General features: G+C 72.2%; 40 protein-coding genes, 1 tRNA gene and 4 pseudogenes (1 of these 45 running past the window's edge). 18 read left to right on the forward strand and 27 right to left on the reverse strand.

Annotated elements, in window-relative coordinates; genetic code table 11:
* Positions 1-453 precede the first annotated feature (453 nt).
* A complete protein-coding gene (gene dnaE / locus IF37_RS0129915) occupies positions 454-4,056 on the forward strand; it encodes a DNA polymerase III subunit alpha (RefSeq protein ID WP_030749415.1) in 3,603 nt (1,200 codons plus the stop codon).
* Between the two features lie 81 nt (positions 4,057-4,137).
* Positions 4,138-4,560 carry a hypothetical protein gene (locus IF37_RS0129920; RefSeq protein WP_030749417.1) on the forward strand — a complete coding sequence of 141 codons (423 nt, stop codon included), beginning with the start codon at positions 4,138-4,140 and terminating at the stop codon, positions 4,558-4,560.
* Here IF37_RS0129920 and IF37_RS0129925 read toward each other — a convergent pair.
* Entirely contained in the window at positions 4,547-5,113 is a 567-nt protein-coding gene (locus IF37_RS0129925) for a MarR family winged helix-turn-helix transcriptional regulator (protein WP_079165945.1), read from the reverse strand. The genes IF37_RS0129920 and IF37_RS0129925 overlap by 14 nt on opposite strands.
* Positions 5,114-5,164: 51 nt before the next feature.
* Here IF37_RS0129925 and IF37_RS0129930 point away from each other — a divergent pair, with 51 nt between their 5' ends.
* Positions 5,165-6,889 (forward strand): MFS transporter, encoded by a 1,725-nt coding sequence (locus tag IF37_RS0129930; protein ID WP_301540359.1) that lies wholly within the window; start codon positions 5,165-5,167, stop codon positions 6,887-6,889.
* A gap of 383 nt (positions 6,890-7,272) precedes the next feature.
* A complete protein-coding gene (locus IF37_RS0129935) occupies positions 7,273-8,400 on the forward strand; it encodes a methyltransferase domain-containing protein (protein ID WP_052845457.1) in 1,128 nt (375 codons plus the stop codon).
* A gap of 10 nt (positions 8,401-8,410) precedes the next feature.
* On the opposite strand, the gene IF37_RS42705 is transcribed toward IF37_RS0129935, so the two are convergent.
* The 4 genes and pseudogenes from IF37_RS42705 to IF37_RS0129950 form a co-directional block, all read right to left on the reverse strand.
* A complete protein-coding gene (locus IF37_RS42705) occupies positions 8,411-9,316 on the reverse strand; it encodes a class I SAM-dependent methyltransferase (RefSeq protein ID WP_079165953.1) in 906 nt (301 codons plus the stop codon).
* Positions 9,317-9,415: 99 nt separating this feature from the next.
* Positions 9,416-10,510, reverse strand: a pseudogene (locus IF37_RS0129940) (NAD(P)-dependent alcohol dehydrogenase); the annotation flags it as partial.
* Positions 10,507-11,913 (reverse strand): aldehyde dehydrogenase family protein, encoded by a 1,407-nt coding sequence (locus IF37_RS0129945; protein ID WP_030749428.1) that lies wholly within the window; start codon positions 11,911-11,913, stop codon positions 10,507-10,509. The gene IF37_RS0129945 and the pseudogene IF37_RS0129940, both read right to left, overlap by 4 nt.
* A gap of 8 nt (positions 11,914-11,921) precedes the next feature.
* On the reverse strand, positions 11,922-12,686 hold the full coding sequence (locus IF37_RS0129950) for a (5-formylfuran-3-yl)methyl phosphate synthase (protein ID WP_037857347.1): 765 nt from the start codon (positions 12,684-12,686) through the stop codon (positions 11,922-11,924).
* A 339-nt stretch (positions 12,687-13,025) separates the two neighbouring features.
* Between IF37_RS0129950 and IF37_RS0129955 the strand changes: the two genes are divergently transcribed.
* Positions 13,026-13,673, forward strand: a complete 648-nt coding sequence (locus tag IF37_RS0129955; protein WP_079165946.1) for an AAA family ATPase — start codon at positions 13,026-13,028, stop codon at positions 13,671-13,673.
* On the opposite strand, the gene IF37_RS0129960 is transcribed toward IF37_RS0129955, so the two are convergent.
* The 7 genes from IF37_RS0129960 to IF37_RS0129990 form a co-directional block, all read right to left on the reverse strand.
* Entirely contained in the window at positions 13,619-14,389 is a 771-nt protein-coding gene (locus tag IF37_RS0129960) for an AraC family transcriptional regulator (RefSeq protein WP_063886422.1), read from the reverse strand. The two genes, IF37_RS0129955 and IF37_RS0129960, sit on opposite strands and share 55 nt — an antisense overlap.
* 277 nt (positions 14,390-14,666) lie before the next feature.
* On the reverse strand, positions 14,667-15,899 hold the full coding sequence (locus IF37_RS0129965; RefSeq protein WP_158727413.1) for a hypothetical protein: 1,233 nt from the start codon (positions 15,897-15,899) through the stop codon (positions 14,667-14,669).
* A 219-nt stretch (positions 15,900-16,118) separates the two neighbouring features.
* Positions 16,119-16,769 carry a GntR family transcriptional regulator gene (locus IF37_RS0129970; protein WP_030749441.1) on the reverse strand — a complete coding sequence of 217 codons (651 nt, stop codon included), beginning with the start codon at positions 16,767-16,769 and terminating at the stop codon, positions 16,119-16,121.
* 117 nt (positions 16,770-16,886) lie between these two features.
* Positions 16,887-17,612 (reverse strand): aspartate/glutamate racemase family protein, encoded by a 726-nt coding sequence (locus IF37_RS0129975; RefSeq protein ID WP_030749444.1) that lies wholly within the window; start codon positions 17,610-17,612, stop codon positions 16,887-16,889.
* Between the two features lie 44 nt (positions 17,613-17,656).
* On the reverse strand, positions 17,657-19,138 hold the full coding sequence (locus tag IF37_RS0129980) for an NCS1 family nucleobase:cation symporter-1 (protein WP_030749447.1): 1,482 nt from the start codon (positions 19,136-19,138) through the stop codon (positions 17,657-17,659).
* Between the two features lie 233 nt (positions 19,139-19,371).
* Complete coding sequence (locus tag IF37_RS0129985) at positions 19,372-20,604, reverse strand: amidohydrolase (RefSeq protein ID WP_079165947.1); 1,233 nt, start codon at positions 20,602-20,604, stop codon at positions 19,372-19,374.
* Between the two features lie 214 nt (positions 20,605-20,818).
* Complete coding sequence (locus IF37_RS0129990; RefSeq protein WP_030749454.1) at positions 20,819-22,111, reverse strand: amidohydrolase family protein; 1,293 nt, start codon at positions 22,109-22,111, stop codon at positions 20,819-20,821.
* A gap of 400 nt (positions 22,112-22,511) precedes the next feature.
* Between IF37_RS0129990 and IF37_RS0129995 the strand changes: the two genes are divergently transcribed.
* Complete coding sequence (locus IF37_RS0129995; protein WP_030749457.1) at positions 22,512-22,892, forward strand: VOC family protein; 381 nt, start codon at positions 22,512-22,514, stop codon at positions 22,890-22,892.
* 88 nt (positions 22,893-22,980) lie between these two features.
* Here the strand turns inward: IF37_RS0129995 and IF37_RS0130000 are convergent, their stop codons facing one another.
* From IF37_RS0130000 to IF37_RS40990, 4 genes and pseudogenes are all read right to left on the reverse strand, one after another.
* On the reverse strand, positions 22,981-24,153 hold the full coding sequence (locus IF37_RS0130000; RefSeq protein ID WP_037857350.1) for an MFS transporter: 1,173 nt from the start codon (positions 24,151-24,153) through the stop codon (positions 22,981-22,983).
* A gap of 62 nt (positions 24,154-24,215) precedes the next feature.
* Positions 24,216-24,476: pseudogene (locus IF37_RS0130005) on the reverse strand (CrcB family protein); the annotation flags it as partial.
* Positions 24,473-24,823: a DUF190 domain-containing protein gene (locus IF37_RS0130010; protein ID WP_030749466.1), complete on the reverse strand. Its 351-nt coding sequence runs from the start codon at positions 24,821-24,823 to the stop codon at positions 24,473-24,475. The pseudogene IF37_RS0130005 and the gene IF37_RS0130010, both read right to left, overlap by 4 nt.
* A 270-nt stretch (positions 24,824-25,093) precedes the next feature.
* The gene (locus tag IF37_RS40990) at positions 25,094-25,504 is read right to left on the reverse strand and encodes a hypothetical protein (protein ID WP_052845444.1); all 411 of its coding nucleotides are present in this window, start codon (positions 25,502-25,504) and stop codon (positions 25,094-25,096) included.
* 306 nt (positions 25,505-25,810) lie between these two features.
* Here IF37_RS40990 and IF37_RS0130020 point away from each other — a divergent pair, with 306 nt between their 5' ends.
* The 3 genes from IF37_RS0130020 (at position 25,811) to IF37_RS0130030 (ending at position 27,297) form a co-directional block, all read left to right on the forward strand.
* Positions 25,811-26,794 (forward strand): AraC family transcriptional regulator, encoded by a 984-nt coding sequence (locus IF37_RS0130020; RefSeq protein WP_030749472.1) that lies wholly within the window; start codon positions 25,811-25,813, stop codon positions 26,792-26,794.
* A 179-nt stretch (positions 26,795-26,973) separates the two neighbouring features.
* A complete protein-coding gene (locus tag IF37_RS0130025; RefSeq protein ID WP_009192932.1) occupies positions 26,974-27,177 on the forward strand; it encodes a cold-shock protein in 204 nt (67 codons plus the stop codon).
* 46 nt (positions 27,178-27,223) lie between these two features.
* Positions 27,224-27,297, forward strand: a tRNA-Met gene (locus IF37_RS0130030).
* Between the two features lie 220 nt (positions 27,298-27,517).
* Here the strand turns inward: IF37_RS0130030 and IF37_RS46065 are convergent.
* Positions 27,518-27,958, reverse strand: a pseudogene (locus tag IF37_RS46065) (GvpL/GvpF family gas vesicle protein); the annotation flags it as partial.
* 1 nt (position 27,959) lies between these two features.
* A complete protein-coding gene (locus IF37_RS0130035; RefSeq protein WP_030749476.1) occupies positions 27,960-28,355 on the reverse strand; it encodes a gas vesicle structural protein GvpA in 396 nt (131 codons plus the stop codon).
* A 361-nt stretch (positions 28,356-28,716) separates the two neighbouring features.
* On the opposite strand from IF37_RS0130035, the gene IF37_RS0130040 reads away from it, so the two are divergent.
* The 4 genes and pseudogenes from IF37_RS0130040 to IF37_RS39885 all read left to right on the forward strand — a co-directional run bounded on the left by IF37_RS0130040 (position 28,717) and on the right by IF37_RS39885 (position 32,625).
* Complete coding sequence (locus IF37_RS0130040) at positions 28,717-29,274, forward strand: LGFP repeat-containing protein (protein ID WP_052845445.1); 558 nt, start codon at positions 28,717-28,719, stop codon at positions 29,272-29,274.
* 207 nt (positions 29,275-29,481) lie between these two features.
* Positions 29,482-31,293 carry an acyl-CoA dehydrogenase gene (locus tag IF37_RS0130045; RefSeq protein WP_030749483.1) on the forward strand — a complete coding sequence of 604 codons (1,812 nt, stop codon included), beginning with the start codon at positions 29,482-29,484 and terminating at the stop codon, positions 31,291-31,293.
* A 278-nt stretch (positions 31,294-31,571) separates the two neighbouring features.
* Entirely contained in the window at positions 31,572-32,144 is a 573-nt protein-coding gene (locus IF37_RS0130050) for a winged helix-turn-helix domain-containing protein (RefSeq protein ID WP_301540360.1), read from the forward strand.
* A pseudogene (locus IF37_RS39885) lies at positions 32,141-32,625 on the forward strand (transposase). Before IF37_RS0130050 ends, IF37_RS39885 begins: the two are co-directional and overlap by 4 nt.
* Positions 32,626-32,635: 10 nt before the next feature.
* On the opposite strand, the gene IF37_RS0130060 reads toward IF37_RS39885, so the two are convergent.
* Positions 32,636-33,319, reverse strand: a complete 684-nt coding sequence (locus tag IF37_RS0130060) for a TetR/AcrR family transcriptional regulator (RefSeq protein WP_030749489.1) — start codon at positions 33,317-33,319, stop codon at positions 32,636-32,638.
* A 131-nt stretch (positions 33,320-33,450) separates the two neighbouring features.
* Between IF37_RS0130060 and IF37_RS0130065 the strand changes: the two genes are divergently transcribed.
* Both IF37_RS0130065 and IF37_RS0130070 read left to right on the forward strand, forming a co-directional pair.
* Positions 33,451-34,209: a glucose 1-dehydrogenase gene (locus IF37_RS0130065; protein WP_030749492.1), complete on the forward strand. Its 759-nt coding sequence runs from the start codon at positions 33,451-33,453 to the stop codon at positions 34,207-34,209.
* 622 nt (positions 34,210-34,831) lie between these two features.
* Positions 34,832-35,359, forward strand: a complete 528-nt coding sequence (locus tag IF37_RS0130070; RefSeq protein ID WP_030749497.1) for a hypothetical protein — start codon at positions 34,832-34,834, stop codon at positions 35,357-35,359.
* A 121-nt stretch (positions 35,360-35,480) separates the two neighbouring features.
* On the opposite strand, the gene IF37_RS0130075 is transcribed toward IF37_RS0130070, so the two are convergent.
* Together IF37_RS0130075 and IF37_RS0130080 are read right to left on the reverse strand one after the other, a co-directional pair.
* Positions 35,481-36,620 carry an IS4 family transposase gene (locus IF37_RS0130075; protein ID WP_052845446.1) on the reverse strand — a complete coding sequence of 380 codons (1,140 nt, stop codon included), beginning with the start codon at positions 36,618-36,620 and terminating at the stop codon, positions 35,481-35,483.
* A gap of 101 nt (positions 36,621-36,721) precedes the next feature.
* Positions 36,722-38,206: a family 16 glycosylhydrolase gene (locus tag IF37_RS0130080; protein ID WP_030749504.1), complete on the reverse strand. Its 1,485-nt coding sequence runs from the start codon at positions 38,204-38,206 to the stop codon at positions 36,722-36,724.
* A 469-nt stretch (positions 38,207-38,675) separates the two neighbouring features.
* Between IF37_RS0130080 and IF37_RS0130085 the strand changes: the two genes are divergently transcribed.
* Positions 38,676-39,251, forward strand: a complete 576-nt coding sequence (locus IF37_RS0130085) for a DUF2690 domain-containing protein (RefSeq protein WP_030749507.1) — start codon at positions 38,676-38,678, stop codon at positions 39,249-39,251.
* A gap of 75 nt (positions 39,252-39,326) precedes the next feature.
* Here the strand turns inward: IF37_RS0130085 and IF37_RS0130090 are convergent, their stop codons facing one another.
* Positions 39,327-40,607: an MFS transporter gene (locus IF37_RS0130090; RefSeq protein WP_030749510.1), complete on the reverse strand. Its 1,281-nt coding sequence runs from the start codon at positions 40,605-40,607 to the stop codon at positions 39,327-39,329.
* 725 nt (positions 40,608-41,332) lie between these two features.
* On the opposite strand from IF37_RS0130090, the gene IF37_RS0130095 reads away from it, so the two are divergent.
* Together IF37_RS0130095 and IF37_RS0130100 are read left to right on the forward strand one after the other, a co-directional pair.
* A complete protein-coding gene (locus tag IF37_RS0130095) occupies positions 41,333-44,302 on the forward strand; it encodes a hypothetical protein (RefSeq protein ID WP_037857336.1) in 2,970 nt (989 codons plus the stop codon).
* Positions 44,303-44,536: 234 nt separating this feature from the next.
* The gene (locus IF37_RS0130100) at positions 44,537-45,019 is read left to right on the forward strand and encodes a DUF1269 domain-containing protein (RefSeq protein ID WP_030749515.1); all 483 of its coding nucleotides are present in this window, start codon (positions 44,537-44,539) and stop codon (positions 45,017-45,019) included.
* An 81-nt stretch (positions 45,020-45,100) separates the two neighbouring features.
* Here the strand turns inward: IF37_RS0130100 and IF37_RS0130105 are convergent, their stop codons facing one another.
* The 5 genes from IF37_RS0130105 to IF37_RS46455 form a co-directional block, all read right to left on the reverse strand.
* On the reverse strand, positions 45,101-46,330 hold the full coding sequence (locus tag IF37_RS0130105) for a glycoside hydrolase family 3 N-terminal domain-containing protein (protein ID WP_030749518.1): 1,230 nt from the start codon (positions 46,328-46,330) through the stop codon (positions 45,101-45,103).
* A 474-nt stretch (positions 46,331-46,804) separates the two neighbouring features.
* On the reverse strand, positions 46,805-48,022 hold the full coding sequence (locus IF37_RS0130110; protein ID WP_030749522.1) for a Cmx/CmrA family chloramphenicol efflux MFS transporter: 1,218 nt from the start codon (positions 48,020-48,022) through the stop codon (positions 46,805-46,807).
* Between the two features lie 253 nt (positions 48,023-48,275).
* Positions 48,276-49,313, reverse strand: a complete 1,038-nt coding sequence (locus IF37_RS0130115) for an alpha/beta fold hydrolase (RefSeq protein WP_253915891.1) — start codon at positions 49,311-49,313, stop codon at positions 48,276-48,278.
* A 35-nt stretch (positions 49,314-49,348) separates the two neighbouring features.
* A complete protein-coding gene (locus tag IF37_RS0130120) occupies positions 49,349-51,910 on the reverse strand; it encodes a thioester reductase domain-containing protein (RefSeq protein WP_052845447.1) in 2,562 nt (853 codons plus the stop codon).
* A protein-coding gene (locus IF37_RS46455) for a type I polyketide synthase (protein ID WP_052845448.1) crosses the window boundary here: on the reverse strand, positions 51,903-57,671 show its 3' portion. Its footprint extends 4,704 nt past the window's final position; only the last 5,769 of its 10,473 coding nucleotides appear in the window; the start codon falls outside the window, past its right edge — the gene reads right to left on this strand; its stop codon occupies positions 51,903-51,905. The genes IF37_RS0130120 and IF37_RS46455 overlap by 8 nt, the downstream gene beginning before the upstream one ends.

Raw genomic sequence — 57,671 nt, forward strand, 5'->3', positions numbered from 1 at the left:
CCCCCCCCGCACCCGCCCCGCCCCCGGCACCGACCAGTCCTCCACCCGGCCGGTGCGTCGCCGCGGCACTCACGGCGGACCGCTTCGCGCCTGCGCGCCACCCCACGCGCCCCCCGCGCGCCACCCCGCTCCTGTGCACGCTGCGTGTTCATCCGCGCCCACCGGACCCGACGAGCCGACACGGCGGCACAGGCGGCACAGGCGGCCCGAGGAGGCGGCCCGCGCGGCGCCCGGTCCTCGCCCGCCCGCCGCCACCGCGACATGACCGGTGCGCTCCGACACGCCGAACGGCCGGCCCGCGCCATCCGCCGGACCCCTTGGCGCGACGGGCTCGTGAATCCCTGAAAATCCTTGTGAGCAGGGCTTTTTGGCGGCGGTGAAGGCGATCGGACAGGAGGTCGCGAGGGGTAGCCTGTGGCCTTCCTCTCGACCCCTTCGCGGAGGTGCGCACCCGTGTCAAGGTCCTTCGTCCACCTGCACAACCACACCGAGTACTCGATGCTCGACGGTGCCCAGAAGCTCAGGCCGATGTTCGCTGAGGTCGCGAAGCAGGGCATGCCGGCCGTCGCGATGAGTGACCACGGCAACATGTTCGGCGCGTATGAGTTCCACCAGGTCGCCAAGGACTTCCAGAACGTCAGGCCGATCATCGGGATTGAGGCGTACGTGGCACCGTCGTCGCGACGCGACCGCAGACGGGAGTTCTGGGGTCCGGGCGGGCAGCGCGCCGTGTCGGACGACGGCGAGGGCTCCAAGGACGTCTCCGGCGGCGGCCGTTTCACTCACATGACCATGTGGGCGACGGGCGCGCGGGGCCTGCGCAACCTCTTCCACCTCTCCACGGAGGCCAGCTACACGGGCCAGTTCCCGGCGGGCAAGCCCCGCATGGACCTGGAGCTGATCAGCGAGCACGCCGAGGGCGTCATCGCGACGACCGGGTGCCCGTCCGGCGCCGTCCAGACCCGGCTGCGGCTGCACCAGTACGACGAGGCCCGCGAGGTCGCCGCCGCCTACCGGGACGTCTTCGGCGAGGAGAACTACTTCCTGGAGCTGATGGACCACGGACTGCCCATCGAGCGGGAGGTCCGGGACGGGCTGCTGCGCCTGGCCAAGGAGCTGCACCTCCCGCTCCTGGCCACGAACGACGCGCACTACGTCCACGAGGACCAGGCCGACGCGCACGACAACCTGCTGTGCATCGGGGTCGGCAAGAACAAGGCCGACGAGAAGCGGTTCCGGTTCCAGGGCAGTGGCTACTACCTGAAGTCCGCGCGGGAGATGCGGTCCCTGTTCGCCGAGTTGCCGGCGGCCTGTGACAACACGCTGCTGATCGCCGAGCGGATCGGCTCCTACGACGAGGTCTTCGACCACGTCGACGAGATGCCCCGGTTCCCCGACGTGCCGGAAGGGGAGACGCAGGAGTCGTGGCTGCGCAAGGACGTCCTCAAGGGGCTCGCCATGCGCTACGGCGACCCGGTCCCCGCCGAAGTGCTGGAGCGTTTCGAGACCGAGATGTCGGTCATCGGCCCCATGGGCTTCTCCTCCTATTTCCTCGTGGTCGCCGACATCTGCAAGTACGCCCGCGACAACGGTGTCCCCGTCGGACCGGGCCGCGGCTCGGCCACCGGATCGATCGTCGCCTATGCGACGCGGATCACCGAACTGTGCCCCCTGGAACACGGTCTGCTGTTCGAGCGGTTCCTCAACCCCGAGCGGATCAACCCGCCGGACGTCGACCTCGACTTCGACGACCGCCGGCGCGACAGGATGGTGCGTTACGTCACCGAGAAGTACGGCGACGCGTACACCGCCATGGTGAACACGTTCGGCAGGATCAAGGCCAAGAACGCGATCAAGGACTCCTCCCGGATCCTCGGCTACCCCTTCTCCCACGGCGAGCGCATCACCAAGGCGCTGCCGCCCGACATCATGGGCAAGTCGATCCCGCTCGACGGCATCTTCGACCCGGAGCACCCGCGTTACGGCGAGGCCGTCGAGATCCGGCAGATGTACGAGAACGAGCCGGACGTGCGGGCGGTCATCGACACCGCCAGGGGCGTCGAGGGCCTGACCCGGGGCACCGGCGTCCACGCGGCCGCGGTCATCCTGTCCAAGACCCGGCTGACGGAGCGCATCCCGCTGCACATGCGGGCCTCCGACGGTGTGAAGATCACCGGTTTCGACTATCCGTCGTGCGAGGCCATGGGCCTGGTCAAGATGGACTTCCTGGGGCTGCGGAACCTGGGCGTCATCGATCAGGCGCTGGAGAACATCCGGGAGAACCGGGGCGTCAGGCTCGCCACCGTCGACCCGATGAACGGCGACCAGGACACCGTCGTCATCCCGCTGGACGACCGGAGGACCTTCGAACTGCTGGGCCGGGGCGACACCCTGGGCGTGTTCCAGCTCGACGGCGGCGGCATGCGCGCGCTGCTGAAGCTGATGGAGCCGACCCGGTTCGAGGACATCGCGGCCGCGCTGGCGCTGTACCGGCCCGGCCCGATGGCCGCCAACGCGCACACCAACTACGCGCTGCGGCAGAACGGCAGGCAGGACCCCGACCCCATCCACCCGGAACTGGGGGACGCGCTCGCCCCGATCCTCGGGAGCACCCACCACCTGCTCGTCTACCAGGAGCAGATCATGGCCGTCGCCCGGACCCTCGCCGGGTACACCCTCGGCGGCGCCGACATGCTGCGCCGCGCGATGGGCAAGAAGAAACCCGAGGTCCTGGCCGCGGAGTGGAAGAACTTCCACGCCGGTATGACCGGCAACGGCTACTCGGAAGAAGCCACCAAGGCGATCTGGGACGTCATGCTCCCGTTCTCCGGCTACGCCTTCAACAAGTCCCACACCGCCGGATACGGGCTCGTCTCCTACTGGACGGCGTACCTGAAGGCCAACTACCCGGCCGAGTACATGGCCGCGCTGCTCACCTCCGTCGGGGACGACAAGGACAAGGCCGGCGTCTACCTGGCCGACGCCCGCAAGCTCGGCGTCACGGTCCTCCCGCCCGACGTCAACGCATCCCTGGCCGAGTTCGCGGCCGTCGGCGACGACGTCCGCTTCGGCCTGCTCTCGGTGCGCAACGTCGGCGAGAACGTGATCGAGTCGATCATCACGGCGCGCAAGTCCAAGGGCGGGTTCACCTCGTTCCAGGACTTCCTCGACAAGGCCGGCCTGCCCGCGCTGAACAAGCGGGCCATCGACTCGCTGATCAAGGCCGGCGCGTTCGACTCGCTCGGGCACAGCCGCAAGGGGCTGGCCGCCGTGCACGAGACGGCGGTCGACGCGGTCGTGCCGCTGAAGAAGGCCGCCGCGTACGGGCAGGACGACCTGTTCGCCGGTGTGGGCGGCGGCCACGGTGCCGGCGCGGACTCCGGGTTCGGCCTCGACATGAGGATCGGTACGGAGGAGTGGCCGCGCCGCCAACTGCTCTCCACCGAGCGCGAGATGCTCGGCATGTACGTCTCCGCCCATCCGCTGGACGGCACCGAGCACATCCTCGCCGCCCACCGCGACACCACGATCGTCGACCTGCTGTCCTCCGGCCGAACGGAGGGGATGCTGTGCCTGTCCGGTCTGATCACCGGCGTCCAGCCGAAGATGACCAAGCAGGGCAACAGCTGGGCGATCGTCGACCTCGCCGACCGGGACGGCACGATCGAGGTCCTCTTCTTCCCCGCCGCGTACCAGCTCGTCGCGGCCGCCCTGGTCGAAGACAGCGTGGTGTCCGTCCGGGGCCGCGTCAACGAACGCGACGGTGCGATCAGCGTCTTCGGACAGGAAGTGCGGGTGCTCGACGTCGCCTCGGCGGAGCGCACCGGGGCGGCGCCCGTGGTGCTCGTGTTGCCGTACCACCGCGTCAGCGCGCCCGCGGTCAGGGAACTCGGGCGGATCGTCGGGGCCCACCCCGGCGAGCACCCGGTCCACCTCTCGGTCCGCGGACCGCGCAAGACGATCGTCTACCGGCTGCGGGCCACCGTGAACGCCATGACGATCGCCTCCGACATCAAGGGGTCGTTCGGACCCGACGCCTGGCACGGGGCCGGGTGAACCCTCGTCCGCCACGGCGCTGTCAGTGCCACCCCGTACGCTCGCGCTCCTACCGGTGGAACGCTTCGAAGGGAGACGGCGATGGGCGGCAACGGATGGTGGCAGACAGGTCCTTACCAGCGGGACCTGGCCGCCGCGTTCCGGCAGGAGCAGGAGCGCGAGCTGGCCCTGGACGACCACGGCTTCGGGCAGCGGTCCGTGGCGGACCTGTGGCGGGACCCGCGGTGGCACGAGTACATCTTCACGGGTGGCACGGGCTCGGTGCTGGACTTCCCCGAGATGATCGACCCGGAGGACAGGGACGAGGGCCCGTTCATACGGCCGTTGACCGACGACGAGGTGCGCGCCTGGGCCCCCGACGGCCGGCCCACCGAAGCGGAGTGGGAGGACGCCCTCGACTCCGAGCGCCTGCCGTATCCGGGACGCGGCCGCGGCAACTGCACGGTGCTCTACCGTGACGGCCGGCCGGCGGGGATCGGCTACTGGGGGGTCACCAGCGACTAGGGGCGCCCGGGGCGGCGGCCGGGTCCCCGTCCAGCCGTGCCCCCGCGTCCGTGCCGGCCGGGTACTCCCCGCCGCACGGCGCGTGCACGACGGTGTCCGCGCGGCTCGCGCCGCTCCGTGCCAGGTGCAGGGTGAGCAGGGCCTCGACCAGGGCCGCGGCGGAGGTCTCGTCCAGCGGGGCGAGGAAGTCGCGTTCGACGCGCTCGCGGGCCTCTTCCGCCTCCTCCAGGCACGTCCGGCCGGCCGGTGTGAGCGTCACCACGTTGCGGCGCCGGTCCCGGTCGCTGCGGTGCCGCTCCACGTACCCCTTGCTCTCCAGCGAGTCGACGACGCCGACCATCGTGGTGCGGTCGAGGCCGATCCGGGCGGCGATCTCCAGCTGGGACGGCTGCTCCGGCGAGGCGGCGATCACCGCCAGCACACCGAGTTCCCGCGGGATGAGGCGGAAGGGGGCGAGCGCCGTGTCCAGTTCGGCGGCCAGCCCCAGGTAGGCGTGCTTCAGGAGATATCCCAGCCGACGGGAAAGTACATCAGGGGGACCCTCATCCTTCATATGGGCAGCGTACACTTCACTGACCATCAGCCATACTGACGATCTGCTTCAATGACCGATCATCGGTCCGTTCGGGCCACCGGTGAACGGGACACCCGCACCCCCGTCAGCTCCGCGGAGCGCCCGCGGTACCGGGTTCTCAGGGGCGGGGCGCCCCAGCGACGCGGCGCCCCCACCGCCCCGCAGCCACGCGGACCACGCAAGCCACACGCACGCCACCATCACGAGCAAGGAAGTGACGTTCACGTCATGAGCGACTCGCCCCCGGCCGAGGCCATACGCACGGCTTCGGCCCCCACCGCGCACGGCACCGCCGACGCCCCCGACCCCCGCCGCTGGTGGGGCCTGGTGGTCATCGCCCTGGCGCAGTTGATGGTGGTCCTCGACGCGACCATCGTGAACATCGCGCTGCCGTCCGCGCAGAAGGCCCTCGGCATGTCCGACGGCAACCGCCAGTGGGTCATCACGGCCTACACCCTCGCCTTCGGCGGCCTGCTGCTGCTCGGCGGTCGCATCGCCGACCTGGTCGGCCGCAAGCGCACCTTCATCATCGGCCTCATCGGCTTCGCCGTGGCCTCCGCGGTCGGCGGCGCGGCCGGCAGCCCCGGCATGCTCTTCGCGGCCCGCGCGCTCCAGGGCGTGTTCGGCGCCGTCCTCGCGCCGTCCGCGCTCTCCCTGATGACGACCACGTTCACCGATCCCCGGGAGCGCGGGAAGGCGTTCGGCATCTACGGCGCCATCGCCGGCGCGGGCGGCGCGCTCGGCCTGCTGCTGGGCGGCATCCTCACCTCGTACGCGAACTGGCGCTGGTGCCTGTACGTGAACATCCCGATCGCCGCCGTCGCGGTGATCGGCGCCCTCATGCTGCTGCACGACCGCCCGGGCCACCGCGAGGCCCGGCTGGACATCCCCGGCGTGATCCTCGGCTGCGGCGGCCTGGTCGCCGTCGTCTACGGCTTCTCGGAGGCCGAGTCGCGCGGCTGGAGCGACGGCCTGGTGGTCAGCCTGCTGATCGGCGGCGTGGCCCTGCTGGCGGCGTTCGTCTTCTGGCAGAGCAAGACCGAGCACCCGCTGCTGCCGCTGCGCATCCTCGCCGACCGCAACCGTGCGGGCTGCTTCCTGACCATGGGGCTCGCCACGATCGGCATGTTCGGTCTGTTCCTGTTCATGACCTACTACTTCCAGGGCATCCTCGAGTACTCCCCGGTCAGGAGCGGTCTGGCGTTCCTGCCGATGTCCGCGATGATCATCCTGGGCTCCACCCAGGTCTCCGCCCGGCTGCTGCCCCGTACGCCCCCGCGCCTGCTGATGGTGCCCGGCATGCTCCTGGCCGCGTCCGGCCTCGCGGTGCTCACCCGGCTCGGCGTGGACTCCGCGTACGCCACCCACGTCCTGCCCGCCGAGCTGCTGCTCGGTCTCGGCATGGGCCTGACCTTCATGCCGGTCTTCTCCACCGCCACCAACGGGGTGCGGCCGCAGGACGCCGGTGTGACCTCGGCGATGGTCAACACCTCGCAGCAGGTGGGTGGTTCGCTCGGTACGGCGCTGCTCAACACCATCGCCACCTCGGCGACGAGCACCTACGTCGGCCGCCACCTGACCAACCCCACGCAGAAGGCCCAGGTGCTGCGCGAGGGCATCGTGCACGGCTACACGCAGGCCATCTGGTGGGGCGTGGCCGCGATGCTGATCGCCGCGGTGGCCGCCGGCGTCCTGGTCGTCGCCCGGCCGACCGGCCGGGGCGGCGCGCCGGCGGGTGCCGCCGCCGCGCACTGAAAGCCCGACCGCCGTTCACCCCCGCGCCCGGCCCCGGCACCACCGCCGGGGCGGGGCGCGGGTACGCGGAGCGCGCAGAGTGATCATTGCGCGACAGATAGTGAAGATGGCCGGAAAGTGGCTGGTTGCCGCCCTCGACATCACCGAAAATCGGGACATAGCGGCTTACCGTTCACGGGAGGACGACCGATGAGGCTCAGCATTGCCCCACGCGTTGAGCAGGGCGACGACGGAGACAGCCACCCCGGCACGCCGTGGACCCCACCGGAAGAGCCCCCGAGCCCCGACGGTTCGAGCCCGGAGGGCGACGGGAAGCACCGCAAGTGACCTCCGCCGCCCCGCGTGCGGACCGGCCCGGCCGCGCGGAGTTGGGGCGGGTCCTCATGGCCTCCGGCGCGCTGTCGTCGGACTGGATGCCGTCGTTCTCGGCCGTCGACCGGGCCGCGTTCCTCCCGGATGTCATCTGGCCCTACGACATGGCGACCCGCTCGAGCGTCCACGTCGACAAGCGGGCCGACCCGGATGCCTGGTACGCGGCGGCGGACAGCGACATCCCGATCGTCACCCAGTGGGACGACGGCGCGCACCTCGGCCCCGGTCCGGGGAAGCTCTCCACCAGTTCCTCGTCCATGCCCTCGACGGTCTACTCGCTGCTCCAGGACCTGGACGTGGCGGCGGGCATGCGTGTGCTGGACGTGGGCACGGGCACGGGCGAGACGGCCGCCCTGCTGAGCCACCGGCTCGGACCGCGGCACGTGACCACCGTCGAAGTGGACGGAGCGGTGTCCGCGACGGCTCGGGACCGTCTGCACAAGCAGGGATTCCACCCCCGGGTGGTCGTGGGTGACGGCTTCGAGGGGTATTCCGGCACGGCCCCCTACGACCGGGTCCTGGCCACCGTCGGCATCCGCCGACTGCCCATGGAGTGGATCAGGCAGACCCGGCGCGGCGGCGTGATCCTCGCTCCCTGGGGCACCTCCTACGGGAACGCCGACGCCATGGTCCGCCTGGAGGTGGCGGGCGGGACGGCCACGGGGCCCTTCACCAGGCTGGTGGAGTTCATGAAACTCCGCGCGCAGCGGGGTCCCGCCGTCCGCCCCGCCGACTACCTTTCCGCGGGCCCCCTCCAGAACGCCGACCGGAGCACGGCGGTGCTCGCCGAGGACGAGTTCCCGACGGGCCCGTTCACGGACCTGCCGTTCGTCCTCGGCCTCCGGGTGCCGCGGTGCCGCCAGGCAGTGGCGGACAAGCGGGACGGTGCCCGGCCCGTCTGGTTCTACAGCCTCCTCGACACCTCGTGGGCCTGTGTGATGTTCCGCGACGGCCGGCGGCACGCCTCCGTGTGGCAGTCCGGCCCCCGGCGCCTCTGGGACGAAGTCCGTGAGGCGCACGACTGGTGGAGGGAGCGCGGATGCCCGGGGGTGACGCGGTTCGGTCTCACCGTCGACGCGTCCGGCCGGCACGTCTGGCTGGACGATCCGGCGAACGAGTCCTGGCCCCTGCCGAGTTGAGCCGCGGGCGTCAGGGCCGGGGCTTGTGCGCGAATACCCAGCGGTTGCCCTCCAGCGCGTCGTTCGGCTCGGGGAGGGGGCCGCGTCCGTGGCGGAGGCTGAATTCGAAGGGGGTGTGTACCGAGGTGGACCAGCCCTTGGCCGTCAGGTCGCCCGCGGAGTCGGGTCGGGGCCCCCTGTCGAAGAGGCGGAGCAGGTCGATGCCGATCTGTTCCCGCGTCGCCGTGTAGATCGCGCTGTCGCGGTACGCCAGCAGGTCCTTCTCCAGCTTGGCCTCGAAGGCCAGTGCGCTGCCCGCGGTGGTCAGCCGGTCCACCGTGTCGACGAGGTACGTCTCGGCGGGGCCCGGCAGGTAGAAGAGCAGCCCCTCGGCCAGCCAGACGCTCGGCGCGGCCGGGTCGAAGCCGGCGGTGGTGAGCGCGGTGACCCAGTCGCCGCGCAGGTCGACCGGCACGGGGACGCGCTTCGCCTTCGGGGTGGCCGACAGGTCGGTGAGCACCCGGTGCTTGAACGCCAGCACGCCCGCCCTGTCGATCTCGAAGACCATGCAGCCGGACGGCCAGTCCAGCCGGAATGCGCGGGTGTCTAACCCCGCGCCCAGCAGCACGACTTGGCGGGCGCCCGGACGGACGGACCGGAGGAGGAAGTCGTCGAGGACCCTGGTCCGCAGGCCGAAGTAACGGGCGAACCGCCCCCACAGCGGGTCGGCGTCCCCGTCCGGCACCTCCTCGATGCGGACCGGCCAGTCCGCGCACGCCGGGGCGGCGCGCACGAAGTGCTCCGCGTGGACGTCCCGGGCCAGGCTGTCGTGGCGGTGGGTCTCGATCGCCCGTGCCGCGGCGACCAGGAGGGCGGTCAGACCCACGCCCGCGTCCACGCCTTCGACGTCGGGGTGGTGCGGCGCCGTGCCGGTCATGTTTCCTCCATCGGCGGGAGTGGGGACGGGGGGATGCCTGTCGGCCGGGTGCGGTGAGTCCGTGGTGCGGAGTGCCTCGCTCATCGGCTTCCGCCCCCCCGGGAGCAGGACGGGTTTGACCACGCGGCCGGCGTCGCAGTCGCGTTCGGCCTCGTTGATGTCGGCCAGCGGGTAGGTGCGGATCAGCTCGTCGAACGGGAAGCGTCCGGCCCGCCACAGCCCCAGCAGCCGGGGTATCAGCAGTGCGGGCACGGCGTCCCCTTCGCAGATGTGGCGGATGCCGCGGCCCCGGTCCAGCGTGCCCGGTTCGAGCGGCAGCGCGGTGTGCAGCCGTGCCACCAGGCCGAGGCTGCCGGTGGGGCGCAGGGCCCGGAGCGCGTCGTTGATGAGCGGCGGTGAGGCCGTGGTGTCCAGCGCGTACCGCGCTCCGCCGTCGGTCAGCCGCCGTATCCGCTCGGGCAGTCCGGCCGTACCGGCGGGCAGCGGGACCGCGCCGTACCGTTCCGCCAGGGCCAGCCGTCCGGGATGCCGGTCGACGGCCACGGTCGACGCGCCGGCGGCGGTGGCCGCCATCACCGCGGCCAGGCCCACCGCCCCCGCGCCGAGGACCACGAGGGTGTCACCGGGGCCGGCGGCGAAGGCGTTCAGCACGGCTCCGGCGCCGGTGAGGAAGCCGCAGCCGAGCGGCCCGAGCAGTTCGACAGGCAGGGCGGGGTCGACCCGGACGGCGTTGCGGGCCGGGACGAGCGCGTACTCGGCGAACGAGGACTGGCCGAACCACCGCGGGGCCAGCGCCTCCCCGGTCGCGTCGGTCAGCCGCGGCGCCTTCTCCGCGCGTCCTCCGAAGAGGTTGAGGGAGGCGAAGGAGTCGCAGTAGGCGGGGGCCGCGCCGCGGCAGTTCCGGCAGTGCCCGCAGGAGTCGAAGCTCAGTACGACGCGGTCACCGACGCCGATCGCGGTGTCCGGGCCGCCGCCCGTGGCCACCACGACCCCGGCCCCCTCGTGGCCGAGCACCGCCGGCAGCGGGCTGCGGCCGGCCGATCGCCGGACCGTGAGATCGGTCCGGCACATCCCGCAGCCCGCGATCTCCACCAGCAGCTCGCCGACGGCGGGTTCCGTGCGCAGGCTCACCTCCTCGACCGCGAACGGGTCCTCGTACGAGCGCAGTACGGCCGCCCGGAACCTCGTCGTCATGCCTCCCCCTCCGGGCGGTGGACGACGAACGGCCGGAGGTTGCCGTAGAGCCCCCACGGTCCGCCCGCGACCCCGACACCGCTGTTCTTGACGCCCGCGAAGGGCTGGGCCAGGGACAGTTCGGCATGGTGGTTGATCCAGGCCGTGCCGCATTCCAGCCGGTCGGCCACCTCCTCGGCCCGGTCGAGATCGGTGCCCCAGACGGAGCCGCCCAGCCCGAAACCGGTGCCGTTGGCCGCGTCGACGGCTTCACCGAGGCTCCGGTACGGCAGGACCGGCAGGACCGGCCCGAACTGCTCCTCGGTCACCACCGGGCTGTCGGGCGGGACATCGGTGAGGATCGTGGGAGCGAAGAAGTAGCCCGGCCGGTCCAGCCGCCGTCCGCCCGCCGCCGCCCGGGCGCCGTCCGCCAGGGCCCGCTCGGTGACCAGCTCGACCCGGGCCAGCTGGGGGGCGTTGTTGACCGGGCCCAGCCGGGTGTCCGGGTCCAGACCCGCTCCGACCGCGACGGTCCTCGCGCGCTGGGCGAGGGCTTCGACGACCTGGGCGTGGAGCCGGGCCGGGGCGTAGACGCGTTTGACCGCCATGCAGACCTGCCCGCAGTTGCGGAACGCGGCCCAGAACAACCGGTCCGCGATCCGGTCCACCTCGACGTCCTCCAGCAGGACGGCGGCGTCGTTGCCGCCCAGTTCCAGGGTGACCCGGGCGAGCGAGGCCGCCGCCGCCTCGGCGACGGCCCGCCCGGTGGGCACCGAGCCGGTGAAGGTGACGTGGCGGATGCCCGGGTGGCGGGCGAGGCGGGCACCGAGCGGTTCGCGGCCGGTGACGACGGTCAGCACGTCCTCGGGCAGGGCGGTGGCGAGGACGGAGCCGAGCAGCCGGGTGGCGAGGGGGGTGAACGGGGACGGTTTGAGGACCAGGGTGTTGCCCGCCGCGAGCGCCGGCGCGAACTTCGCCGCCGCGAGCTGGAGGGGGAAGTTCCACGGCACGATCGCGGCGACGGGGCCGAGGGGCCGCCAGCGGACCTCGCTGCGCACGGGCCGGCCGTCGATGATCCGCCGGGTCCTCGGGGCCAGATCGGCGAAGTAGCGCAGACGGGCCGCCGTACGGGCGATCTCCGCGTACGACTCGGCCAGGGGCTTGCCCTGTTCCCGGGTGAGCAGCCGGGCGAGGTCGTCGCCGGCCTTCTCCACGGCGTCGGCCGCCGCGCGCAACGCGGTGGTGCGGGCGGCGGGGTCGGCACGCCAGCCGTGCCAGGCCCGGTGGGCCCGGTCGACCACGGCGTCCAACTCGTCCGGCTGCTGGTCGGGGGCCTCGTCGAAGGTCTCCCCGGTGGCCGGGTCGACGACGGCGAAACGGGCGGCCCGGCGTCCGGGGACGCGGTCGGGCTCAGGGGTCGGCATGCCGGCGGTCAGCCCACGGCGGGGACGGCGGGGGCGGCGGCCGCGTGCTCGCGGGCCTGCCGGTCCATCTCCGACCGGAAGGCGGCCACCAGCTGTGGCCGGATCCTGCCGGCATTGCGGTCGCCGCCCTCGCAGACCGCTCCGCGCACGCCCACGATGTCCGTGCCGATCCGGGTCAGCGCGCCCAGGTCCGCCTGCCGGACGCTGCCCGCGAGGGCGGCGAGCAGACCGGTCGCGTGGGCCCGCCGGACGAACTCGGCGCAGACGTCCGGCGGGACGTGGTCGAACAGCCGCGTCCCGTCCTTGACGGCGGTGTCGAGCATGGCCGCGTCGGCGCCGGAGCGGGCGGCGATGTCGGGCACGGCGAGCGGATTGACGCAGCCGATCCGGTGGGCGTCGGCGTAGCCCGAGGCGACGACGAGCGCTTCGGGGCGGTGGTCCTTCACCGCCCGGACGACCGCGCGCATGACGTCGATGCCCTGATCGGGCGTCGTACATCCGTAGAGGCCGACCTTGATGTACGTGGCTCCGGAGACGACGGCGCCGAGCGCGGCCTGAGCCACCGTGCCGGGCTTGTACGGGACGTCCCCCACCGTGGCGGACACCGGTTTGTCCGCCGGGACCGCGTCGCGGATCTCCCGGATGACCCAGGGGAAGTTCGCGCCGAGCGAGCCCTCGTCGGGCTTCTTGACGTCGACGATGTCGAGGTGCTCCGCCGCCTTCGCGCAGTCGAGGGCCTCCTCGACGCCGTCCGGGGAGATGAGAAGCAACACCATGGGCTCCTTCCGCCGCATGTCCGCCTGACCGAGGGACAGGGGTGCGGATCACCTGGTTCCTGTGCGGTGTGCTCATCATTTCTGTCGCCCGTGGGCGCCGGTAGAGCGTGCGGAGTGCCCACGGGGCGCTCGCCGCCACGCGCAACGCGCCGCGCACACCGGCGTGAACCGGTCCCGCCCGGGCGCCCGTGCCCCTCAGGTATCCGGCGTCGCCGTGTCGCCGGCACGGCCCCCGCCCACCGCTCGACCGGTCCGGCACCGCCCCCTCCCGCCGGTACGCCAGACTGGGCCGCGGGACCGGGTCCGTCGCCCCCGGCCCGTCCTCGGGAGGAAACCGTGACGAGCCCTGTCGGCAAGCCGAGCCTGATCGTCGTGAGCGGTGGTCCCGGAACGGGGAAGACCACCCTCGCGCACGAACTGGCCCGCGTCCTCGGATGCCCCGCGATCATCCGCGACGAGATCAAACAGGGCATGGTCATGTCCCACCCGGGCTACCGGGGCGGCGGCGGCGACCCCCTCAATGCGCCGACCCTCCACGCCTTCTTCGGCGTGCTGAAGGTGCTCCTGGAGGCCGGGGTGACGCTCGTCGCCGAGGCCGCCTACCAGGACCGGCTGTGGCGGCCGAACCTCGCGCCGCTCACCGGCCTGGCGCACCTGCGCGTCATCCGCTGCGCCGCCGGGGCCGACGTCGCACACGACCGGATCGTCCGGCGCGCCGAGGAGGACGCGCACCGGGCCGCCCACGGCGACCGGGACCTGCTGCGAGCCATCGCCGCCGGGGAGCACTCCCTGGAGTCCTTCGTGCCGATCTCCCTGGACGCGCCCACCCTGACCGTGGACACGTCGAACGGATACCGGCCCGGCCTCCGGCACATCGCCGGCTTCGCCCGGGCGTCCGCGGACGGCGGGTCGTCGTCCGAACGGTCGCCTCAGACGGCTCCGAACGCGGGGGAGTCGCGCCATTCGACGGGGGAGACGCCGTAGGTGGCCCGGAACACCCGGCTGAAGTGCGAGGCGCTGATGAAGCCCCAGCGGTGGGCGATCGCCGCGATCGTCAGCCCCGCCGCGTGCCGGCGGGCCAGGTCGCGCCGGCACTGCACCAGGTCCACCACGTTGCGGGCGATCGACTCGCCGGTGCGCTGCGGATAGGTCGACGCGGTGTCGACCAGCCGGGACAGGAACGGTGTCAGCAGCGCCCCGAGCCCGGACTCGGAGCCGAGTGGCGCGGCCGTGATCCGCTGGAGGTCGGACTCGCTCAGGCCGAGGACCTCGCGCGGCAGCACCAGGGACTTCGTCCGGAACCGCTCGGGGAGGGTCAGCTGGAGGGGCCGTGCCATGTCGTAGACGAAGAGCTGCCCCGGCTCCAGGACCGCGTCCCGGCCGTCCTGCTCGATCCGGCCGACGCCCCTGCTCAGCAGCTTCACGACCACGTAGTCGTCGTTGTCGCCGGCCGCGATCAGCCGCCGGGTCCGCGCCGCCCGCAGCGGTTCCCCGTCCACCGTGACGACCTGCATCGGGCCGAGCAGCGACGTCTGGATCGTGCCGCGGTCGACCTCGTCGGGTACGCGCATGTCCACGGCCCCGAACGTCTGGGACAGCGCCTCGCGCCAGTAGGCCCGTCTGCGCTGGACGGGCACCGAGTCCGTGGTGTGGAGGCTGTCCGGGAGTGCTGGGTCGAGAGTTGTTGAGTGCGACGACATGTGCTCTCCGCCCTTTGCCAGTCCTTTTTCAGACACACTCTGCCAGGCCGGATCCGGTCGTGACATCACGCGAATCCGTGAGACCGAGGGACAGGGCCGGGACAGGGCCCCCTTGCGGGGGCACGGGCAAGGGCGAGGACACCGGCACGGTGACCGTCCACATGATCACCGTCGCCCCCGTCGGCCGTCCGCCGAGGAGGGCGGTCTCCTCGGCGGCAAGTGGATTTTCGGCATCATTCGAGCGGAGGACCGGGGGCGGCCGGCCGAAGGGGGTGACCTATTCGACGAAGCGGCTCACTAGGCAGACGCTGCGCTTCCCCGGGTATTCGCTCAGGTTCCACAGCGCGTCGTACCGGCCGTCGTAGCTCAGGTCCTCGCACCCCGTCGCGAGCGGCCTGACCTTCTTCGGGACAGGGTTGCCCCGGGGGAAGGCGAGCAAGGAGCCGGGCCGGCCACCGGCGCTGCGCGAGAGGTAGTACGTGCCGCCGACCAGTACGGCGCCCTGCGCGTTCCAGCCGCCGGGGACGGGGAAGAACTCGTTCGCGGCCTTGGACTCGATCCACTCCGTGCCTGGCTTGAGCCGCCAGCGCACCACTCGTGGCGTGCGGTCACCGTTGCTCCGGGGGTCCGGTACGTCCTCGCCCTTCCCGTCCTCGCGGTGGAACTCGTTGACGACCAGCGAGATCTCGCTCTCACCGTGCGTGCGGTCCAGGGATACCGCCGAGTACGCGAGCCCCGTACCGTCGTTGTCGTAGGCCGCGCTCTGCGGCAGCAGGTAGGTCGTCGACCGGCCACCGTTCCAGGTCTGGCGCATGAGGTGGTCCATGGCGAACACCCGCAGGCCGTGCTTGGTGTCGGGGACGTAGAGCCGGTTGCGGTACCAGGCGAGCCCACCCGTGTGGAAGGCGACGGGCCGGTACACCGTCCGGCCGGCGCGCTGGTACGGCTCCACCAGCTTGACGTGCCGGTAGCGGATGTTCCGCATGTCCGTGATGTCGACGAACGTGACCCGGGCGTCTCGGGCCGGCTTGCCCAGGTACCAGGAGACCAGGAGCCATGTGCGTCCGAAACCTTCAGGATCCGCGCCGCGGTGGTCCGCACCGTAGGCGTCGTAGCTGGTGGTGACGCCCTGCGGCATCCAGCTGCGGCCGTCCCGGTCCGCCCGCGTGCCCCAGGCGAAGCCGTCGAGGATCTTCTCGGGGGCGCCGCTCTGGCCGCCCTTGATCCGCCGGGCCCGGGACGGGCCGTGTTCGAGCAGGGCCGACCGCTTGACGAACCTGAGGCCGCGAAGAGCGACCAGGTCCTTGATGAGGTCCGTGTACGTCGGCCCGCTCTTTGTCGGCCCCAGGCGCGGCTCCACGGAGAAGGCGTCCGGGGCCGGGGTGGTGTCCGCCGCCGCGGGGAGGGCCTGGGCCGCGTTCGCGGTTTCCGGTGCCCACAAGCTCCCGGCCGCCGCCACCACCGGTGCCGCGGCCAGCATGCGTAACGTCGCTCTGCGTGAGGTGTCCATGACCTGGGAGAGTAGGAACGGACGGTGGGGTTCGGTATGCCCTAACCCTGTCCGGACCGTCCCCCCATGTCCCACCAGGCACGATCCCCTTGTCCCGGACGGCGCCGCCGCCTTTTCCGGACAGGGCGGCGGTCCCTGTGCCGAGCCCGCGCACGGCCCGGCACACGGGCGAGGGCGGTGACGCGGTCGTGCGCCGCCGGGCCGGGGCGGCGGCGGAGGTCAGCCGGCGTCGCGGGCGCGGTGGTCCTGGACCGCGGCGCGGCTCGTGGCCAGGTGGTGCAGGACCAGGGACTCGACGCGGGAGACGTCGCGGTCGGCGATGGCCTGGTAGAGGGTCTCGTGCTCCTCGGCGATGCCGAGGAGGTCGTCGTGCCGGCCGAGCAGCCAGCGCACCCTGCTGCGCATGACGCGTTCCAGCTCGCTCAGCAGCTCGTTGGCGGCGAGCTGGATCACCGTCTGGTGGAAGTCGGCCGCGGCACGGCGGGCGCCCACGGCGTCGCCGGCCCCGGCCGCGCGCAGTTCCCGGTCGAGGTCGGCGCGCAGCCGACGCAGCCCCTCGCGGGTGTGCCGCTGCGCGGCGAGCCGGAAGGCCAGGGGCTCCAGTACGCCGCGCACCTCGTCCAGGTCGGCCAGGTCGGACGGGGTGAACTCGCGGACCACCGCCCAGCTGCGCGGGCGGGGCGTGACCAGGCCCTCGGCGACGAGCGTCTTCAGGGCGTCGCGGACGGGCAGCCGGCTCACACCCAGGGACTCGGCGAGTTCACGCTCGACCAGCCGGCTGCCCGGCCGCCGTACCCCGTCGAGGATCTCGTCCCGCAGCTGCCCGGTCACGCGCTCCGACTCGGGCGTGAACCCCTCTGACCCCGTCATGGTCGTCCTTCTCTCGTCACGTCCCCGGCGGTGCACCGGCGCTGTGCGGGCGCCGGTGTGCCGTGGGGACCAGGCCACAGTGACCTTAGCCGGTGACGAGGACGGGACAGGCCCGGGTCAGCGGCCCCCGGGAGGCCAGTTGGCGATCAGCTTGGGCCGCGGAGGGGCGTACGTGCGCACCTTCGACGTGGTCAGACCCTGGCGGACCAGCGACTCGGCGATGCCGACGGCCGCCGCCACCCCGTCGACGACGGGGACCCCGGTGCGCTCCACGACGCGCTCGGCGAGGCCGGCCATCCCGCCGCAGCCGAGGCAGATCACCTCCGCCCTGTCGTGCTCGACGGCGCGGGCTGCCTGCTCGACGATGGCGTCCACGGCCGCCTCCTCGTCCTCCTCCAGCTCCAGCACGGCGAGCCCGCTGGCGCGCACGGAGGCACACCGCGCGCTCAGCCCGGCCACGTGCAGCCGCTCCTCGATGAGCGGGACCGTGCGGTCGAGCGTGGTGACGACGGAGTAGCTGCGGCCGAGGAACCGCGCGGTGCTCGCTGCCGCCTCCGTGATGTCGACGACGGGTACGTCGAGCAGTTCTTGCAGCCCCTCGCGGCCGTGCTCGCCGTACCCGGCCTGGATGACGGCGTCGTAGTCCCCCCGGTAGGCGCGCACGGTCTCCATCACGGCGACGGCGGCGAGGTAGCTCTCGTAGTTGCCCTCGACCGACTCCGCGCCGAACGCCGGGGTCAGCGGGATGATCTCGGTGCCCGGTGAGGCCGCGGCGGCGGCCGTCCGGCCGATGACGTCGGTGATGGACCGGGTGGTGTTGACGTTGACGACGAGGATGCGCATGGGTCGACTCCCTTGGAGGCGCGGGGGACGCGGACCGGGCCGGCTCACTCGGCGGCGACGGCGATGGCCTCGCCGTCGACGTCCCGGGCGCCCGCCGACCGGTCGGCGATGACGGCGTACACGGCGGCGGCGATCAGCGCGCCGATGAACCACGAGAACCCGGCCGCGGCGTGGAAGAGGGGGACCAGGGCCACGGTGACCGCGATCGCGGCGCTCGGCAGGAAGGCGGCGATGGCGCGCGGGTTGTAGCCGCGCCGGTAGTGGTAGTCGCCGCCGGCGTCCTCGGTGTACAGGTGGGGCACGTTCACGCGGGAGCGGCGCAGCAGCCAGTAGTCGGCCATGACGACGCCGAAGAGGGGGCCGAGGAGCGCACCGAGGCCGCCGAGGAAGTAGGTGACGACGACCGGGCTGTTGTAGAGGTTCCAGGGGGTGATGACCAGGCCGAGCACCGCGCTGACCAGGCCGGCCTTGCGGAAGTCCAGGCTGCGCGGGAAGAGGTTGACCAGGGCGTAGATCGGGGCGACGAAGTTGGCCAGCAGGTTGACGGCCACGGTCAGGGCGATCAGCGCGAGGGAGGCGACGGCCAGCAGGGCCATGTTCGGGATGGTCCGCACGATGTCCGTGGGGCTGGTGATGATGTGCCCGTCGAGCTTGAACTGGGCGCCGCTGAGGAGGGAGACGATCGCGGCGAAGAAGAGCATGTTCACCGGGATGCCGATGACGTTGCCGCGCACGATGGCCGCGCGGCTGCGGGCGGAGCGGGTGAAGTCGCAGAAGTTCAGCACGAACGTGCCGTAGATGACCACCCACAGCGCGGCGGCCTGGAGGACCTGGAGCCACATCGCGCCGCCGGTGAGCGGGTCGCCGTCGGAGAGGGAGATCGATCCGCCGGCGCGGAAGAACATCCAGGCGGCCAGCGCGCACATGGTGATCAATGTGGTGGGGGCCGCGAACGCCATGTAGCGGCGGATCATCTGCATGCCGTAGCTGACGATGAGGACCTGAAGGCCCCACAGCGCCAGGAAGGTGATCCAGCCGAGGCCGGACTGGCCGAGCAGCGAGTCGTCGTCGAACCGGCCGAGGCCGGGGAACAGGGCGACGAGCAGGGTGCTCAGCACGGAGGAGGCGAGGTAGGTCTGGATGCCGAACCAGGCGATGGCGACCAGGCCGCGCACGCCCGCCGGGATCTTCGCGCCGTGGACGCCGAAGGCGATGCGGCTCATGACCGGGAACGGCACACCCGTCTTGTGTCCCATGAAGCCGGACAGGGTGAGCAGCAGGAACAGCAGGAGGGAGGCGAGCGCGAAGGCGGCCAGGATGCCCCACACGTTCAGGCCGAGCGCGAACAGCCCGAGCGCGAAGGCGTAGTTGCCGAGGCTGTGCACGTCGTTGGCCCACAGGGTGAACACGTTGTAGGCGCCCCAGCGGCGCCCTTCCTTCTTCGTGGGGGCGAGATCGTACGTGTAGAGACCAGGGCTGGGAGTGCTGCTGGTCTCCACGGACGACCGGTTGTCCAGCGCGGTCATACGGGACTCCGGGAGGGGGAGGGCGGGAACGTCCAGAGATTTCCACCAGGTGGAAGCTAACTTCCGCGCGACTGAACGTAGTTTTCGCCGGAGAACACCGTCAAGAGGTGGGACGGAAGTCGGGCAACGGCTTCTTACCCGCTGAAAAAGGGCAGCGCGAACCGCCCCGGGTGGTCGGGTCCACACGGGACGATCCACGCTGCTTCAGGGGTGCGTGACCTCCCCGCGCGCCGTCAGGTCAGCCGTCCGTTCCGGGCGACGACCCGGCCGCCGTGCACGACGGTCTCCCGGGGCGGCAGATCGACCAGGACCTGCGGCGGGCACTCGCCGTCGACCAGGACGAAGTCGGCCGGGGCGCCCGGGGAGAGGTCCGCGCGCGGCAGCCCCAGCACGTCGGACCCGCCGTGCGTGGCGGTGTCCAGGCACGCCGTCAGCTCCTCGTCGAGGCGTCCGCCGGTGACCCAGCCGAGCAGGTGCGCGCGGTGCAGCATGTCGGCGTTGCCGAACGGGCTCCAGGAGTCCCGCACCCCGTCCGAACCGAGCCCGACCCGCACCCCGTGCGCCCGCAGCCGGGCGACCGGCAGGACCAGGTCGCGGCTCGGCGCCACCGTCGTCAACGCGATGTCCAGCTCGCCGAGTTCGCTCGCCACGGCGGCGAACCGGGCCTCGGGCAGGAAGGGCAGGCAGAAGACGTGGCTGACGGTGACCCGGCCGTTCAGGCCCAGCGCGCGGGTGCGCTCGGCGACGGCGCGCAGGACGGCCACCCCTCGCTCGTCCCGGTCGTGCAGATGGAGGTCGATGCCGGTGCCGTAGCGGTCGGCGAGGGAGAAGAGCAGGTCGAGCTGCTCGTCGGGGGCGCCGTCGAAACCGATCGGGTCGATGCCGCCGACGATGTCCACGGCCTTGCTGCGGGCGGCCTCGGTGAGCAGCTCGGCGGTGCCGGGCGCACGGACGACGCCGTGCTGCGGGAAGGCGACGATCTGGACGTCCAGGGCGTGCCGGAGCCGGTCACGGGCCTGCGCGATGCCCTCCACACCGGCCAGTCCGTAGGCGGGGGCCACGTCGGCGTGCGCCCGCATGGCACGGGTGCCCCGGGTGACGGCGTGCGCCATGAGCGCGTACGCCCGCTCGGCGACCGGCCGCTCCTGGGCGCGGAACAACTCGGCGTCCTGCGCGGCGAATTCGGCGATGGCCCCGGCCGGCCGGCGCGACACCCAGGGGCCGCCCCAGGTCGTCTTGTCGGGGTGGATGTGCGCGTCCACCAGGCCGGGCAGCGCGATACGGCCGCCGCCGTCGACGACCACCGCACCCGGTGGCGCGGGATCACCGCTGATCAGCCCGTCGACGACGACCAGCTCCCCGGGCGGACCGGCACCGGCACCGGCACCCGGGAGGCGCACGTCACGGAAGACGACGGGCGGGGGTGCGGAGGCCGATGGGGATGGTGACGGGGGCGGCGATGGCATGGGTGCTCTCCTTCGGCGTGGGGGCGCGGGCGAGTGAAGGGGCGTCAGATGGAGTCGGCCTCCCGGCGGTGTGCGGGGCCGGGCGGGACGGTGCGGGACGGTCCCGCCCGGGCCGTTCGCCTGGGCGGCGTACGGCGGTCGCGGCGACCGGGCCCGGCCCGCGCGCAGGACGGGATGCGGGGGAGCGCCGTACGATCCGGCCCGCGCGGCGGCGTCAGACGAGCCGGCCCGCGCGGACGACGTGGGTCGGCCGGGTCAGCACGGAGGGGTCGGCCAGCGGGTCGCCGGCCAGCAGGACGGCATCGCCCGCGAAACGGGGGGCGAGCCGGCCGACGGCATCCTCGAGCCCCAGCAGCCGCGCCGCGTTCGTCGTCGCCGTGCGGATCGCGTCCAGGGGCGGGAGGCCGGCGCTGTGCATCAGGACGACCTCGCCGCCGACCGGCTTGACGACGCCACCGGAGGAGTCGGTGCCGGCGGCCAGCGGGACACCGAGCGCGTGCGCGGTCCGCACGGCCTCCTTCAGCACGGGCAGGAACGTGCGCCCCCGCTCGTCCAGCACCGGGTTCGGGTCGCCCACCATGCCCGCGATGGCGGTCAGGGTGGGCGTGAAGTACGTCCCGCGGCGCGCCATGTCGTGCAGGGTGCGCTCGGCGACGAAGACCCCGTGCTCCAGCGAGCGGATACCGGCGCGGACCGCGTCGTCGCAGCCCCGGGCGCTGTAGCTGTGGCACAGCACCCCCTTGCCGCCGCGCCGCGCGGCCGCGACCACCTCGGCGAGCTGCTCGTGGGAGTAGACCTGGGTGAGCGGGTCCTGGTCCGGCAGCCCGGCGCGCTCGTTGACCCGGGTCTTGATCACGTCGGCGCCACGGGCGAGGTTGACCTCGACCACGCGCCGCAGCGCCTCGGCGGACCGCACACCGTTCTTCAGCGCGGACAGGGGAGCCAGCTCCGGGTCGGCGAGCACCGTGTCGCCGAGGTCGGGCGTGACGAACACACCCGCGGCGGTGAGCCGCGGCGCCCGGGTGGGCAGCCGGCGGGCGAGTTCCCGGACGGCGATGTCCTGGAAGAAGGTGGTGGAGCCACTGCGGGCGCTGGTCACGCCCCGCGTCAGCGCGGCGCGCGCCTCGGTGACGGTGCTGAGGTGGATGTGGGCGTCGACCAGGCCCGGAAGCACCCACCGGCCGTGGGCGTCGAGCCGCGGGAGACCGGCGGGGACGGCCACCTCGCCGCGCCGCCCGGCCCGGCGCACCGTGCCGCCGCGGATCACGACGACCGCGTCCTCGGTGACCTCGCCGGTGGCCGGGTCGAGCAGCGTGCCGCCCTCGATCACCAGGTCACCGGCGGCGTCGGCCTCCGGTCGGCCGGCCGGTCGCCCGGCTGGGCGGGCAGCCGCCTCGGGTGCCGTACCGGCGAGGACGCCGGCCGTCCCGGCGAGTGCCGCGGCACCCGCGAGGACACCTCGTCGGGTGAGGCGGCTGGGCGGCGGGGGGACGGACTCCAGACACATGGACGCTCCTGAGACCTGGGTGGGCGTGCAACAGGTCCCCGTTTTGTATACCAAAAATTTACTGCATCACAAGGGTTTCAGTCATGTTGGCCGGGTGTAGTCGCCATTTGGTATCCAATCTTGGGCCGTGGTCGCGCCCCGTCCGGCGCCGTCGTCCCGCTCCGCCACACCACCGGCGCACGGTTCGCCCACTGCCCGGTGCCGGGTCCGCGCGGTGTCGGGTCCGCGCGGCGCCGGGTCCGCGCGGCGCCGGGGCCCGCGCACCGGGGCGCGGGCTCCCAAAACCCTTCGCGCCCGTTCGCCTCGCCCGCTACGGTCTCGATCGTGTTCCCGCGCGAGGAGCCCGGAGGCTCCGCGCGCGACCGCCCGGCAGTTCCCGCGCTGAGAGCAGGTTTCGTCCATGGCATGTCGCATCAGTGAACTCGTGCTCGGCTGCCGCGACCCCGAGGTGCTGGCGCGGTTCTGGTGCGAGGTCCTGGACTTCGTGGTGCTCGGCCGCGAAGAGGACGGCACCCTCGAGATCGGGCCGCGCGAAGGGTTCGGCGGCCCGCAGCCGACGATCATCCTCAGCCGCAGGGACGAGCCGGAGCCGGGGAAGTCCCGGCTGCACATCGACGTCAACGCCACCGACCGCGATCAGGACGCCGAGCTGGAACGCCTGCTGAAGCTCGGGGCGCGCCCGGCCGACATCGGCCAGACCGGCGAGGAGCAGTGGCACGTTCTCGCCGACCCCGAGGGCAATGAGTTCTGCCTGCTCAAGGCCCGCCTCAACCCGCTCTGAGGACGCTGTGTCCCGCCGCGCCCGCGGCGGCCCCTCCGCTGGGGAGGGCGGGCCCGTTCCGGCGGGCCTGTTCCGGCGGGTCCGCCGGTCACCCGCCGCGCCGGGGCCCGGCGGCCGGCAGCAGGACGACCGCCAGTGCCTGGACGGCGACGACCACCGTGACGAGCACGGGGATCGAATAGCCGTACAGCCCGCCGATCAGCGCGCCGCCGGCCAGGCTCGCCACACCGACCACACCGGCGAACAGCCCGTAGGCGGTGGCCCGCCGCCCGCTGGGCACCAGGTCCGCGACCGTGGCGCGCAGGGTGGACTCCTGAATGCCCATGGCCGCGCCCCACACCAGCGACCCGGCCACGGCGATCGGGACGGTGTCATGGAACCCCAGCACCGCGACGGCCGCGGTCAGCACCGGCAGAGCCACCAGCACGCGCGGGCCGATCCGGTCGTACAGCCACCCGGTGGCCAGCGCCGCGACCGCGTCCACGGCCATCGCCGCCGCGTACAGCACGGGCACCCACGCGGCGGACAGCAGATGCTGCCGCACCAGGTGGTAGGAGAGCAGGCCGAAGGTGGCGAACCCGGTCGTGGTGGCCGCCGTGAAGGCCGCGTACGTCCAGAACGACTTCGGCAGCCCCCTGTCCGCCGCGTCCGGCGGAACGGGCCGTTCCGCCGCCGCCTCGCGCTCGTAGGCGGCCGGGTCCGGCATGCGCGCGCGCAACCGGAACAGCAGCAGCAGTACGGCGACGCCGGGAACGGCGAGGACACCGAGCGCGGGGCCGTAGCGGTTCCCCGTCAGCGCGAGCACACCGGCGACCAGCAGCGGGCCGGTGATGGCGCCGACCTGGTCCAGCGCCTCATGGACGGCGAAGCCGCGGCCCCGCCCGGTGGCGGCGGTGGCGTGCGAGAGCAGCGTGTCCTTCGCCGGTGAGCGCACCGCCTTGCCCACGCGTTCGGCGATCACCAGGACGCAGGCCGCCCACAGCACCCCGGCCACCCCCAGCAGCGGCACCGAGACGACCGTGAGCGCGTACCCGGCGATCGTCAGCGTCCAGAACCGGCGAGTGCGGTCCGCCAGCGGGCCGGAGACCAGCCGCAGCCCCAGCGCCGCCGCCTCCCCGGCCCCCGTGACCACCCCGACGACCAGGGCGGACGCGCCCAGCGAGGCCAGCAGGGGGCCGGTGATCGAGCGGGCGCCCTCGTATACCACGTCCGCGAGCAGACTGACCGTGCCGAACCAGACGACGAACCGCCACGGACTCATGCGGTTCGGCCGGTCCCGCCGGTCCCGCCGGGCGGGCCGCCCCGCCCCGGATCCCGGCGGGTTCATGCCCACAGCGCGTTCGCGAGCGACACCCCGGCGAACGCCGCCGCCGGGCCGGCCGGCAGACCGGCGACGACGTCGGCGGCGGCGAAGGACCTCGCTCCGTTTTTTGCCGGCCGCGACGTCTCGTACGGGAACGCCGAGTACGTCGTCAGCGCCCCGCAGAACCCGGTGCCCGGCAGCAGCCGGAGGCGCGACGAGGCGGCCCCGGCCGCCGCGGCGCCGGAGAGCGGCCCCGGGGTCAGGCTGCCGACCACGTTCACGGCGCCTTCCGCTCCCTGCCCGCGTACCGGATGACCTCGCACTCGTCGAGGACCACCAGCCCCTGCTCCACCAGCTCGTCCAGCTGGGGCAGGAAGGCCCGCACCCGGTCCTCGGTGTCCACGATGACGACCGCCACCGGCAGGTCCTCGCTCAGCGACAGTATCCGCGTGGTGTGGATCAGGGAGGAGGCGCCGAAGCCCTCGACTCCCCGGAACACCGACGCGCCGGCCAGACCGGCCTTGTGGGCACGGTGCACGATCTCGCAGTAGAGCGGCTTGTGGTGCCAGCAGTCGTTCTCCCCGATGAAGACCGTCAACCGCAGGGCCTTGCCCGTCAGCCGCGTCACCGCTGCCTCCCCGCCACCAGGCGGCGCGTCGCCGTCACCGCGAGCCGGGCCGTGGTCCAAGGGGAAGCCGCCCGCCGCGCCCGGCCACGCCGGCGACGCGCCGTACCGGGCCGGGGCCCCGATCGCCCCGCCGTAAGCGGGGACTGTGCGCGGCACCGATGCCGCGGTTCGAGTACGGCGATCCCCGCCGCCGTGCCGTGACCGGAAGCCATAGCCACTGACCAGACTAACGCCGCACGGCGGCGGCGCACGAGCGAGGACGGCCGGCTGTCACCAGAGCATCCGCATCCCGCACGCCATGATGAAGAAGCAGAATGCCCAGAGAATGATCGGCCCCGCGGCACCCCGGAAGCGCACGATGCCGAAGAACTCCATCTCGATCCGGTCGTAACGGGTTTCGAGCAGGACGACGAGGAGGAAGGAGAGGAGCGCGCAGGCCGGCAGTCCGACGACGGCCGCGAAGTGGTCCTCGTACTGCTTCATGAGCCACGGCTCCTGCCGCCAGACAGCCAGCGCGATCGGGAGGCCGACGGTCGCGGCAGCGCCGAGCACGGACAGGATGGCGATGCCGCCGACCAGGTCACGCACCAGTCTCCTGGTCCGCGGCGCGTCCTGGAGGAACCGGCGGCGCCCCTCCGCCGCGCTGTCGCGCCCAGTGCGCTCCCCGCGCTGTTCGGTCATGCGGCTCGGTCCTTCCGTAGGGTCCGCGGCTCGGAGCGCGGGGCGAACTGCACCGGCCGGCCCCGGGAGGAGGGCACCGGGCCGGACGCCCGGAAGACGCGGCACGCTGCGCCGGAGGCCGGGCCGGCGGGTGTCCGGACAGCGCATACCGTGCCTTCTCCAGGGCTCCGCTCGTACGCAACTCAGCGTATGGGGCGGCGGCTTGGGTTTCGTTAGCATGGAGTGCACACCCGGTTGGCAACGCGTCCACTCGGCGATGCGCCGATGCGGCAGGCCAGGGTCACTTGGGGCGGCGAGGAGGCGGCCATGCTGAGCGAGACCGTGTTCCGGAGCGAGGACCTGCCGACGGCGGACCGGTTCGACCGCTGGCGTGACCTGATCGGCCGTACCCACGCGACGCTGGAGCTGCGCAGCGACCACCAGGCGGATTTCCGCGCCTCCCAGCGGGTGTTGGACCTCGGCGCCGTGTCGGTGTGGCCGACCCATTTCCAGCCGGTGTGCTTCCGGCGCACTCCGAGGCTGATCAGACAGTCCGACCCCGAAGGACTGCACCTCTCACTGCCCTTGAGCGGAGCGCTCCGCACCGTCCGGGGCGAGGAGGAGGCCGTGCACCGTCCGGGCAGCCTGTGCGTCGTCGACACCTCGCGGCCCGTCGACGTCTACGGGGGCGACGACGCGAGGCCGCACACCGGCATCGGGCTTGAGGTCCCGAAGGCGATGCTGGCCCTGCCCCGGAACAAGGTCGACCGTGCGGCCCGGCTGAGCCTGTCCGCGCAAGACGGGTTCGGCGCCCTGCTGGCCCAGTTGCTCACCCAGTTGGCCCACGGCACCGGTTCCTACCAGCCGTCCGACGGACCGCGGCTCGGAGCGGTGGTGATCGACCTGCTGACCGGGCTCTTCGCCCACGTCGCGGAAGCCGGGAACGCGCTCGGCCCGGAAACCCGCCGCAGGACCCTGGTCCTGCGCATCCGTGCCTACGTCCACAGCCGTCTGCACGACCCGCGGCTGACCCCGCGCGACATCGCCGCCGCCCACCACATCTCCGTCAGCTACCTGCACCGCCTCTTCCAGGACGAACAGGAGACGGTCGCGGCCTGGATCCGCCATCAGCGCCTGGAGCGGGCCCGCCGCGACCTCGCCGACCCGGCCCTGCGCGCCACCCCCGTCCACGCGGTCGCCGCCCGCTGGGGATTCCCCCGCGCCGCCGACTTCACCCGCGCCTTCCGCACGGCCTACGGCATGTCGCCCAGCGAGTACCGGGCGAACGCCTCGCCCCGGACGGACGCGTGATTCCGGCGGGTCCGAGCCGGGCCGGCGGCTGCCCGGAACAACTCGCACGCATTTTGTGGGCGGATGATCGTATGAGGAGGCTCTGGTCGGGGTAGAACGGACGCCGGGCGTCTTTCCACAGCGGAAGACTCCCGTTACTCACTCCGGCCGGCACCCCCGGCAAGATCGAAGGACGCAGTATGGCCAGCGGCACCGTGAAGTGGTTCAACTCCGAGAAGGGCTTCGGTTTCATCGCCCAGGACGGCGGCGGACCGGATGTCTTCGCCCACTACTCCAACATCTCCGGCAACGGGTACCGCGAGCTGGTGGAGGGCGAGCCGGTCACGTTCGACGTCACCCAGGGCCAGAAGGGCCCCCAGGCCGAGAACATCGTCCGCGGCTGACGTCCTTCTCCGACCTCTGAAAACCCGTGTAGAGTGGCATCACCGACGCGGGGTGGAGCAGCTCGGTAGCTCGCTGGGCTCATAACCCAGAGGTCGCAGGTTCAAATCCTGTCCCCGCTACGAAGGGTGTTCCACGCGAACACTCGATGCAGCGTTCACACAGCTCCCAGCACGGATCCGTCCGGGCTGGGAGCTGTGACGTATGCGGGCCACCGGGACCGCCAGGGCCACCCGGGGCCGCCGCCGGAGGCGGGGGACAGCCCGGAGGGCCTGGCCCAGGTGATGCGGCCGGTCTGGGGCGGGGCGGCTGTCCCGCCCGGCGACCGGATCTTCCCGGGCGATTGCCTCCGCCGGCCTCGCGGTTCGCTTCCGCCGCGGACCGGATGTCGTCGTGGTCCGCCATGATCAGACGGAGTACGGCCTCCTCGTCGTGGTTGGCCTTGATGTTGTACTCCGCCCTGCCGTCCAGTGCCCGCAGCCGCTCGAGGAAGTCCTCCGCGCGCTCGGCGAGCACCGTGATCACCGTCTCGTCGTCCGGGGAGGCGCTGCCGAACCGCATCGGCAGCACCACGCCGCCCGCTCCGGCCTCGTCCAGTACACGCTGGTGGGCGAGCAGGTCGCGGCGCTTGGGCCGGAGTCCCTCGGGGGCGTCACTGACGAGCGCGGCCAGCTCGCCCCGGCGCAGTACGCGTACCGGCCGCGCCGGGTCCCCGATGCCGTCCAGGTCCCGACCGAGGGGAGGGTGCGTGGCCCGGATGATGCCGTAGACGTACGTGCTCATCTCATTCCCCTCTCCTGCGGGCACGGTCGCCCTGACGCTCCCGGCCCTCCTCGCGTGCCTGCTGGAAGGCGTCGGAAATGGTCTCCGCGGCGCCGGACAGGGCTCCCTTGGTCTTGCCGCGGGCACCGGACTCCGTGAGCTTTCCGGTGAGCTCCGTGAGCCCGGCCGGCTTGCGCGGCCCCGCTTCCAGATCGAGGCGGTTGCACGCCTCGGCGAAGCGCAGATAGGTGTCCACGCTGGCGACCACGACCCGTACGTCGATCTTGAGGATCTCGATCCCGACAAGGGAGACGCGCACGAACGCGTCGATCACCAGACCGCGGTCGAGAACGAGTTCCAGAACGTCGTACAGGCCACTGGAACCACCGCCGCCGCCCTGCTGCGTCACCATGGTCATAGGGACCAACCCCTTGCCGTGAAATTACTGTGTGGTCCGCTGCCTTTCGCCACAACGAAGGCTCTGATGCGGGTAGCCCCGCCGTCGGCGGCCAAACGCCGGTACGCGACCGGCCGGCCGTCACGTAACGCAACGGACGCTGTCCCTGTGTGGCCGCCGCGAGCGGACGGAAGGAGTCGCCGCGGCTCGTACGGGCCGCGTTCCCGCGTTTGCGGGCCCATGGGCCCGGCGCCAGACTGGAAGGGGCCACTGGAATCTCGCGGCTCGCAGTCCACTTCCCGAACCGGCCTGAATCGCGGCTGAGTTCCTGCGCCCGTCGGCCGGCAGAGCCGCGGAACGGCGCGAAAGCGGGGTAACGGAAATGGTGGACGTCATCGGCGCGATCAACGACAAGTGGCGCGCTTTGAACGCGGAGAACGGAGTTCTCGGGAGCCCTCTCGACATTGAGCGGCCGACGTTCGACGGCATCGGCAGGGCCCAGGATTTCCAGGGCGGGATCATCTCCTGGCATCCGAATACCGGAGCCTTCGCGACATGGGGGGACATCCGGCAGAAATGGCTGAGTCTCGGAAGGGAACAGTACGGCTATCCGCTGACCGACGAGACCGGATGCCCGGACGGACTGGGCCGCTTCAACCATTTCCGGGCGTTGGGGCAATCGCCGGACAAGTCGATCTACTGGACTCCCCGGATCGGCCCCCATGCGGTGTACGGCGCGATTCGGGTCTTCTGGGCCGAGCACGGCTGGGAACTCGGTGAAGCCGGATATCCGATCACCGACGAGCGGAACGAGAACGGGGGGCCGAGGCGCATTCAGCAGTTCCAGCGGGGTGCGATCGTATGGGATCCCGTCACTCGGAGAATATTTTTCAGCGCCTCCCACCCCATCGATGAACTTCATGGCGTCGGCGAGATGTAGGAGGCAGAAGGTCCGCTCCGCCTCCTGGCGTCGGCTTTGTGCCTGATCGGGCGGACAAGTCCCAGGTCGTAGCGCGTGTCGCGCGATCCATGTGTCGGCGGGTGACCGCGGTGTGCGGGGTGGGGGGCGCTTCCACCCCGCACCCGCGGTCAATCGTGTTGATCATCACGATGTCGCGGAGTGATCATTTGATCTATCTTTATGATCATGATTGACTCTCAACTTCCGTACTCTTCACAAATATCGGCCGACTTCGTTCGCATCCTGTTCGGTCCGGAAGCGGAGCGGATCCATGAACCCTGGCGGCGCCTCTTCGACGGGCCTCGGTTCGCCTTTGAGGAGGGCCTGAGCCGGCAGGAGCGGACCGCGCTTTCGTACGAGCGATTGCGAGTCGTCAACGCGGCTTTAAGGAATCCCGTCGGCCTGGCGTCGGACATCGAGTCGCTCACCGCGATGCACGAGTGGGCCGGAGTCGTGGACGCCGGTATGGCGACGATCGCGAGTATCCACTGGAATCTGCACATCGGCAGCCTGCTCGACCACGACCCCGGTGGGCTGGACTTGTACCCATATACCCGTATGGACAGGGTCGGTACCTTCCTCTGCACCGAGTTGGACCACGGCAACGACGCCGCATCACTTGAGACGACCGCCACATTCGATCCCGAGACAAGCGGGTTCATTCTCGACACTCCGACCCCCGGCGCCTGCAAGTGGATGCCGAACACATCCGGTACCGGCGGTGCCAAGAACGCCGTCGTGGCGGCCCGCCTGCTGGTGGACGGCACCGACCACGGCGTCTTCCTCTTCCTCACCCCGCTCACCGACGGCGACGGCCGGCATTACCCCGGCGTCGAGGTGCGTCCGCTCCCGCAGACCGCCGGCGCGCCCGTCGACCACTGCGCCACGTCCTTCCGCGGCGTCCGGCTCCCTTACGAAGCCATGCTCCAGGCGGAACACGGACGTCTGTCGCGGGACGGCACGTTCACCAGCACGCTGGGCAACCCGCGCAAGCGCTTCCTCAGGTCGGTCAGGCGCGTCCACGCCGGCAAGCTGTGCATGAGCGCCTACAGCCTCGGCGTGACGCGGCACGCCCTGGCCGTCGCCATGCGGTACTCCCACCGGCGGCTCACCTCGGGAATGACGACCGGCCGCAAGGTCTCCCTCATCGAGCACCGCAGCCACCACGCCCCGCTCCTCTCCGCGGTCGCCACCACCTACGCCGCGACGCTGTTGCACCGCGAGGTGGTGCGCCGGTGGACGAACGACGTGGAGGGCGAGCAGGAGGAGACCGAGCGTCTGGCGGCCGTCACCAAAGCCTGGATCACCTGGCAGGCCAGGACGGTCATGACGGAATGCCGTGAGCGCTGCGGGGCACAGGGGCTCCTGCTGTCGAACGGCATCGCCTACCAACTGGCCGCGAACGAGGGCACCGTGACCGCCGAGGGCGACAACCGCGTCATCTGGGTGAAGGCGGCCGGCGAGATGCTGACCGGCGGGTTCACCCCGACGCCCGCTTCCGACCTGCCCGCCACCGGCCGCTCACTGGACGACTCACGGTACCTGCAGGAGCTGCTCACCGACATCGAGCGCGTCTGGCACGGCAGGGCCCGCAGCCGACTGCGCACCGGACGCCGCGGCGACCCCCTCGCCCGCTGGAACGGAACCGTCACGCCGGCCCTGCAACTCGTCGAAGCCCATGTGCACCGCCTCGCCGCCCAGGCACTGCTGGACGCCGCCGGCCAGGCGTCCGACCCCGGGGCACGGACCGTCCTTGAGCGGCTGCACCGTCTGTTCGCACTGCGCCAGGTGAAGGCGCACAGCGGCGACCTGCTGGCCGCGGGCCACATCACCGCGGACCACGTCCACCGGCTGCCCGACGCCGAAGAGGCCCTGATCGAAACCCTCGTGCCGTACGCCGCGCAGCTCACCGACGGCTTCGCCGTGCTGGAGGGCGTCATGGGCGAGCACCCGATGCTGCGCGCCCCGGCGCCCGTCGCCGAGATGGTGCCCGCGTAGGGGGTTTCGTTTGGACCAGCCCGGGTCCGCGACGCCCGGCACGGCAAACGAACCCCCCTAGCCGAGCGGTCGTGACAGCCGCTCACCGGCGCTGCCGCCCGCCCGCGGCAGCGCCCCGCCGGCACCACTGGTACAGCGCACGGTGCGGGGGGCGGGCGAAGCCCAATGCAGTTGCTTTACTGACTTCGGCTCGTCAGGGTGAACGGTCTCGAAGCTTCTGAACCACCCGGTGCGGTGGCTGTATCTCGTGCGGTGTGAGGTAAGCGGATGGCGGCGGGCTGACCGCTGCGGGACGACGACGCCGGGAGACGGTGCGGATGCAGGTGGCCGAACTGTTCGAGCAGGACATGAAGCCGCTGGAGGTGGTACGGCGCCTGCGGGTGAGCCGGAAGTCGGCTTGCCGGTGGCGTCAGCTATGGCGTGACGGCGGTGCTCAGGCTCTGGGCTCACGCGGTGCGAGTGGCTCGCGATGCCGTTCGTCCCCGCGTTGCCTGGAGAGGCTTGCCGCGTATCTGGAGCAGGGGCCGGCGGCACATGGCTGGGTGGAGGACCAGGTGTGGACCGCTGCGAGGGTGGCCACGCTGATCGGCAGGAAGTTCCACGTCTCCTACAGCGTCTCGGGTGCCACGAGGCTGATGCTCCGGCTCGGCTTCAGCCCACAAGTCCCCGCACGGCGGGTTGCCGAGCGTGACGAGCAGGCCGTGACCATGTGGAAGGAGGCGACCTCGGCGGAGGTAAAAGGGCCCGGGCGGCCTGCGGGGGATACATCTGCTTCTAGGACGAGGCAGGCTTCACCCGAAAGCCGCCCCGAGGACGTACCTGGGGCCGACGCGGCCGTACCCCGGTCGTGACGGTCAGCGGCCGACGCTCGGGACGCCTGTCGGTAGCCGGGCTGATCGCGATGCGGCCCGGCTCCCGGACCCGGCCGTGCCACCGCCTGCGCACCCACCCCTCGGCAAGAGCGGGCGCCGCAGCATGGGCGAGCGGGACTTTATCGCCCTGATCGACGGCACCCATCAGCTCGTCAAGACGCCGATCGTGCTGGTCTGGGACCGCCTGAACACCCACGTCTCCCACGCCATACGTGAGTTGATCGCCGAGCGTGCATGGCTGACGGTGTTCCTATGGCCCGCCTACTCACCCGACCTCAACCCCGTCGAGTGGGTATGGGCACACGTCAAACGCAGCCTGGCCAACCTCGCCGTCGTCACCCTCGACCGACTCGAAACCCTCGTACGCAACCGGCTCAGACGCCTTCAGTACCGACCCGGCACTCTCGACGGCTTCATAGCAGGCACCGCGCTGACCCTCGACGATCCACCGTCGTCCTGAGCAGCCGAAGTCAGTAAAGACCAAGCTCAGCCCTGGCTAGGGTGCCCGCGATGAGGGTTGTCAGCATCTCGCGCAGGGTGGTGGTGAAGTCCATGCGCAGGGCGGCGAGTGAGGAATCAGCTTCATAGGCGGTGAGCATGGCGGCGGACGGCCGGGCATGGGTCCATACCGCGCCGCTGACCATGAAGGCATGGGCGCAGAACTGGTCGGCGTGGCTGCCGAGTTCGGGGAGGTACCGGCGGGCGAGTGCGGCCAGAGCGGCGACGTTGTCGATGGCTGCTCGTTTGTAGCGGGCGGCCACGTCCGCGGAGACGTTGTGCTCCAGGACGCCTGCCTGGGCGCTGAGCAGGTCGCACAGTACCCGGTGCTGTTCGAGGGAGTGTGCCAGGACGGCGGCGAACTCCTGGCCGCGCTGGATCGGTGGGGCGTCGGGGGTGATCGAGGCGGCGAGCTGTTCGGGGAGGGTGGAGGTCCACTGCTTCCAGTCGTGGTCCAGCAGTTCCAGCAGGATGGCTTCGCGTGATTCGAAGTAGCGCAGCACGTTGGACTTCGCCAGGCCCACGTGCCGGCTCAGTTCGTTCAGGGTGAGCGCGGCCGCGGGCATCTCGTCGAGCATCGCCGCGGCGGTGTCGAGGATCGCCCGCCGCCGGATCTCGCGCTGTTCCTCGCTGCGTGCTCGTTGGAAGGTTGTCATGCCCCCATCTTACAGACCGACGGTCTTTTGACATCAGGCCGACGGTCTCTTAACGTGGAGACCACAAGAGACCGCCGGTCTGATCGGGATCGTCGGCTGTGGTTACTTGCATGTGAAAGAGGTCCATCGTCATGAGCGTTTCCAGCGTCGCCCTGGTCACCGGAGCCACCGCCGGCATCGGCAAGGAAACCAGCCTTGCTCTGGCCCGCGAGGGCTACGCCGTCGTCGTCTCCGGCCGCCGCAAGGAAGCGGGCGAAGCCGTCGTCCGCGAGATCCGCGACAACGGCGGGGAAGCCGTTTTCATCGCCGTCGACGTCGACTCCGAAGAGTCCGTCGCCGCCCTGGTCGCCAGCACCGTCGAGCGCTACGGCCGGCTCGATGTCGCGGTCAACAACGCCGGGGTCTCCCTCGACGCCGGCCGCATGGCCGACGAGCCCACCAGCCGCTTCCAGCAGATGCTCACCACGAACGTGCTCGGTGTCTTCTGGAGCATGAAGTACCAGATCCAGCAGATGCTGGCCCAGGACACCCCCGGCGGCTCCATCATCAACCTGGCCTCGATCGCGGGCCTCGGCGGCATGCGCCACGCGGCCAACTACTCCGCCACCAAGCACGCCGTGGTCGGCCTGACCAAGTCCGCCGCGCTGGAGTACGCCACCGACGGCATCCGCATCAACGGGGTCGCCCCCGCCGCGATCAAGACCGACATCCTCAACGCCGCCATTGAGGCCGGCACCTGGGACGAGGCCTCTATCGCCGCCCTCCAGCCGGTCAACCGGATGGGCCGCCCTACCGAGGTCGCCGAAGCCATCACCTGGCTCGCCTCGTCGGCCGCGTCCTTCGTCACCGGAACCATCCTCAACGTCGACGGCGGCTACAAGGCCCAGTAAAGGTCCTTCGGCATCGCAGGCCCGAAAGCCGTCCTGACAAGCGCCTGTGTCATGCAGGCTCTGCCAGAGCGGTATGCGTATGCCCAGTGGCGAGAAGAGGAACTGCGGCAGATGCTTGGCGATGTCAGCACTTTGCGTGACCGCCGCGGCGCTGGCCGTCGGCCTCTGCCCCTGAACCGCCTTACTGAGCAATGGACGTGATCGATAGGAACGGTGCTCCAGGCGATCGCCCTGGGCGCCGTTCTGCGGGCTGGATGACTCGGTCTGACTCAGTTTGCGAGCGGGGCGAGGGGGCCGTCACCGGACCATGGGTCTTCCTTGGCCACAAGGGTGGCGAGGAAGGCGTCGACCCGGTCCAATACGGCGGCTCGCTACCGTCGCCCGGCGCCGTCGTCCCGCAGCGGTCAGCCCGCCGCCATCCGCTTACCTCACACCGCACGAGATACAGCCACCGCACCGGTTAGTTCAGGAGCTTCGAGACCGTTCACCCTGACGAGCCGAAGTCAGTAAGCACCCGCCCACTTCACAGGGCTCCTCTGCGCTTCGGCCTCGCCGCCATCACCCGCAGCTGCCAGGCCCCGGGATACACTGCCCCGCCCCACCCCGACCGGAGGTCATCTCAGTGTTCCCCGCACGGGTATTCGCCGTTGCCCCGCTGGCTCTGGTGATTCTCGCCCTGTCCGGCTGCTCTTCCTGGGGCTGCACCGACACGATGGCGGAGCGCGGTAAGGCGGATGTCAGGGTGCAGGTCGTGGACACGGATGGGCAGCCTCTCGGCGTCACCGCTGCGGTCGTTGACTGGAGCCTTGGGCCTCACCCGCAGGTGCCCTCCGAAGGTGACCGGGTCCACTTCCACTTCCGCTTCGACGGCGCCGATGGATACTCCGACCCCGCAGTGGACGCCTGCGCGGTCGACAGGGAGCGTGTGGCGTTGGGGTGTCAGACGGTGTCATCCTCCCAGGCGTTCGGGCCGGCCGACGATCCCCTCACGGGCGACGACTGGCTCGCCGTCGAGCACCCTGAGCAGGTTGCCGGAGTGTTGCTGATCTCCAATGACCAGTCCTACGACCGACGCACCTGTGAAGTGGACATCAAGGACGGTGGCGGGACGCATCCTCCGGAACCACCCAGCAGGGGGGACCATCTGTAGGGAGGTCAAGGCGGTTGAGCGCGAGGCACGGGTCTGCCGGCGCCCCGGTGTTTGCGCTGCTTGGTGGTCTGGTTGTGTGCCCATCGCCCCGGTGCGACCTTGCTGCGGCCGCTCCGGGTTCTCAGGATCGGCCACCGTATCGGCTTCCTGATCGCTCGGGGCCAGTCCCGGCCGGGCCGGGGCGGCAGCAGACGGGACCGCGCTTCCTGGATGGCCTTCCTCCAGGCGTTGGCCAACGTGCGCCTGGAGGTGCCGTGCTGGGACGGGACGCTGCGCCGGGCGATCGATCCGGACGCAGCGGAGGTAGGAGAGCCGGTCGGCATTCCAGGACCGGGCCACTTGCTGCGGCATCGTGCGCGAACCGGCGAACGGCCTGGTGAACCGCGAGCAGGGCCCACAGCTCCTGCCGCACGGCTTCAGGGGTGCGCGATCGGAGCGGTCCGCCGGGTCCGAGGTGGTTCTTGATCTCGTCGAAGGCCAGCTCGATCTCCCAGCGCTGCCGGTAGGAGGCGACCAGCTCGTCCGCCGGGTACTCCTCGGTGTCCGGCAGGGACGTGCCCAGGTGCACGACCTTGTCGTTCTTGGTGAAGGTGATGACGCGGTAGGTCGTCTCCTTCGGCAGGACCCGGCCTTCGCGGACTGCCCGGAGGCGGACATCCTTGCCGGGGCGCATCAGGGACAGCCGGGAACTGTCAGGCAACTCCGCCTGAGTGGCGCCGAGGTGGTTGGACTGGAGCCTGGCCAGCAGATGGGCGCCAGACGTGGTGAAGGCGTGGACGAATTCGACCGACCAGAACCCGCGGTCGGCGATGCCGAGATCCCCGGGGTCTGTCGAGCTGGCCAGCGGGTAGGCCAGGCGCCGTTCGCCGTCCCGGTAGCCGCCCAGTCCGGCGTCGAGGATGGCGTGGGTGCCGATCTCCGCAAGCACGGCGGCTCGCACCTGCGGAAAGCCGAACGGCGTCCCGCCCGTGGAGGGGCCGTCGAAGGTATCGCCGTCACCCGCCGAGTCCGGCACGTCGAACTGGGTGCCGTCCAGCGCCAGGAGGCGCAGACCACGCCGCCACGCGCCCGGCGTCTCCGGGACCGCCAGCGGGCCGGCTGCCTGCCGGAATGCCGTTTCCAGCACCTCTTCACCGAGCCGGACCCGCGCCCGGCACAGCGACGATCGGTTGACCCGGGCCAGGGCTCGGCTGCCGGGTATGCCGCCGGCGTGAACACCTTGGTCAAGATCCCTATACGCGACCGGCACCCCGGCCCCCATGCCTCCACGAGCAGGTCAACGGACCAGCCAGCTCAAAAGCAACTGCATTGGCGGGCGAAGCCCCCCGCACCGCCGTGTCCCCCGCCGACCGCGGCGACGGCTCAGCCGATCTTCCACTTCTGGTTGGTGCCGCGCGAGCAGGCCCCTGTCTGCACCCGCGTGCCGCTGCCCGCGTCGGCGTCCGTGACCTCGAGGCACTTGTTCGTCTGCCGGTTGACGATTTCGCGGGCTCCGGTGAGCGTCCACTTCTGGTCGGAGCCGCGGGTGCAGTCCAGGAGTTGGACGGCCGTGCCGTCGTCCATGACGTCCAGGCACTTGCCGGCCGCGCGGATCGTGCCGTCCGTGCCGATGGTCCACGCCTGCGCCTTGGTGCCGTTGCAGTCGTAGAGCTGGACCGGGGCGCCGTTCGCGAGCTTCGGGTCGGCCACGTCCACGCACTTGCCCGCGAGGTTCCGGATCGGCGCGTCCTTGACACTGGGCCTCGTGCCGCCGGTGCTGCCGCCGGTCGCGCCGGGGCTGGGAGCACCGGTCGGGGTGGTGGTGGGAGTACCGGCCGGGGTGGTGGTGGGAGTGGCCGCCATGGTGGTGGCCCTCCCGGTCGGGGTGGCGGTCGCACCGGTGGTGGGAGTGCTCGCCATGATGGTGGCCCGGCCGGTCGGGGTGGCGACCCTGTTGTTCGGGGTGGCGGACGTGTCGGCGACGGTGCCGGTCGTGCCGGCCGTGGCGGTGGGGCTGCCGCCCGTCGTCACCGACACCGAGTCCACCACCAGCTGCTGCGGGAACTGGGTGGAGCCGTCCGGCTCGCCGGGCCAGTCGCCGCCGACCGCGAGGTTCAGGATCAGGAAGAACGGCGCGTTGAACACCCAGTTCTTCCCGCCCAGGTCGTCGGGGGTGCGGCGCTGGTAGACCTTGCCGTCCACCGACCAGCTGATCGAGTCGGGCGCCCAGTCGATGGCGTAGGTGTGGAACGCGTCCGCGAACGCTCCCCCGCCGGGCAGGGAGTAGCTGTCGCCGATGCCGCCCGAGCCGGAGTAGCCGGGCCCGTGGATGGTGCCGTACACGGCGGAGGGATTTTTGCCGACGTTCTCCATCACGTCGACCTCGCCCGAGTCCGGCCAGCCTCCTCCCGAGGTGCCGAGCATCCAGAACGCCGGCCACATGCCCTGCCCGCGCGGGATCTTCATCCGCGCCTCCACATGGCCGTACTTGGCGCTGAACTTCCCGGCGGTGTTCAGCCGGGCCGAGGTGTACTCGCAACTGCCGTACCAGCACTGGTATCCGGACGGGTTCTCCTTGCGGGCCGTGATCACCAGATGGCCCTGGCCGTCCAGGGCCGCGTTCTTCGCGCCCGAGGTGTAGTACTGCCGCTCGTGGTTGTTGACGTTGTCACCCGTCTCCAGCGTCCACTTCGAACTGTCCACCGCCGAGCCCGCGGGCCCGTCGAAGGTGTCGGAGAAGGTGGCGGTGGCCTCTTCCCCCGGGTCGGCGGAGGGTTCGGCCCGCGCGGGGCCGAGGACGGCCGAGGCGACCAGCGCGGCGGGCAGGGCGGCGAGGAGGTATCTGCGGAGCGGGCGTCCGGAGGCCATGGCTTTCCTGTTTCTCGTTGGGGGAGACATGTCGCCCCTTGACTTAAGAAGCGAGCTAGCGCGGTCAAGACATCGTGTGGCCCCGCTGTTGACGGTCGTCAGGCCGCGGCCCCGTCACGCGCCGGTTGTACTCGCGCCGGGCCATCGCCCCAGCAGCTGCCAACTCGGCAGCGTACCGACCGCGCTGGACGGCGTCATGGAGGTCGAGGGCCCGACGATCATGCGGGCACGAGTGCTGCCCCAAGGCACAGCCCGGCCGTCCGCGGGGCACCGGGACGGCCATCGACCGGGCCGGCCGTGCCGTCCGACTCGAACCGCGTCGCCCGTGACGGGTGTCGTCGGCCGCCCCGGCCGAGGGGCGCACGCGGCGAGAGCCGGTATGCCGCTCTGCTCCCCGCGCTGCGCCTTTCCTCCGTGGCGGCCGGAGCCGATGCTGGCCTTCAGGGCCGGTCGACCGAGGCGAACTCCCATGACCACAGACAGCAGCGACGACGACTCCACCGACTCCACCGACTCCACCGACTCCACCACGACAAGGGACCCCTCACCGCGGCGGGCCGCGCGAAGGTGGCTCAGCGGCCCGGCGGCGCTGGCGTACGCGGTAGCCGTCGTCGGCGCGGTGGTGGCCGCCGTGGCGACCCCGCTCGGCGACCGTCTGATGACGTCGTTCTTCGACGAGCCGACCTGCCCGGGCACAGCGTGCGACGGCAAGAACCCGCAGAACCAGGGGTGCGGCGAGGACGCCCGTACCTTCAAACCCGCGGTGGACAACCCGGCCCTCCTCCAGATCCGCTACAGCGAGGACTGCGAGGCGGTGTGGGCGAGGATCGAGCACGGCCGCCCCGGGGACGAGGTCACGGTGAAGGTGGCCGGCGGTGCCATGCGAGGGGCCGAAGTCGAGTACGACAGCGACAAGTTCACCAACATGGTCACTGTCGCGGACGGCGATTTCCAGGTCACGGCCTGCGTGATCCCCAAGCCGGGCGGGGGCAGCACCTTCGAGCGGTACTGCATCGAGGCGACCGAGGCCACCGCCTGGCGGTGACGGCCGGTGACGGCCGGTGCCGGCCGGGGTCCCGCAGCCCCGGGTGTCCGCGTCCGTGGACACCCGGGTGCCGGGTCACTCCTTGCGGAGGACCTCCCGTGTGGTGGGGCACAGCACGGGGTCGTTGCGCAGTCGCAGGAAGGTCATGGTCAGGGTCAGTACCTGGAGCAGGGCGCACGCCCACATGAGGGTGCTCAGCCGGGACGCCGGGGTCACGGCGAGCAGGACGCCCGCGAGGGGGAAGGGCAGCATCAGCAGCAGGACGCTCACGGAGAGGGTGGTGCCGAAGGCCGTCGGCGGGATGACCAGCGACCGCAGGGTGCGCAGCACGAGCGTGAGTCCGCCGTCGGCCGCCATGAACAGCGCGACGAAGGCCGCGTAGCCGGCGTAGGAGGACGTGTGCGCCACGGCGAGGCCGGCGGTGGCCACGAGGGTGGCGCTGATCACGCCCGCGCCCCACAGGCCGAGCCGGTTCAGGGCGAACTGCCAGCAGACGACGGCGACCAGCGTGGCCGCCGCGGCGATGGACCACAGTGTGCCGACCGCGGCCACGGAGTGACCGAAGCGCTCCGTCACCAGGACGGGGCTGGCCGATTGCAGAACGCCGAGCATCAGGTTGGAACAGGCCATCCCCATCACGAGCCGGCCCAGCACGGGCAGGGAGCGCAGGGTCCGCCATCCCTCGCGCAGGCCCCCGCCGGGCCCCGGCCCGCCGTGGCGCGCGGCGCGCAGGGGAGTGGGCGGGGTGCGCAGGGCGAGCGCGGCGGACACGAAGGACAGCGCGCTCAGACACACCAGCATGAGCGTCGGCCCGGTGAGCAGCAGCAGACCGCCCGCGGCGGGACCGACGAGGGTGGCTGTCTGGTCGATACCGATCGACACCGACTGCACCGTGTGGATCCGGCGTCCGCCGTGGCGGCCGGCGACCGCGCCGACCGCCTCGTTGGCGATGAAACCGAACTGCGTCAGGGTCCCGGTCACGGCCGTGAGCGCCAGGACCGTGAGGGTCTCGGCCGTACCCGGCGGCAGGACGTACAACGCGACCGCGGCGCCCGCTACCAGCAGAGCGCGGGCCAGCGCGGCCAGGAACCACACGATCGCCGCGCCGCTGCGGTCGACCAGGGCGCCGGCCAGGGTGAACGCGGCCACGCGGGGTGTCCACTCCAGCGCGAAGGCCAGGCCCGTCAGGGACGCCGAACCGGTGGTGGCCAGCACGACGAGCGGCATGGCATACGTGGTCATGGAATAGGCGAGTGCCTCGAAGGCACGCGGCGCGTAGACCCGACTGAACAGGCCGCCGGTGGCACCTGCCGCATGCCGACCGGCAGGCTGGGCGTCGATCAAGGAAACGGTCACTAAGGGGCTTTCGCTGAGCGGGAGGAGGTACGGGCGTTCGAGGCGGTGTCGGCCGCCTGTGCGGGGCGGAGCGCCCCAGGTTCACACGTCATGATCATCGCTTAGTGCCGGGTCGTGCGCACTCCGCTCCGAAGCCGCGAGCGGGGTGCGGAGGCGGGGCCGTTGTGGCCGAGAAGGGCCTGTGCCTGCCTGGTGCCGCCCGCGAATCCCGCTGGGAGAGCAGACGGCGCGATCCCGCCCGTGGTCACTTATCTCAGCGCGGGCCGGAAAGGATGCGTCACCGGTGGTGGCAGATCCTTTCAGGATCAACACATCCATGGAGAGGACGTTCACTCGTCACGCATGTGGCGCACCAGGTCTTCACGTGTCCGGGTCCCGCCTCTCCGCGGCCGGTCTAGCGCCCCACGCCCCTCCGCACCGAGGCGGGGGGCCATGCCCCGTCCGGCCCTGCCGCGCGCGGCCCCCGGCGCGGGAGACGCAGCCACTGCCCTGGCCGCCGACGCCCGCGGCGGGAGGAACCCGCCTGCGAGCGGGACGTCACCGACGGCACCCGGTCCCGCGGCGGCCGGCCCCGAACGGTCCGCACCACCGCCTGCCGTGGGATGCCCCGGCATCCGCGCCGGGCGGCCCGATATTCACAGTGCTCCACAGGTGCAACGGCACTCCGGTCCGGGTATCCCCATCGAACTCGGTGTTCGGGTCAGGCGGGTAACGGGGGCGGGTACATGGGGAGACGGGTGTGGACCGGCAGTGCCGGGGTGGAGGCCGCCGACGCGGTCTTCGCGCTCATGGGGCGGCTCATCGACGGTTTCCGGGCGAACCCCCCGGTGACCCCGCTGGTGGTGCTACAAGCCACCGAGGAGGACGCCACCGGCGTCCTCGACCGGCGGGTCGCCCAGGTGGTGGAGTTCGTCCGCCAGAGCCAGCAGCCCCGGGGGCTGATCGCCAAGCGGCTCGACGGCGGGGGCGGTCCGGACGCGTACTCCTCAGCCGTCGACATGGTGCGCCAGCTGTGCGAGCACTCCTGGGACAACGCACGGCAGTCGCAGTACAAGCCCTTCGTCTTCCCCCGCTCCCGCCTGCTGCGGGCGATCGAGCAGGCGGCGCCCGAGGTCGGCACCGAGCTGGCGACGGTGTGGACGGCGGCGGAGCGCCGTGAGCGGCTGATGCGCAGACTGGCCGAGTTACGCTGGCGGCCCGGCGGCGGTCCCGACGGCGACGGGGGCCGGCGCCGCGCTCCGGTGCTGGCGGAGACCGTCGGTGCCGTGGTCAACCCGTCCGGGTTCGTGGGGGCGATGTTCATCGCCAGCCTCAGCGTGCTGCTGGGCGAGGGTGGTTGGCAGACGGCGGTGTGGGGCGGCGCCCTGGCGCTGACGGTGTTCGGCCTGCTCCACCTGCTCGCGCGCAGCGCGCCGCCGCTGCTGTGGCTGCGCAGGGCCAGCCGCTGGTTCGCGACCACCACCTTCCTGACCCCGCTCAGCGACCGGCCGGCGGCCGCCGACTGGTCGCGCTGGCGGCCCGTGAAGTCCTGGGAGACGATCCGCGGGCGGGCCTTCGGCGTCGCCCAGCAGGTGGTCGCCGCACAGGCGGGCGATGCGACGGCACGTCAGTTCCACCTCGAACTGCGGGTGCTGGCGCTGCTGGAGGACCTGCGCGAGAACTTCCGCCCGCGGACGCTGGACCTGCGCCGCAGCAAACGCACCGTGCCGCCCGTGGTGTACCTGCCCCGGGCCACCGAGGAGGACGGCGGTCTGCTGCTGCTGCGCACCCTCAGCAACGTGCGCAGCCGGCGCAGCGAGGTCGACCCGCTGCTCGTGCTGGCCGCGGTCCCGGCGGCCGAGCACCTGCGTCCGCCGAGCCACGAGCCGGACCCCGGACCGGACCGCCCCGAGGACGGGGCCGCCGAGGACGGGGAGGACGCGTTCGGAGCGGACGCCAGGTACCAGCGGTGGGTGACCGACCTCAACGCCGGCCAGTCCCCGGGCCGGGCAGCCGCGCTGCCGTGGATCCTGCACATACCGATGCCCGCCGAAGAACTGCGCCACCGGCACTCCACACAGCACTCCACCGACAGGATCCGCCGGACAGCGGCCTGGCTCCTGTGGTCCCGGCCCTGCCTCTCCGTGCTCCTCGCCCTCGGTCTGGCGGCGGGCTTCCTCGGCAACCAGTACCTGGCCGGGCGGTACTGCGACGGCCGGCTGCTCGGCTCCAACACCGACTCCGTGCTGCACGACGGCCAGTGCATCGGCGTGGCCACCGGGAACGTACGGCTCGCGGAGGGCAACGGGCTGAGCCTGTCCGGTGCCGGCAAGGGCGTCACCTTCGACGCGGTGGAGCAGGCGATCAGGGCCGAGAACGCGGCCATCGGACCGCGGGACGCCCATGTGACGATCGTCTACGCCGGCCCGGTCACCGCCGCCGAGCAGACCGGCACCCGCAAGGGGCTGGAGGAGATCACGGGGGTGTACCTCTACCAGCACTACACCAACGTCAGCACCGACAAGCCGACCAAGATCAAGATCCTGCTCGCCAACGCGGGCGAGAACATGTTGCAGGTGGACTCCATGGCCCGGCACGTCGCCGACCTGGCGCGGCGCGACCGCTCCGTCGTCGGCGTCGTGGGCATGGGACGCGACACCACGGATACTGAGGACGCCGCGCGGATCCTCAAGGGGGCCGGCCTGCCCGTGGTGAGCACCACCAACTCCGGGAGCTATCTGGCGCGCAATCTGTCGAACTGGTTCGGGCTGGCCGCCACCGACGAGGAGGAGGCGAACGCCCTGTCGGTGCTCGCCCGCCAGCTGTCCGCCCGCGAGGACGGCGCCTCGGCCGTCGTGCTGTCCCGGTCGGTCGGCAGCGAGAAGGACCTCTACACCACCGAACAGGCCAGGGTGGGCAAACACATGCTGGCCGAGGCCCACTTCACCCTGGCGCCCTCCCGGACGTACCGGCTCAGCGCCGAGGGCGAACCCGAACTGACCGCCCCCATCGGCCGGATCTGCGGGAGCCGGCCCGTGCCGAGGGCCCTCTACTTCGCGGGCCGGGTCGAGGACGTGCCCAACCTGATGTCCCAGCTCGGCTCGACCCCCGGCTGCGCGGGGCGCGGCATCACCGTGTTCACCGGTGACGACCTCACCAAGAGCAACTACGAGGAGGGCGAGAGCCTGCGCATCCCCGACGAGGTCACCCTCTACCACATAGCCCTCGCTCCGATGGACCTCGCCGCGAAGACGGGTCAGTCGGCGACGACGGGTTTCTACGGCGAAGCGTACGAAGCCCTCATGCGTCTGCTGCCGCACGGCGCACGGCGGACGGCGCTCGCCGATCCCGCGCGGCCCTGGACCGACGCGCTGTTCTCGAGCGGTCAGACAGTGCTGTCGTACAGCGCCACGGCCGTGCTGTACCGGGCCGCGCGGAACGGGGACGACCCGCAGACCGCCGCGGAGACCTGGGCCGACCTGCGCCTGCCCAGCAACAGCAACACCAACCTGCCGGTCGGCACGGTCGGGTTCGCGGACAGCCGGCCCCGCACCGATCAGCGCGGCCACGGTTACGAGATCGTGCGGGTGAGCTACGACAGCGGCCGGGTGCGGTCGGTGAACGTGTGCGGCCGGCCCGCGGGCAGCGGGGCACCGCTCACCCCGCCACCCGGCCCCGAGGGAGCCGATCCGGACACGGTCTGCCGGCTGGGCTGAGTGACCGCCCGGGGACGGGGGTCCGGGTGAACTCCCGTCCCCGGCAGTCGCCTTGCCGCAGCCGACCCCCTACCGCGATGCCGGAACGCCCCGGGCGGGACCCCGTCGCGCCGGACGGATGACGGCTGAGTGCATGGTCCTGTTCCGGTGCTGCACGATGCGGCGACGGGGGATGTGGTCACGGTGCCCGTGGCTCTTCACTGAGAGCACGTCAGGAACGAGAAAGGTTCACTCATGTCCACGTTGACCGTGTGGAAGTTCGAGTCGCCCGAGAGCGCCCAGCAGGTGGAGGAGGCGTTGCTCGGGTTGCAGAAGCAGGAGCTGATCACCGTGCTCGACGCCGCTACCGTCAGCTGGCCGGCGGAGGCCAAGAAGCCCAAGACGAGGCAGCTCACGGACCTGGTGGGGGAAGGGGCCCTGTCGGGCAGCTTCTGGGGTCTGCTCTTCGGCCTGATCTTCCTCATGCCGCTTCTGGGGGCCGCGCTCGGAGCGGCGGCCGGTGCCCTGGGGGGCAAGCTGGCGGACGTCGGCATCGATGACGACTTCATCGACTCGGTCAAGGCACAGGTGACCCCCGGCACCTCGGCGCTCTTCCTGCTGTCCCAGGACGAGGTGCTCGACCGGGTGAAGGAGGCGTTCCCCACGCAGCACGCGGAGCTGATCCGGTCGAACCTCGACCGGGAGCAGGAGGCGCGGCTGCGCGAGGTCTTCGCCTGATCGGGACGGCCTCGCCGAGAGCCCGGCCGAACAGGCCGGGTGAGGCGGGGCGTTTCCCCGCCTCACCCGCCGCCGGTCCGCTCAGCCGCAGCTGAGCAGGCCGGCGGCGGCCTTTGCCGCGAGCACCCGGTGCACGCTGTCGGTGACGGTGGCGCGGAACGCGGCGTCGGTCTTCATCCGGGCACCGACCGCCTTGGTCATCGCCGGCAGGATGGACGGCTTCACGGTCAGGAGCAGGTTGCCGCCCGCCGACAGGAAGTCGACCGCCCGCTGGGCCGGGGTGAAGGACTTCACCGCGACGGCCTGTCCGAGGTCGTCGGAGATGACCACGCCCTTGAAGCCGAGCTGGGTCCGCAGCAGTTTGCGGATGACCGTGGGAGAGAAGGCCGCGATGTGGTGGGCGTCGATCTTGCTGTACGTGGCCGAGGAGACCATGACGAACGGCGCACCGGCCTTGATCCCCGACTTGAACGGCGTGAGGTAGGAACTGGTCGCGGTCGTCACCGAGTCGACGACGTTCGCCGTGGTGTCGGTGTTGCCGGTCACCCGGCCCAGCCCGGGGAAGTGCTTGAGCGTGGTCATCACGTGGGCCTGCTTGAACCCGGCGGCGAACGCCCCGCTGTGCGAGGCGACGGTGTCGGGAGTGTGGCCGTACTCGCGGTAGTAGCGCCCGATGGGCCCGTTGCGCGTGCCGAGGCTCGCCGGCACCACGTCCGCGACGGGGGCCAGGTTCAGGTCCACCCCGGCGGACTTCAGCTGGCCCGCCCAGCCCGCGGCCCGGCTGCGCAGGGTCGACGTAGACCAGCTGCCCTGGGTCAGGGCGGTCGGGATGGTCGAGAAGCCGGGTCCGCTGAGCACCTGCACCTGACCGCCCTCCTGGTCCGTGGCGACCAGGAGGCCCACTTTGCGGCCGGCGACCGTGTCGGCCTGGCCGCGGAAGCCGTCCACCACCTTGCGCGTGGCCTTGGTGCCGGTGCTGCTGCGCCCGGTCAGCATGACGGAGCCGACATGCTGGTCACGGAGCGTGCGCAGGTCGGTGGCGCTGGGCTTGGTCGCGGACACGCCGCCCATGAAGAGCTGTCCTATGCGCTGCGCCTGGGTCATGCCGTTGTACACGCGGTCGGCACAGCTGGTGGCGGTCGCGACGGAGGCGGACGGCGTCGCGCTCGCGCTGGGCACCGGCTCCGCGGTCCGCGCGTGTGCGGCCGGCTCTCCGCAGCCGACCACGGCCAGGATCATGCCGACGAGCGGGGCACCGGCGCGCAGGGCCGTCGTACGGCCCCTTCCGCGGTGGCGAGGGCGTGCTGTCATGGAGGGCGCTCCTGTCTCGGAAGTGTCTGTCCCGGGGTCTGGGCCGCGGAGGGACTGCGGTACGGTCACCCGCCGCTGTACGGCCACCGTGGAGTGAGCCGGCCCGCCCCGTCCCACACGCTACGCCGCGCCGTACGGCTGTGCGCGCTACGTGCGGGAGGACGAACCCCCCACGTGCGTCGACCTGGAGACGAACCCGCCCCGACTCCGGGCGTCACCGGAAGGGCGGAACGCGAGACGGCCCGCTCGCGTGGGTGGGGTTCCGCCCGCTCACGGCGGGCACGGCACGGTCGCGAGTGCGCCGCCCTCCGGACCGGCGGCGGCCCACCCGAGGCCGGTGCCCGGCGGGTGCGCCCAACTCACGGTCACCGAGTTCGAACGCCTGTACGTCCTCCCGGGAACCCGGACCCCGGCGGCCCCCGCAGCCGGCGCGGGATCCCGCGACGCGGCCCGGGGGAGCGCCCGGGCGGGCGGTCAGGCGGTGGCGGGCTCCGCCGCCTTGGCGGCCGGGGGAGCGGAGGCCACCACCCGGGTCGGGCGGGGCGGCGTACGGCGGTCCACGCGCAGCGCGACCGCGGCGAGGGCGATCGCGGTGACCGTCATGGCGGCGCCCGCCCAGGCGGTGGCGGAGAAGCCCAGGCCCGCGTCGATGACGGTGCCGCCCAGCCACGGGCCGCCGGTGTTGCCGAGGTTGAAGGCGGCCGTGGTGGTGGCCCCGGCCAGGGTCGGGGCGGCGCCGGCCACGTTGAACATGCGGGCGTTGAGGGCCGGGGCGGTGAAGAAGGCCGAGACGCCGAGCAGGAAGGACAGGGCGATGGCCACCGCCACCGTCCCGGCGAGCAGGGCGAGGGCGGCCAGGAAGACCGTCGAGGCGGTGATGCCCCAGATCATCACGCCGAACAGGTGCGCGTCGGCGACCCGGCCGCCGATGGTGGTGCCGATCAGCGCGCCGATGCCGAAGAGGCCGAGGATCCAGGGGACCCACTTCGAGTCCAGTCCGGCCACGTCCGTGAGCAGCGGCGACAGATAGCTGAAGGCGCAGAAGACACCGCCGGCGGCCAGCGCCGTGATGCCGATGGCGAGCCACACCTGACGGTCGCCGTAGATGCGCAGCTCGCGGCGGAGTGTCGGCCGCTCCGCGGGCAGCGGGATCGGGGGGATCAGCGCCAGGATGCCGACGAGGGCGACGGCGGAGGCCGCGCCGACCGACCAGAACGCCGAGCGCCAGCCCAGGTGCTCGCCGAGGAAGGCGCCGGCCGGGACGCCGAGGACGTTGGCGATGGACAGTCCGCCGATCATGACGGCCATCGCGCGGGCCCGCTGGTCCTTGTCGACCATGGCGATGGCGACGGCCGCCCCGACCGCCCAGAAGCCGGCGCACGCGAGGGCCGAGACGACGCGCGAGGCGAAGAGGAGCGCGTAGGAGGGGGCGAGCGCGCCCGCGACCTGTCCGAGGCCGAAGAGGCCGATCAGGGCGATCAGGGTGGCGCGGCGGGGCAGCCGGAGAGTGCCCACGGCCAGCAGCGGCGCCCCGACGACCATGCCGATCGCGAAGGCGGATATCAGCAGGCCCGCCCGCGGGATGCTGACGTCCATGTCCTCGGCGATGGGCCGCAACAGCCCGGAGAGCATGAATTCGCTGGTTCCGAGTGCGAAGACGGACAGTCCGAGGATGTAGACGGCTACGGGCATGCGGGGGCGAGGGATATGTGCGGGCATAACACTCGTCAACCCGCTCGGACCCGGTCGCATTCCCCTCCGGATGTGTCGTCTCTGTGACATGTGACGTCCGCCGGAACGCGAACACCCCGCCTCCGGGAATCCGGGGCGGGGTGTCGGGTGGAGCGCCGGGCAGGCCTTGCACCTGCATTTCCCCGCAGGAAGCGGGGCGTCTTTCCTTGGACCACCAACGCACTGCGTCCGGGCCGGTGTTCCGGCGCCGGCGTCACCGGTGCTGGTCGAGGAAGTCGACGATGTGGCCGAACACGTCGAGGGCGGCGCCGCGGCCGATGAACGGGTCGACGTGTCCGTAGGAGGGTATTTCCAGGTAGCGGACGTCCAGCCGAGGGTGGCGCTTGGACAGCACGTCGTGGCACAACTCGTTGGAGTCCTGCCAGATCCTGTTCTTGCTGCCGGACATCAGCAGCACCGGGCAGTCGATCCGGTCGGCGTGGTCCACCGCGTTGTCGGGCAGCGGGTCGTACCGGTGGTCGTCGGTGTTCCACCGCACCACCGCGTGCGCCATCTCCATCCGGCGGATGTGCGGGAGCACCCAGGTCGGCACCGAACCGAACAACTCGGCCAGCCGGTCGTGCGTGCGGGCGTCCAGATTGTCGTGCTCGAACAGCGAACCGCCCGAGCCCCACGAGGAGTTGTGCAGCATCTGGCAGTTGGGGTCGGGGCACTCGGCGCCGAGGGAGGCCAGCGCGAAGACCGGGGTGTACTTCGACCGCAGCCCGACCTTCCTGATGTCGACGGGCAGATGGGTGAAGCGCGACCGGATCAGCTCACCGGCGAAATGGAACCGCGTCCGCACCGGCCACGACATCTTCGGCGTCAGGAACACGCCCTGCGCGACCACCCCGGCGAGTTCCGGCACCAGCCCGGCGGCCATGCTCATGGACAACGACAGCGCCCCCATGCAGTGCGCCACCACGAACAGCCGCCGGGAACCGGTGCGCGAGCGGATGTAGCGCACCGCCTCGGGAATGTCGTACAGCGCGACGTCGTCGTAGCTGTAGCGGACCCGGCCCTCGTTGTGCGGCAACCGGCAGCTTCCGCGCCAGTCCAGCAACCACGGCTCGTAGCCCGCGTCCAGCAGCACCTCGACGAGGTTGCGCGTCTCCGGCAGGACGAACATGTCCGCGGATGCGGTGTGTCCGTGCAGCAGCAGGACGGCCGGTCGGGCCCGGTCGTCGCGGGTGATCCGGCACAGCCCGAGTTCCGTGCCGTCACCCGCGGTGAACGGGATGTCCTCGATCACTGCGTCATCCAGTCGGGCATCCAGCCGCCGAAGCGTCACCGCGGCCACCTCTCCCTGCTCTTGATCCGCTTGCGGTCCTGGGCGCGGTCGCCGTCGGTCTGCCGGTCGATCGCGTCCCGGCGCAGGTCCAGCACGTCCGCGGCGGCACGCAGCCACGGCTCGGCCAGCCCCTTGAACATCTCAGGTACGAACCAGGCCAGCCACGTCGCCTTCGCGATCCGCTGTTCCTGGAGGGACAGGTCCGGATTGACCCGGATACCGTCCACCTGCTCCCGCAGATAGCTCTTGGACCGCACCTTGACCCGGCCGGCGAACAGGGCCGGTTCGCCGTCCCTGCCCAGCTCTATGCTCAGGGTCCGCGCCTGTTTCCACAGGTCGTGGTGGGGACGGGCGGTCTTCCAGCCGTCCAGCCACCACAGCCGGCCCTCGCGGTCGCGCAGCCGCAGCCGGTAGTGCAGCAACGGATGGGACTCGCCGTACGGCACCGGCATCCCGTCGTCGGGGCGGATGTCGATCTCGCCGAACTCCACGGTCATCGGCCGCTCGTGCACCTGAGGGCAGACCAGTTCGCCGCGGAGGATGTCGATGGTGTGCCCGCGCTTCTTGGTGAGCTGGTACATGCTCGCGATCGACAGCGTCATCCGCAACTGGCAGGGGGCGTCCTGCACCCCGCCGACCGGGCCCAGTTTCCCGCGCATGGTCTCGGGGAACCACAGCAGCGGCGGATCGGCGCGGCTGGGCAGCACGATCAGGCCGTCCCGGGCCAGCCGCTCGTAGTTCTTCAGGCCCGCCGCCGCGTCGTAGCGGAACGGGGCCGGCAGGTCGTGCCGGGCGGCGAACCGCTCGGTGCGCTCGCCGCGGGCGGGCGGTCCGAGCAGGGTCGCCTCGCACAGCTTCACCGCGGTCGGGCTGCGCATGACGCGTGCCAGGAAGTCCAGTTGCGGGATGGGATCGGCCTCCCAGCGGGCCAGGAAGTCCGCCCGCCACTCGTCCCACTCCAGCACCTTCATGTTCATCCCGGACAACCGCATGTCACGCAGGAGTTCGGGCAGGGTGTTGGGCCGGCCGGCGAGGTTGTAGTTCAGGCCCCAGGCGCTGGGGTCGTACACGATCGCCGCGGAGATCCGGCTCACCCAGTCCACCGCGGAGAAGTTGAAGCTCCGGAAGGCCGGGACGGTGCGGTAGCGGAAGAACGCCGCGTTGAAACCGCAGCTGAGGTCCCGCGCGTTGTAGGCGCCGGTCTGGGTGTGCCCGGCGATGCCGCCCGGGCGCAGCAGCGTCACGGTCAGGCCGTGCTCCCGCGCGCGCCGCAACACCGCCTCGGCCGCCCACTTCGACTTGTCGTACCCGGCGACCAGCCCGTCGATGTGCGCGACCGGGTCGTCCTCACCCATCGCGGCGATGCCGATCTCGTTGAACACCGCGATCGACGAGACGTGGTGCAGCGGCTTCGGCGGGCCGGTCATCGCCAGTTCCGCCAGGGTCAGCGGGCCCAGCACGTTGGTGGCGCGCAGCGAGGGGTAACCCCGCAGGAAGTCCACCGCCGCGGCCACGTTGACGATCGCGTCCACGCCCCCGGCCAGTGCGTCCCAGCGGTCCTCGGTCAGGCCCAGCCGTGCTTCCCGGACGTCCCCGGGGAGTACGGTGATCCGGCGGCGGAGTTCACCCGTCCAGGGCAGGTCGAACTTGGCCAGCGACTTGGCGAGGTGCTCCTCGGCGGCCTTGTCGTCCTCGCCGCGCACCAGGCAGACCACGTGTGCGTCGCCGTAGCGCAGCAGGTCGAACAGCAGGTGGCTGCCGAGGAACCCGGTGGCGCCGGTCAGCAGGATGCGCCGGGGAGCCCGCCGCGGCGGCTCCGGGCGGAACGGCAGGCGGTCCGCGCCGGCCAGGTCCGCCGCGATCATGGCCAGTTCCTCGTCCGGCGGGGAGCCCGGCAGCAGTCGGCCGGGCGCGGACGGTACCAGGTCCGTGCCGGTCCCGACGGTCTGGCCGGTCCCGGCGGTCTCCGCGCTCGCGACGGCCTGGCTGGTTGCCTGACTGGTCGTCTGACTGGTTGTGCTGCTGGTCGCGGCGGTCTGGGCGGGTGCGACGGTCTGGCCGGTGGCGCGCAGCCAGCGTTCGGCCAGCCGCCGGGGCCGGCCGTCCGCGAACACGTCGTCCAGGCTGATTTGGACGCCCAGTTCCCGGTCGAGCACGGCGACCAGCCGCACCGCGCTCACCGACGAGGCGCCGGCGTCGAAGAAGTCCGTCTCCACGTCGATGGTGCGGTCGTCGAGGAAACGGGACGCGGCGGCGGCGATGGCCGAGGCCAGCCTCGGCAGGTCCCATGGCCGGTCATCCGTACCGGTGTTCACCGGATGCGCCGGATCGGACGCACTGGACGCACTGGATGTACTGGAAGTGCTGGACGTATTGGATGCAGCGGAAGTGCTGGACGTACTGGATGTATCGGAGGGATTGGACGCCCGCGTCCGCAGTCCGGCGAGCAGGTCGGCCACCGCCGCCGGCCCCGTCAGGCCGTTCTCCAGCGCCTCGCCCTCGCGCCGGCGGTCCATCCCCGGGGCGCGCGCCGTGGCCGTGCCGTCCCGTTCATCCATTCCCAACCTCCTGGGCCGTCGCCCGGCCGACGGCCCAGGACGTGAACTCACGGAGTTCCGCCGGGGCGGCCAGGACCACCAACTGCTCGTCGTCGACATCTCCGCCGCCCAGCGCGGACACCAGCCGCCGGGCGGGTGTGTTGCGCGGGGTGCGCTCCGCGACCAGGCGCACCCCGGTGAGGCCCAGTGCCTCGGCGCGCTCGGCCAGCCAGCGCAGCACGCGTTCCTCGGCGCCCCGGCCGAGCACGCGGCAGCTCATCATCCAGGCCACCACCTCCAGGGCGGCGCCGTCCGCGCGGAGCACCAGGACGGCGATCTGTCCGTAGTCGCCGAACCGGTCGCGGGCCGACACCGTCCAGATCTCGCCGTCCCGCTGCCAGCGCGCCACTGCCTCGTCGTCCAGCGGCGCGGGCCGCAGGTTGAACTGGTTGGTCCGCCGGCTGAGCTGGACGGCCCGTTCCTCGGTGCCGGCGGTGAGCGGCCGGAAGTCCATCCTCAGCTCCAGCCGTTCCAGGAACTCGGCGAACCCCAGATCCGCGCGCGCCCGGTCCCGTACCCGCTCCTGCTGGTAGAACTCGGCCCGCGCGGCGTCCTCCTGGGTGGCGGGGCGGGGTACGGCCGGCCAGAGCCGCCGTACGAAGTCGGTCAGCCGCCGCTCGGGCGGGCAGGTCACGCACAGCACCTCGGGCAGCGCGGAGCGCATCCGGGCGATCTCCACCGGGTTGTCGTCGAGGAAGAGGAAACTGTCCAGGCCGAGCCGCAACAGCTCGGCGATCTCCGCCAGCCGGACCGGCTTGGGCCGCCACTCCGCGGAGACGGCGGCGAAGTGCTCCGCGCGCAGCACGCTCTCCGGCCGGTCGAGCACGGCCCGCACGGTGTCCTCGTCGTTGTTGGACAAGAGCACCAGCAGCACCCCGGCGGCCCGCCATCGCTCCAGCCGGGCGGCCAACTCGGCGCGAGCGCCGGTCAGATCCACGTTCTCCGGCCCGATCTCACCGGCCACGCCGCCCCACAGGGTGTCGTCCCCGTCGACGACGATCACCTTGGGCGGTGTCCGGCGGACCGCGGTGAGCACCTCGGCGACGGTGAGCGCGACGACCGCCTGGAACTCCGGTGAGAACGGCAAGTGCGCGATGGCCTCGGTGCGTTCGTCGAAGACCTCCTCCACGCGGGTGATTCGGTGCCAGTCGTCGCCGTCCAGTACGGCGATGCCGGGCATGGCGCGCAACCGCGCGGCCAGTTCCCGCTCCCACCGGCGCATCCGCTCTTCCGCGCCGGCCGCCGGCGGGAAACCGATGACCAGCGGCACTGCGGTCCGCCGGGACAGTTCTCCGATCGCCGCCGGGTACTCCTCGGCCAGTTGCTCCAGCAGTCGGCCGGTCACCGGCCCGAACCGGGCGAAGTCCACGGCGCGCAGCAGCACCAGACCGGCCGACGTCGACGGCGCGGCGAACACCCCGGCCGGATCGAGCAGGCTCGCCAGGACCTGGTGATAGGGCGCTTCGGCGACGGGCAGGTCGGTGGCCGACGTCAACAGCGCCGGCAGGTCCCCGAGCGTGAAGGTCGCCGCGACGGCGAGGGACGCGGTGGTGCCGGGAGGTGCGGGTGTGGTGGCGGGGGAGGCGGTGGTGCCGGGAGGTGTGGTCGTGGCGGTGGTCCCGGTCTCCCCGGCCTCCCCGGTCTCCCCGGCCTCCCCGGTCTCCCCGGCCTCCCCGGTCTCCCCGGCCTCCCCGGCCTCCCCGGTCACTTCGAGCAGCAGGTCGAGATAGTCCCGCCCGAACCGGGCGCAGGCCGCCTCGTCGATGATGTCCGCGTTGTAGTCGATGCGGACGTACCCCAGGTCGGCCAGCACCGTGACCATCAGGTCCAGATCGGAGTGGGCGGTGCCGACCGGAATGAACCGGGTCCCGCTCCCCGGCCGGGAGTTGCCGCGGATGTAGTTGAAGTACACCTCGATCAGCGGCGCGTTCGGGCTGTACAGGCCCTCTCGGACCAAGGTGGACATGGCGTCGAAGAACGACGCGCCCCGGTCCAGTACGCCGCGCAGCCGGGCGTCGGTCCGCCGCAGCACCGCCTCGACCGGCTCGTCCGCCGCCGCCTCGGCCGGGAACGGGATGGGTACGCCGAAGAAACCGACGGCCTGGTCCGCGCCGACCTGCGCCCGGGTGTCCACCGGTACCGCGAGCGCGAACCGCCGCCGTCCGCGCAGCCGGGCCAGCAGTACGGTCAGCGTGCCCAGCCAGAAGGCGGCCGGGGTGATGCCGAGATCGCCGGCCCGCCGCGCGATCCGCTCCGGCAACCGCGCGGGCACCTCGGCGAAATGGCTGCCCGCGCGGTAACTCCGGGTGTCCGGCCGCGGATGGGACAGGGTCAGCTCCAGCCGGGAGCAGCCGGTGAACCGCTCGTGCCACTCCGCCGCCATCGGGTCGCGGTCGGCGGCCCTGATCGGCTGCGCCTTCAACAGGTCCTCGATGTCCTGGTCGGTCGGGGTGGTGTCCAGTTCGGCCCCGGCGAGCACGCTGCCGATCTCGGCCGCGACCAGCGCGAGCGACGGCGCGTCGGACACGGCGTGGTGGGCGCCGTAGATCAGCACCTGACCGTCGGCGGGACCGGCCAGCAACTCGAAGCGCCACAGCGGGCCTTCGGCCAGATCGAAGGGTGCCGCCAGCAGGTCCAGCAGCCGCTGCCGGACGTCCACCTCCGCGTCGACCACGGTCCAGCGCAGCAGTCCGGAGGGCGGAGCCGGGTGGATGCGCAGCCGTGCGCCGTCCTCGGGGTGCGGTACGACCGTCGTCCGCAGCGCCGCGTGCCGGGCGGCCACTCCACGGAGCGCCTCGGCCAGCTTCTCCGGTGTGGTGGGGGTGTCGAGTCCGACCGCGTAGCCGATGTGGTGCGTGACACCCGGCGTGCCCTGCTGCTCCGCGCGCAGCAGGCGCAGCACGTCCCGCGTCGCCGGCCGCAGTACGGTCGTGCCCTCGTGGTCCGTGGCCGGGTGCCCGGCGTCGCTCCCGGTCTCCTCCCCGGCCGGTGGGTGCTGGGCGGTCCCCCGGGGACGGCCGGCCAGCACCTGGTCGGCGATGTCGTCGAGGTTCGCGCCGTTGAGCAGCCGTGCGACCGGCAGGTTCACACCGAGGTCCGACTCCACCACGGCGCGGGCGCGCATCGCCGTCACCGAGTCCATGCCCAGGTCGACCAGGGGTGTGGTGCTGTCGAGCCGGCCGGCCGGGTAGCCGAGGACGGCGCCGACGCGTTCGCGCAGCAGCGCCAGCACCGACTCCCGGTCGCGTGGCCGCTCCCGGGTCGCGGGCCGGTCCGGCGCGGGGGCGATCCGCCGGGGCCGGGGGACCAGGCCGGCCAGCGGCGGCGGCAGCCGGCCGGGCTCGGCGGCGCGCAGCGCGGTCCGGTCCAGCCCGACGGCCACCAGCATCGCCTCGCCGACCGCGCCCGCGTCCCGCCCGCCCAGTACGGCGTCGAACGCGGTGTCGAACAGCGCCATGCCCTGTGCGGTGCTCAGCGCGGTCAGTCCGTCGCGCCGTACCCAGTCCAGGTCCGTGTCCGCCACCTGCCCGGTCATGCCGGTCCGGTCCTCCCACAGGCCCCAGGCCAGCGACAGCGCCGGTCGTCCGGCGGCCCGGAGCCGCTGCGTCAGCGCGTCCAGGAACACGTTCGCCGCCGCGTAGCCGCCCTGTCCGGCCCCGCCGAGCACGCCCGACACCGAGGAGAACACCACGAACGCCGCGAGGTCCATGTCCTCGGTCAGCTCGTGCAGGTGCCAGCCGGCGTCCACCTTCGGCCGCCACACCGTGTCCACCCGTTCCGGGGTGAGCGACCGGATCAGCCCGTCGTCGAGGACGCCGGCCGCGTGGATCACCGCGGTCAGCGGGTGTGCCGCCGGTATGGCGGCGAGCGCCGCCCGGAGCTGGTCCCGGTCGGCGGCATCGCACGCCCGGATGGTGACCTCGGCCCCCGCCCGGGCCAGTTCGGCGCGGAGCGCCGAGGCTCCCTCGGCGCGCTCGCCGCCGCGGGACAGCAGCAGCAGGTGCCGGGCACCCCGGCGCACGAGGTGACGAGCCAGTTCCGAGCCGAGGCCGCCGGTGCCGCCGGTGATCAGGACCGTTCCGGCGCCCAGCACGGCCGCCGGAACCCCGACCGGGTCGGCCTGCGGGGCGTTGACGGTGTCGGCCGGCGGGGCGGCGGGGCGCAGCCGGGGCAGGTATCCGCGACCGCCGCGGACCGCCAGTTGGGGCGTGTCCGCCGCGATGGCGGCGGCCAGTACGTCGGGACCGGCGGCGGCGTCCAGGTCGACGATGCCCAGCCGCCCCGGGTTCTCCGCCTGCGCCGCCCGCACCAGGCCCCACAGCGGCGCGTGCGTCAGCTCCGGGGCCGGGTCCGTCCCGGCCCCGGTGTGGACGGCCGACCTGGTGAGCACCACCAGCCGGGCGGAGGCCAGGGCCTCCTCGGCCGACCACCGCGCGAGGTCGCGCAGCACCTGGCGCATCAGCCGGCGCGCCCCGGACACCACGTCCGCCCCGGCTGGCGGCGGGGGAACCGCCAGCAGCACCACGTCCGGCGCCGGGGCGGCACCGCGTACGGCGGTCGCCAGGTCCTCGACCGAGGAGTACACCCGCGCCCGCTCGGCGACTCCGGGCACCGTCTCCCTCCCCGAGCCGCTGATCAGGGCCAGGCCGGTGGGCAGGTCGGCGGCGGGCAGTGGGTGTTCGGCCCACGTCAGCCGCAGCAGGGTTGCCGCGCCCCGGCCGCGGCGTCCCGTGCCGAGCCGCGCGGTGCCGGCCGGGCGCACCAGCAGCGAGTCGACCCACGCGACGGGCGCACCGTCCGGGTCGGCCAGCTGGACGGCCGCCGAGTCCGCACCCTCCAGGACGATCCGCACCCGCAGCGCCGTCGCTCCCCGCGCGGCCAGTGTGATCCCGGTCCAGGCGAACGGCAGCCGGGTGGTCCCTTCCGCGACGGCCCCGCCCGGCTCCTGCCCGCCCGGGCCGCCGGAAGCCGCGCCGGAATCAGGGCCGAAATAAGGGCCGGAATCAGAGCAGGCATCAGGGCCGGAATCAGGGCCGGAGCCGGGGGCTCGGCCCGGGAACGGGACTTGGCCCGTTCCCGGGACCGGGCCCAGCAGGCCGCCCAGCGCCCCGGTCTGCAACCCCGCGTCCAGCAGCGCCGGATGCAGCTGGAAGCGCGGTGCGTCCGACTCCAGTCCGGCCGGCAGGGCGACCTCGGCGAAGATCTCCCCGCCCCGCCGCCACGCGGCGGACAGCCCGCGGAAGGCCGGTCCGTATCCCAGGCCCAGCGACCGGTCCAGCTCCGCGTGGAACTCCTCCAGCGCCACCGGAGCGGCTTGCGCCGGTGGCCAGGTCCCGGCCAGGTCCGCCATGACGGGCGGGGGAGCGGCGTCGTCCCGCGCGGTGAGCAGCCCGCCGGCGTGCCGGGTCCAGGCCGACGGGTCCGCGGCGGCGTCGGGAGCGGAGTGCACCGTCACCGACCGCGCGCCCGCACCGTTCACCGGGCCGACCAGGACGCGTAACCGCACCCTCTCGTCCTCGGTCAGTACCAGCGGCTCCTCCAAGGTCAGTTCGCGTACCTGGTCGCAGCCCAGTTCGGCGCCGGCGGTCAGCGCCAGGTCCACGAAGGCCGCGCCCGGCAGCAGGGCCCGGCCCCGGACCCGGTGATCGGCCAGCCACGGGTGGGTGTCCAGTCCGACGCGTCCGGTCAGCACCGCGCCGCGCTCCTGCGGCAGCACCACCAC

Origin of the sequence: Streptomyces sp. NRRL S-31 (assembly GCF_000718775.1) — a bacterium.
Lineage (GTDB): Bacteria > Actinomycetota > Actinomycetes > Streptomycetales > Streptomycetaceae > Streptomyces.

Excerpts from the sequence above, each read along its gene's own strand:
- IF37_RS0130095 (WP_037857336.1), top strand. The coding sequence starts at position 41,333 with ATGGGGAGACGGGTGTGGACCGGCAGTGCCGGGGTGGAGGCCGCCGAC.
- IF37_RS0129995 (WP_030749457.1), top strand. The coding sequence starts at position 22,512 with ATGGCATGTCGCATCAGTGAACTCGTGCTCGGCTGCCGCGACCCCGAG.
- IF37_RS0129925 (WP_079165945.1), bottom strand. The coding sequence starts at position 5,113 with ATGAAGGATGAGGGTCCCCCTGATGTACTTTCCCGTCGGCTGGGATAT.
- IF37_RS0130075 (WP_052845446.1), bottom strand. The coding sequence starts at position 36,620 with ATGGGGGCCGGGGTGCCGGTCGCGTATAGGGATCTTGACCAAGGTGTT.
- IF37_RS0130120 (WP_052845447.1), bottom strand. The coding sequence starts at position 51,910 with ATGGATGAACGGGACGGCACGGCCACGGCGCGCGCCCCGGGGATGGAC.
- IF37_RS0130035 (WP_030749476.1), bottom strand. The coding sequence starts at position 28,355 with ATGACCATGGTGACGCAGCAGGGCGGCGGCGGTGGTTCCAGTGGCCTG.
- IF37_RS0129935 (WP_052845457.1), top strand. The coding sequence starts at position 7,273 with ATGGCCTCCGGCGCGCTGTCGTCGGACTGGATGCCGTCGTTCTCGGCC.
- IF37_RS0129960 (WP_063886422.1), bottom strand. The coding sequence starts at position 14,389 with ATGTCGTCGCACTCAACAACTCTCGACCCAGCACTCCCGGACAGCCTC.
- IF37_RS0129975 (WP_030749444.1), bottom strand. The coding sequence starts at position 17,612 with ATGCGCATCCTCGTCGTCAACGTCAACACCACCCGGTCCATCACCGAC.
- IF37_RS0129920 (WP_030749417.1), top strand. The coding sequence starts at position 4,138 with ATGGGCGGCAACGGATGGTGGCAGACAGGTCCTTACCAGCGGGACCTG.
- IF37_RS0130060 (WP_030749489.1), bottom strand. The coding sequence starts at position 33,319 with ATGACAACCTTCCAACGAGCACGCAGCGAGGAACAGCGCGAGATCCGG.
- IF37_RS0130080 (WP_030749504.1), bottom strand. The coding sequence starts at position 38,206 with ATGGCCTCCGGACGCCCGCTCCGCAGATACCTCCTCGCCGCCCTGCCC.
- IF37_RS0129980 (WP_030749447.1), bottom strand. The coding sequence starts at position 19,138 with ATGACCGCGCTGGACAACCGGTCGTCCGTGGAGACCAGCAGCACTCCC.
- IF37_RS0130045 (WP_030749483.1), top strand. The coding sequence starts at position 29,482 with ATGATTGACTCTCAACTTCCGTACTCTTCACAAATATCGGCCGACTTC.
- IF37_RS0130040 (WP_052845445.1), top strand. The coding sequence starts at position 28,717 with ATGGTGGACGTCATCGGCGCGATCAACGACAAGTGGCGCGCTTTGAAC.
- IF37_RS0129985 (WP_079165947.1), bottom strand. The coding sequence starts at position 20,604 with ATGCCATCGCCGCCCCCGTCACCATCCCCATCGGCCTCCGCACCCCCG.
- IF37_RS0130110 (WP_030749522.1), bottom strand. The coding sequence starts at position 48,022 with ATGCCCGTAGCCGTCTACATCCTCGGACTGTCCGTCTTCGCACTCGGA.
- IF37_RS0130000 (WP_037857350.1), bottom strand. The coding sequence starts at position 24,153 with ATGAGTCCGTGGCGGTTCGTCGTCTGGTTCGGCACGGTCAGTCTGCTC.
- IF37_RS0129945 (WP_030749428.1), bottom strand. The coding sequence starts at position 11,913 with ATGCCGACCCCTGAGCCCGACCGCGTCCCCGGACGCCGGGCCGCCCGT.
- IF37_RS0129970 (WP_030749441.1), bottom strand. The coding sequence starts at position 16,769 with ATGACGGGGTCAGAGGGGTTCACGCCCGAGTCGGAGCGCGTGACCGGG.
- IF37_RS42705 (WP_079165953.1), bottom strand. The coding sequence starts at position 9,316 with ATGACCGGCACGGCGCCGCACCACCCCGACGTCGAAGGCGTGGACGCG.
- IF37_RS0130105 (WP_030749518.1), bottom strand. The coding sequence starts at position 46,330 with ATGACAGCACGCCCTCGCCACCGCGGAAGGGGCCGTACGACGGCCCTG.
- IF37_RS0129930 (WP_301540359.1), top strand. The coding sequence starts at position 5,165 with ATGACCGATCATCGGTCCGTTCGGGCCACCGGTGAACGGGACACCCGC.
- IF37_RS0129990 (WP_030749454.1), bottom strand. The coding sequence starts at position 22,111 with ATGTGTCTGGAGTCCGTCCCCCCGCCGCCCAGCCGCCTCACCCGACGA.
- IF37_RS40990 (WP_052845444.1), bottom strand. The coding sequence starts at position 25,504 with ATGACCGAACAGCGCGGGGAGCGCACTGGGCGCGACAGCGCGGCGGAG.
- IF37_RS0130100 (WP_030749515.1), top strand. The coding sequence starts at position 44,537 with ATGTCCACGTTGACCGTGTGGAAGTTCGAGTCGCCCGAGAGCGCCCAG.
- IF37_RS0130020 (WP_030749472.1), top strand. The coding sequence starts at position 25,811 with ATGCTGAGCGAGACCGTGTTCCGGAGCGAGGACCTGCCGACGGCGGAC.
- IF37_RS0129965 (WP_158727413.1), bottom strand. The coding sequence starts at position 15,899 with ATGGACACCTCACGCAGAGCGACGTTACGCATGCTGGCCGCGGCACCG.
- IF37_RS0130065 (WP_030749492.1), top strand. The coding sequence starts at position 33,451 with ATGAGCGTTTCCAGCGTCGCCCTGGTCACCGGAGCCACCGCCGGCATC.
- IF37_RS0130025 (WP_009192932.1), top strand. The coding sequence starts at position 26,974 with ATGGCCAGCGGCACCGTGAAGTGGTTCAACTCCGAGAAGGGCTTCGGT.
- IF37_RS0130085 (WP_030749507.1), top strand. The coding sequence starts at position 38,676 with ATGACCACAGACAGCAGCGACGACGACTCCACCGACTCCACCGACTCC.